Annotated in this window: 65 protein-coding genes and 2 pseudogenes (1 of these 67 cut by a window edge); 3 read left to right on the forward strand and 64 right to left on the reverse strand. The window is 48.5% G+C overall.

The features are described 5' to 3' along the window. The 3 genes in view from dapB to MBEAL2_RS12295 are tightly spaced (at most 45 nt apart) and all read right to left on the reverse strand, a layout consistent with a single transcriptional unit that may run on beyond the window. A protein-coding gene (dapB, locus tag MBEAL2_RS12285; protein ID WP_047152601.1) for a 4-hydroxy-tetrahydrodipicolinate reductase crosses the window boundary here: on the reverse strand, positions 1–362 show its beginning. The gene continues 439 nt to the left of window position 1, outside the view; the window shows 362 of its 801 coding nt (coding positions 1–362); it begins with the start codon at positions 360–362; the stop codon falls past the left edge of the window. 1 nt (position 363) lies between these two features. Further along, complete coding sequence (locus MBEAL2_RS12290) at positions 364–903, reverse strand: tetratricopeptide repeat protein (protein WP_047152602.1); 540 nt, start codon at positions 901–903, stop codon at positions 364–366. Positions 904–948: 45 nt separating this feature from the next. Then, positions 949–1299, reverse strand: coding sequence for a nucleotide pyrophosphohydrolase (locus MBEAL2_RS12295; protein ID WP_047152603.1), 351 nt, complete (start codon positions 1297–1299; stop codon positions 949–951). Between the two features lie 132 nt (positions 1300–1431). Between MBEAL2_RS12295 and MBEAL2_RS12300 the strand changes: the two genes are divergently transcribed. Then, a complete protein-coding gene (locus tag MBEAL2_RS12300; protein ID WP_047152604.1) occupies positions 1432–2289 on the forward strand; it encodes a YitT family protein in 858 nt (285 codons plus the stop codon). Between the two features lie 15 nt (positions 2290–2304). On the opposite strand, the gene MBEAL2_RS12305 is transcribed toward MBEAL2_RS12300, so the two are convergent. From MBEAL2_RS12305 to MBEAL2_RS30205, 40 genes and pseudogenes are all read right to left on the reverse strand, one after another. Further along, positions 2305–3156, reverse strand: a complete 852-nt coding sequence (locus MBEAL2_RS12305; protein ID WP_047152605.1) for a sporulation protein YpjB — start codon at positions 3154–3156, stop codon at positions 2305–2307. A gap of 57 nt (positions 3157–3213) precedes the next feature. Continuing rightward, positions 3214–3816: a DUF1405 domain-containing protein gene (locus MBEAL2_RS12310; RefSeq protein WP_047152686.1), complete on the reverse strand. Its 603-nt coding sequence runs from the start codon at positions 3814–3816 to the stop codon at positions 3214–3216. A gap of 111 nt (positions 3817–3927) precedes the next feature. Next, positions 3928–4131, reverse strand: coding sequence for a c-type cytochrome (locus MBEAL2_RS32845; RefSeq protein ID WP_082129922.1), 204 nt, complete (start codon positions 4129–4131; stop codon positions 3928–3930). Positions 4132–4293: 162 nt separating this feature from the next. Next, positions 4294–5053: pseudogene (locus MBEAL2_RS12320) on the reverse strand (c-type cytochrome); the annotation flags it as partial. Between the two features lie 40 nt (positions 5054–5093). Next, positions 5094–5765 (reverse strand): menaquinol-cytochrome c reductase cytochrome b subunit, encoded by a 672-nt coding sequence (gene qcrB, locus MBEAL2_RS12325; RefSeq protein ID WP_047152606.1) that lies wholly within the window; start codon positions 5763–5765, stop codon positions 5094–5096. Between the two features lie 4 nt (positions 5766–5769). Continuing rightward, a complete protein-coding gene (locus MBEAL2_RS12330) occupies positions 5770–6291 on the reverse strand; it encodes a QcrA and Rieske domain-containing protein (protein WP_047152607.1) in 522 nt (173 codons plus the stop codon). Between the two features lie 207 nt (positions 6292–6498). Then, positions 6499–6957, reverse strand: a complete 459-nt coding sequence (locus MBEAL2_RS12335) for a DUF2487 family protein (RefSeq protein WP_047152608.1) — start codon at positions 6955–6957, stop codon at positions 6499–6501. Positions 6958–7027: 70 nt separating this feature from the next. After that, a complete protein-coding gene (locus tag MBEAL2_RS12340; RefSeq protein WP_236692806.1) occupies positions 7028–7234 on the reverse strand; it encodes an IDEAL domain-containing protein in 207 nt (68 codons plus the stop codon). A gap of 200 nt (positions 7235–7434) precedes the next feature. Then, entirely contained in the window at positions 7435–8529 is a 1095-nt protein-coding gene (locus MBEAL2_RS12345) for a hypothetical protein (RefSeq protein WP_047152609.1), read from the reverse strand. A 114-nt stretch (positions 8530–8643) separates the two neighbouring features. Further along, a complete protein-coding gene (locus tag MBEAL2_RS12350; protein ID WP_047152610.1) occupies positions 8644–9726 on the reverse strand; it encodes a tetratricopeptide repeat protein in 1083 nt (360 codons plus the stop codon). Positions 9727–9791: 65 nt separating this feature from the next. Continuing rightward, the gene (locus MBEAL2_RS12355) at positions 9792–10433 is read right to left on the reverse strand and encodes an anti-sigma factor family protein (RefSeq protein WP_047152611.1); all 642 of its coding nucleotides are present in this window, start codon (positions 10431–10433) and stop codon (positions 9792–9794) included. Between the two features lies 1 nt (position 10434). Beyond that, complete coding sequence (locus MBEAL2_RS12360; RefSeq protein WP_047152689.1) at positions 10435–11025, reverse strand: RNA polymerase sigma factor; 591 nt, start codon at positions 11023–11025, stop codon at positions 10435–10437. 76 nt (positions 11026–11101) lie between these two features. Beyond that, positions 11102–12148, reverse strand: a complete 1047-nt coding sequence (locus tag MBEAL2_RS12365; RefSeq protein ID WP_047152612.1) for a hypothetical protein — start codon at positions 12146–12148, stop codon at positions 11102–11104. 1 nt (position 12149) lies between these two features. Further along, positions 12150–12659: a hypothetical protein gene (locus tag MBEAL2_RS12370; protein ID WP_047152613.1), complete on the reverse strand. Its 510-nt coding sequence runs from the start codon at positions 12657–12659 to the stop codon at positions 12150–12152. Positions 12660–13043: 384 nt separating this feature from the next. Further along, complete coding sequence (gene aroA / locus MBEAL2_RS12375) at positions 13044–14327, reverse strand: 3-phosphoshikimate 1-carboxyvinyltransferase (RefSeq protein WP_047152614.1); 1284 nt, start codon at positions 14325–14327, stop codon at positions 13044–13046. Positions 14328–14338: 11 nt separating this feature from the next. Continuing rightward, entirely contained in the window at positions 14339–15436 is a 1098-nt protein-coding gene (locus MBEAL2_RS12380; protein WP_047152615.1) for a prephenate dehydrogenase, read from the reverse strand. 39 nt (positions 15437–15475) lie between these two features. Beyond that, positions 15476–16555: a histidinol-phosphate transaminase gene (gene hisC, locus MBEAL2_RS12385; RefSeq protein WP_047152616.1), complete on the reverse strand. Its 1080-nt coding sequence runs from the start codon at positions 16553–16555 to the stop codon at positions 15476–15478. Positions 16556–16592: 37 nt separating this feature from the next. Further along, positions 16593–17414, reverse strand: coding sequence for a tryptophan synthase subunit alpha (trpA, locus tag MBEAL2_RS12390; RefSeq protein WP_082129918.1), 822 nt, complete (start codon positions 17412–17414; stop codon positions 16593–16595). Continuing rightward, the gene (gene trpB, locus MBEAL2_RS12395) at positions 17411–18616 is read right to left on the reverse strand and encodes a tryptophan synthase subunit beta (RefSeq protein ID WP_047152617.1); all 1206 of its coding nucleotides are present in this window, start codon (positions 18614–18616) and stop codon (positions 17411–17413) included. The genes trpA and trpB overlap by 4 nt, the downstream gene beginning before the upstream one ends. Beyond that, positions 18594–19274: a phosphoribosylanthranilate isomerase gene (locus tag MBEAL2_RS12400; RefSeq protein ID WP_047152618.1), complete on the reverse strand. Its 681-nt coding sequence runs from the start codon at positions 19272–19274 to the stop codon at positions 18594–18596. Before MBEAL2_RS12400 ends, trpB begins: the two co-directional genes overlap by 23 nt. Continuing rightward, complete coding sequence (gene trpC, locus MBEAL2_RS12405; RefSeq protein WP_047152619.1) at positions 19271–20086, reverse strand: indole-3-glycerol phosphate synthase TrpC; 816 nt, start codon at positions 20084–20086, stop codon at positions 19271–19273. Before trpC ends, MBEAL2_RS12400 begins: the two co-directional genes overlap by 4 nt. After that, the gene (gene trpD, locus MBEAL2_RS12410; protein ID WP_047152620.1) at positions 20076–21101 is read right to left on the reverse strand and encodes an anthranilate phosphoribosyltransferase; all 1026 of its coding nucleotides are present in this window, start codon (positions 21099–21101) and stop codon (positions 20076–20078) included. Before trpD ends, trpC begins: the two co-directional genes overlap by 11 nt. Next, positions 21094–22614, reverse strand: coding sequence for an anthranilate synthase component I (gene trpE / locus MBEAL2_RS12415; protein WP_047152691.1), 1521 nt, complete (start codon positions 22612–22614; stop codon positions 21094–21096). Before trpE ends, trpD begins: the two co-directional genes overlap by 8 nt. A 240-nt stretch (positions 22615–22854) precedes the next feature. Beyond that, on the reverse strand, positions 22855–23229 hold the full coding sequence (gene aroH, locus MBEAL2_RS12420) for a chorismate mutase (protein ID WP_047152621.1): 375 nt from the start codon (positions 23227–23229) through the stop codon (positions 22855–22857). Positions 23230–23232: 3 nt separating this feature from the next. Next, positions 23233–24328: pseudogene (gene aroB / locus MBEAL2_RS12425) on the reverse strand (3-dehydroquinate synthase). Between the two features lie 2 nt (positions 24329–24330). Further along, the gene (gene aroC / locus MBEAL2_RS12430; RefSeq protein ID WP_047152622.1) at positions 24331–25491 is read right to left on the reverse strand and encodes a chorismate synthase; all 1161 of its coding nucleotides are present in this window, start codon (positions 25489–25491) and stop codon (positions 24331–24333) included. Between the two features lie 174 nt (positions 25492–25665). Then, a complete protein-coding gene (locus MBEAL2_RS12435; RefSeq protein WP_047152623.1) occupies positions 25666–26442 on the reverse strand; it encodes a CheR family methyltransferase in 777 nt (258 codons plus the stop codon). A 130-nt stretch (positions 26443–26572) separates the two neighbouring features. Then, positions 26573–27022: a nucleoside-diphosphate kinase gene (ndk, locus tag MBEAL2_RS12440; RefSeq protein WP_047152624.1), complete on the reverse strand. Its 450-nt coding sequence runs from the start codon at positions 27020–27022 to the stop codon at positions 26573–26575. A 97-nt stretch (positions 27023–27119) separates the two neighbouring features. Further along, positions 27120–28076 carry a heptaprenyl diphosphate synthase component II gene (gene hepT, locus MBEAL2_RS12445; protein ID WP_047152625.1) on the reverse strand — a complete coding sequence of 319 codons (957 nt, stop codon included), beginning with the start codon at positions 28074–28076 and terminating at the stop codon, positions 27120–27122. Between the two features lie 53 nt (positions 28077–28129). Further along, positions 28130–28720: a UbiX family flavin prenyltransferase gene (locus MBEAL2_RS12450; RefSeq protein WP_047152626.1), complete on the reverse strand. Its 591-nt coding sequence runs from the start codon at positions 28718–28720 to the stop codon at positions 28130–28132. Continuing rightward, positions 28717–29580, reverse strand: coding sequence for a UbiA-like polyprenyltransferase (locus tag MBEAL2_RS12455; protein ID WP_047152627.1), 864 nt, complete (start codon positions 29578–29580; stop codon positions 28717–28719). The genes MBEAL2_RS12450 and MBEAL2_RS12455 overlap by 4 nt, the downstream gene beginning before the upstream one ends. Before the next feature lie 11 nt (positions 29581–29591). Then, the gene (locus MBEAL2_RS12460; protein WP_047152628.1) at positions 29592–30311 is read right to left on the reverse strand and encodes a demethylmenaquinone methyltransferase; all 720 of its coding nucleotides are present in this window, start codon (positions 30309–30311) and stop codon (positions 29592–29594) included. 2 nt (positions 30312–30313) lie between these two features. Further along, positions 30314–31123 (reverse strand): heptaprenyl diphosphate synthase component 1, encoded by an 810-nt coding sequence (locus MBEAL2_RS29230; RefSeq protein WP_052947683.1) that lies wholly within the window; start codon positions 31121–31123, stop codon positions 30314–30316. 159 nt (positions 31124–31282) lie between these two features. After that, positions 31283–31510: a trp RNA-binding attenuation protein MtrB gene (gene mtrB / locus MBEAL2_RS12470; RefSeq protein WP_047152629.1), complete on the reverse strand. Its 228-nt coding sequence runs from the start codon at positions 31508–31510 to the stop codon at positions 31283–31285. 66 nt (positions 31511–31576) lie between these two features. Beyond that, positions 31577–32140 (reverse strand): GTP cyclohydrolase I FolE, encoded by a 564-nt coding sequence (folE, locus tag MBEAL2_RS12475; RefSeq protein WP_047152630.1) that lies wholly within the window; start codon positions 32138–32140, stop codon positions 31577–31579. Positions 32141–32274: 134 nt separating this feature from the next. After that, on the reverse strand, positions 32275–32547 hold the full coding sequence (gene hbs, locus MBEAL2_RS12480; protein WP_047152631.1) for a non-specific DNA-binding protein Hbs: 273 nt from the start codon (positions 32545–32547) through the stop codon (positions 32275–32277). Between the two features lie 270 nt (positions 32548–32817). Beyond that, positions 32818–34296 carry a stage IV sporulation protein A gene (spoIVA, locus tag MBEAL2_RS12485; RefSeq protein WP_047152632.1) on the reverse strand — a complete coding sequence of 493 codons (1479 nt, stop codon included), beginning with the start codon at positions 34294–34296 and terminating at the stop codon, positions 32818–32820. Positions 34297–34493: 197 nt separating this feature from the next. Next, entirely contained in the window at positions 34494–35225 is a 732-nt protein-coding gene (locus MBEAL2_RS12490) for a YphF family lipoprotein (protein WP_047152633.1), read from the reverse strand. Positions 35226–35227: 2 nt separating this feature from the next. Beyond that, positions 35228–35569, reverse strand: a complete 342-nt coding sequence (locus tag MBEAL2_RS12495; protein WP_047152634.1) for a 2Fe-2S iron-sulfur cluster-binding protein — start codon at positions 35567–35569, stop codon at positions 35228–35230. Between the two features lie 30 nt (positions 35570–35599). Beyond that, a complete protein-coding gene (locus MBEAL2_RS30205; protein ID WP_082129920.1) occupies positions 35600–35776 on the reverse strand; it encodes a DUF2768 family protein in 177 nt (58 codons plus the stop codon). Between the two features lie 128 nt (positions 35777–35904). Between MBEAL2_RS30205 and MBEAL2_RS31095 the strand changes: the two genes are divergently transcribed. Continuing rightward, complete coding sequence (locus tag MBEAL2_RS31095; RefSeq protein ID WP_152667785.1) at positions 35905–36402, forward strand: hypothetical protein; 498 nt, start codon at positions 35905–35907, stop codon at positions 36400–36402. Between the two features lie 137 nt (positions 36403–36539). Here MBEAL2_RS31095 and MBEAL2_RS12510 read toward each other — a convergent pair whose 3' ends face one another. The 16 genes from MBEAL2_RS12510 to prsW form a co-directional block, all read right to left on the reverse strand. Further along, the gene (locus tag MBEAL2_RS12510) at positions 36540–36806 is read right to left on the reverse strand and encodes a stage VI sporulation protein F (protein WP_047152637.1); all 267 of its coding nucleotides are present in this window, start codon (positions 36804–36806) and stop codon (positions 36540–36542) included. A 77-nt stretch (positions 36807–36883) separates the two neighbouring features. Further along, a complete protein-coding gene (locus MBEAL2_RS12515) occupies positions 36884–37930 on the reverse strand; it encodes an NAD(P)H-dependent glycerol-3-phosphate dehydrogenase (RefSeq protein WP_047152638.1) in 1047 nt (348 codons plus the stop codon). Positions 37931–37946: 16 nt separating this feature from the next. Then, positions 37947–38534 (reverse strand): glycerol-3-phosphate 1-O-acyltransferase PlsY, encoded by a 588-nt coding sequence (gene plsY / locus MBEAL2_RS12520; protein ID WP_047152639.1) that lies wholly within the window; start codon positions 38532–38534, stop codon positions 37947–37949. A gap of 18 nt (positions 38535–38552) precedes the next feature. Then, positions 38553–39869 (reverse strand): ribosome biogenesis GTPase Der, encoded by a 1317-nt coding sequence (gene der, locus MBEAL2_RS12525; protein ID WP_047152640.1) that lies wholly within the window; start codon positions 39867–39869, stop codon positions 38553–38555. Positions 39870–39964: 95 nt separating this feature from the next. After that, a complete protein-coding gene (locus MBEAL2_RS12530; RefSeq protein WP_047152641.1) occupies positions 39965–40159 on the reverse strand; it encodes a capping complex subunit for YIEGIA in 195 nt (64 codons plus the stop codon). A gap of 10 nt (positions 40160–40169) precedes the next feature. Further along, positions 40170–41060: a YIEGIA family protein gene (locus tag MBEAL2_RS12535; protein ID WP_047152642.1), complete on the reverse strand. Its 891-nt coding sequence runs from the start codon at positions 41058–41060 to the stop codon at positions 40170–40172. 5 nt (positions 41061–41065) lie between these two features. Then, a complete protein-coding gene (locus tag MBEAL2_RS12540) occupies positions 41066–41695 on the reverse strand; it encodes a hypothetical protein (RefSeq protein ID WP_047152643.1) in 630 nt (209 codons plus the stop codon). A 97-nt stretch (positions 41696–41792) separates the two neighbouring features. Next, positions 41793–42857 (reverse strand): type 2 isopentenyl-diphosphate Delta-isomerase, encoded by a 1065-nt coding sequence (gene fni / locus MBEAL2_RS12545; RefSeq protein ID WP_047152644.1) that lies wholly within the window; start codon positions 42855–42857, stop codon positions 41793–41795. 14 nt (positions 42858–42871) lie between these two features. Continuing rightward, on the reverse strand, positions 42872–44041 hold the full coding sequence (rpsA, locus tag MBEAL2_RS12550; RefSeq protein WP_047152645.1) for a 30S ribosomal protein S1: 1170 nt from the start codon (positions 44039–44041) through the stop codon (positions 42872–42874). Positions 44042–44288: 247 nt separating this feature from the next. Then, on the reverse strand, positions 44289–44900 hold the full coding sequence (locus MBEAL2_RS12555; RefSeq protein ID WP_047152646.1) for a lysophospholipid acyltransferase family protein: 612 nt from the start codon (positions 44898–44900) through the stop codon (positions 44289–44291). A 1-nt stretch (position 44901) separates the two neighbouring features. Then, complete coding sequence (gene cmk / locus MBEAL2_RS12560) at positions 44902–45573, reverse strand: (d)CMP kinase (RefSeq protein ID WP_047152647.1); 672 nt, start codon at positions 45571–45573, stop codon at positions 44902–44904. Between the two features lie 223 nt (positions 45574–45796). After that, complete coding sequence (locus tag MBEAL2_RS12565; RefSeq protein ID WP_047152648.1) at positions 45797–45988, reverse strand: DUF5359 family protein; 192 nt, start codon at positions 45986–45988, stop codon at positions 45797–45799. Between the two features lie 47 nt (positions 45989–46035). Next, complete coding sequence (locus MBEAL2_RS12570) at positions 46036–46716, reverse strand: flagellar brake protein (protein WP_047152649.1); 681 nt, start codon at positions 46714–46716, stop codon at positions 46036–46038. A 54-nt stretch (positions 46717–46770) separates the two neighbouring features. Beyond that, on the reverse strand, positions 46771–48114 hold the full coding sequence (ypeB, locus tag MBEAL2_RS12575) for a germination protein YpeB (RefSeq protein WP_047152650.1): 1344 nt from the start codon (positions 48112–48114) through the stop codon (positions 46771–46773). A gap of 118 nt (positions 48115–48232) precedes the next feature. Beyond that, positions 48233–48397, reverse strand: a complete 165-nt coding sequence (locus MBEAL2_RS32260) for a hypothetical protein (RefSeq protein ID WP_173427715.1) — start codon at positions 48395–48397, stop codon at positions 48233–48235. Next, on the reverse strand, positions 48394–49095 hold the full coding sequence (gene prsW, locus MBEAL2_RS12580; protein ID WP_047152651.1) for a glutamic-type intramembrane protease PrsW: 702 nt from the start codon (positions 49093–49095) through the stop codon (positions 48394–48396). Before prsW ends, MBEAL2_RS32260 begins: the two co-directional genes overlap by 4 nt. A gap of 126 nt (positions 49096–49221) precedes the next feature. Here prsW and MBEAL2_RS12585 point away from each other — a divergent pair, with 126 nt between their 5' ends. Continuing rightward, on the forward strand, positions 49222–50208 hold the full coding sequence (locus MBEAL2_RS12585; protein ID WP_047152652.1) for an asparaginase: 987 nt from the start codon (positions 49222–49224) through the stop codon (positions 50206–50208). A 52-nt stretch (positions 50209–50260) separates the two neighbouring features. On the opposite strand, the gene MBEAL2_RS12590 is transcribed toward MBEAL2_RS12585, so the two are convergent. The 5 genes from MBEAL2_RS12590 to yjbM form a co-directional block, all read right to left on the reverse strand. Then, positions 50261–51241 (reverse strand): YpdA family putative bacillithiol disulfide reductase, encoded by a 981-nt coding sequence (locus tag MBEAL2_RS12590; RefSeq protein ID WP_047152653.1) that lies wholly within the window; start codon positions 51239–51241, stop codon positions 50261–50263. A gap of 128 nt (positions 51242–51369) precedes the next feature. Next, positions 51370–52665: a Glu/Leu/Phe/Val family dehydrogenase gene (locus MBEAL2_RS12595; protein ID WP_047152654.1), complete on the reverse strand. Its 1296-nt coding sequence runs from the start codon at positions 52663–52665 to the stop codon at positions 51370–51372. Positions 52666–52724: 59 nt separating this feature from the next. Next, on the reverse strand, positions 52725–54242 hold the full coding sequence (locus tag MBEAL2_RS12600) for a DnaB-like helicase C-terminal domain-containing protein (protein ID WP_052947684.1): 1518 nt from the start codon (positions 54240–54242) through the stop codon (positions 52725–52727). 476 nt (positions 54243–54718) lie between these two features. After that, positions 54719–55315, reverse strand: coding sequence for a genetic competence negative regulator (locus tag MBEAL2_RS12605; RefSeq protein WP_047152655.1), 597 nt, complete (start codon positions 55313–55315; stop codon positions 54719–54721). A gap of 240 nt (positions 55316–55555) precedes the next feature. Beyond that, positions 55556–56389 (reverse strand): GTP diphosphokinase, encoded by an 834-nt coding sequence (gene yjbM, locus MBEAL2_RS12610; protein ID WP_047152656.1) that lies wholly within the window; start codon positions 56387–56389, stop codon positions 55556–55558. Positions 56390–56514: the final 125 nt, after the last annotated feature.

The raw sequence follows: 56514 nt of genomic DNA on the forward strand, positions 1-56514 counted from the left end.
CCGACATTGTGCAGATGGCACAGTTTGTCCAGTTCTTCAATATCAGAAGGCGTAAATCCGGTCGTTCCTACGACAGGCCGCACTCCCCTTTCAATGGCAGCAACCATATTCTCCTTCACAACCTGCGGTGTAGTAAAATCAACAAGTACATCCGGCATATGTGTATCCAATGCTTGTCTTACATCTGGAACAAAAGGAACGGATAACCCGGGAAGGCCAAGCACTTCTCCGATATTTTCGCCATCGTATTTCGGGTCGATTCCGCACACCAGCTGCATGGTTTCATCCCCCATAATCATCTTGACCGCTTCTGAGCCCATGCGCCCCCGCGGACCTGCGACTGCTACACGAATGTTATTCATCTTAATCCCTCTTTCTTTTTTTCTCCTCTTTTATATCCATACGGCATCGTTCAAGTAAATTTTTCGCTTCCTGAAATTGCGGCTGCAAATGAAGGGCCAGCCTGGCAGATCTGCGCGCCTTTATAAACTCTTCCTCATGATAATAGATTTCTCCTGCAAAGTAATGGGCCAACACGTTTAGCGGATCGAGCGAAACTGCCTGTTCGAGCAGGGGCAGTGCTTGCAGCAGGCTGCCGCCGCTCTTGAGCAGATACGATGCTTGATCCACAAGCTTATGGCTAAGCAGCCGGCTGTGCTGCAGGCGAAACCTTTCATTCTCCGGTTCAAGCGCGATAGCTTGTTTAATTGCTTTAACAGCCTGTTCAAGCTGGTGGCTGCGGGCATATGTCACCGATAATTTAAAATAATAGGAAGAATTAGCGGGCTCACACTGTACAGCCTTCTCCAGCGCCCGGACAGCACGCGCGAAATCGTTATCAAACAGCGCACCATACGCTTCCTGTATATAATTTTTACCTGCCTGCTTCTTATCTGTATCCATCGGCTCCACACCCTTGTTTGACCTATGGTATACAGTATATGTACCTCAGTTTTGCTCGGTGTCGATTTTTGTCCACCGATTTGCGTCGCGTGTGTTAAACTTATGCATCATCGCGTGGAAGGCTTCTTCAAGGTTGACGTTCAATGAATTAGCAAAGCAAAGGATAATAAAAAGGCAATCTGCCAGCTCCATATCAATGGCTTTCTCCTCTTCCTCCGCCTTTTTCGGTTTTTCACCGTAGTAGTGGTTAATTTCTCTTGCCAATTCTCCTACCTCTTCTGTAAGGCGGGCCATCATAGCAAGAGGCGAGAAATATCCTTCTTTAAACTGCCCGATGTACTTATCAACAATTTCCTGCATCTCATTCACCGTTAAGGGTTGTTTTGCTTCAGACATCCCAGGCTTATCCCCCCTCATTCTTATTGTGCAAGTCCGCTGTGTACTCTTATGTTACCTCAGAAGGTGGAAGGTTGACAAATTAATAAGTATAATAACGAATAGGCGTCATTTATAACCTGGAGGATATGTATGAGATTTCACATTCGCAACGTTCTGGCTATTATTATCGGTTCTGCCATTATGGGATTCGGCGTTAATTATTTCAACATCGCGAACCGCCTTTCCGAAGGCGGAATCACCGGGATTACCTTACTCCTCAAGTATAGATTAGGATGGGATCCCGGCATCACAAACCTGGTGCTTAACATCCCGCTTCTTATCCTGGGCTGGAAGCTTCTAGGGAGACAGTCTGCGGTATATACGGTCGTCGGTACCGTAGCGGTCTCTGTTTTCCTCTCTCTCTTTTCTTCTTTCCGCCACCCTATGGAACATGACACCCTGCTTGCAGCGCTCTATGCCGGTGTTACAATAGGCATCGGGCTCGGCATTGTCTTCCGTTTTGGAGGGACAACCGGGGGAGTTGACATTATTGCACGTTTGTTTAACAAGTATTGGGGCTGGAGCATCGGCCGGACGATGTTTACCTTTGATATATTTGTACTCGGACTGTCGCTCTTCTACTTAAACCTGGATCTAACAATGTATACACTGGTCGCTGTTTTTCTCGCTGCCCGGGTAATTGATTTTGTCCAGGAAGGAGCCTACGCTGCGAAGGCGATTATGATTATTTCCGATCAGGCCGTCGATATTTCACACAAAATCATGCAGGAGATGGGGCGCGGGGCAACGCTATTGAAGGGGCGTGGCGGCTATACCGGCATCGATAAAGAAGTGCTCTATTGCGTTGTAAGCCGCAATGAAATCGTTCGTTTCAAGAACCTTGTTCATGAGACAGACCCGTACGCTTTTATCATCGTAAACGATGTACACGAAGTTTTCGGCGAAGGATTTACGCTTGATAATATGAAAAGGCCTTTACAGAAATGAGAAAGGGAGTCCGTGCTATTCCGGGCTCCCCTTTCTGTTTTTCTGTGCGGCATTCTTTTCTGCGCGATATTTTCTCCACGCTACATACATGAGAGAGGTTAGCAGAAAAGAAGAAAAGAGAGAAATAATGAGAAAAGGAGATTCCGGAGAAACACCCGGTGCAAGCGTAGATTGATCCTTGCCGATAAACAGCCCGTCAATCAGCTTGTTCAGTTCCTCCAAAACGTTCGTGATTCCTTCCCAGTTATAGGATGGCTTTCTCGTTTCCTGGAGGAGAAAACTATACATGGAAAACAGCATTTCCGTTTCCCGCATCGAAGCGTGAATAGTGATAGCCGGTTTTAGTGTCTGATAAAGCTGCAGATTCTGGGCAAAAGCACGGGTGAATTCTCCCTGTTTTCTGCCTGCAGCCAGAAGCATCATTTTGTTAATATGCTCCTGGTATGAATTGTAATAATTTTTCCATAGCGGCTGCTTTTCGTGTGTCAAGCTGTCAATCGTAAGCCGCACCTGGAGAGCGTGCCATACCAGTTTGTTCGGATCCGGCTGAACGGCAGCGAATGCCCGCTTCGCTTTAATAATCGTACCCGTTATCGTGTCCAGCACTTCAATCGACAGGCCTTTCGGCGGCTTTGTTGCGGCAAACAGCACACCTAATTCAGCTAGCTTCTTTTTCGCTTCGCTATATTTATCTTCCTTTGTCAACAGATAAATGTCCTGTGAGAGACTGTCCATCTTTTGATAAACCGACGTGGTGTTTTGCTGTATTTCTCTGGTGGATTTGCCGGTGCCCATCATTGGCCATAAAGAGTATATTCCTACACAAAAGCAAGTAAGCGTCAATAAAAGAACCATGATTTTTTTCACGACTCGTCCTCCTCTTCTTATCACCATATGTATGGAAGGAAGGACAAGGTTATGCTTTTATCTTTCTTTCTTTTTATGAAGCTTCGTTAAGTGATAGATAATCCATAGACTGAAAAGGCTGAGGAGCACAGTTGCCCAGCCAACGGTATTATGAAACGGTTCTAGCTTATCAGCCAGCCATGGGTGGATATCGAGAGTGTAATCAAGGAGATCGTTGCCTAATGTCCATACTGCAACATACATAATATGGCGGAGCTTAATCGTATAGAATCGCGCATACAACAGTGATTCCACCGCCATGCCGCCATGGGAAAACATGAGCATATAATGCTGCCAGTACAACTGATCGCCAACAGCCGCTCCCGCCAGAATAACCGAAACCGCCCACACACCATACTTGAAATTCGTTACGGCGGCGAACGCTTCTAAAGAAGGAATGCTTCTCCCGACCAGAAAAGCAATGAGCACAAACGTAAACAGTGTACTTGCTGTCGGGCTGTCAGGCACAAAAATCCGCAAAAATGCTGGCTCCGTACTGCCCAACTGTTCTTTATACCAGTAAAAACCGTAAATGGAACCAAGACCGTTTACAATAATCATAATCCACAAAAACCATGACGTACACAGTGAACCAATAAACCAATTCCACAAGTCTTTCATAGCATCTCCCAGCCTTTTATTTAGCAATTTATCTCCTTTATTATGTGGGTTTGCCGCCCTTTCGTCAAAAGTAAAAAACCGGACGGGAGGACCCATCCGGTCTTGCTTCGTTTACTTCAATGCTTTCAAGTATTCGATCATCGAACTTGTTTGCTGATCGGTCCAGGAAGCGCCGATTGCGGGCATTCCACCCCGTCCGTTTTTCAACACCGCGGCTACGCCTTCCGGCTTCAATTTCTCAACCACCCCATGAAGATCCGGACCCAATCCGCCTTTCAGACCCTCGCCGTGGCATGCCATACACTGGTTCACCATTCCTTTGGCTTCATCAGCAGTCCCCCCGGTTGGTACCGCTGCTTGCTGTCCTTCCGGAGCTTTCGCAGCAGAATCAGCAGGCGTTGCCGCTGCAGGTGTAGCAGCAGGTGCAGCAGGCTCACCGCTGGCAGGAGGGGCTCCTTTGCCGTCCCCTTTCAGGCTGGCAAGGTATTTAACAAGCTTTTCCTTTTCTTCCGGTGTACCGGTAAACACATTTTTTTGGCATTGCGCCTCTACCGTTTGTAACAACCTCATTGATTTGCTTCTCGTCAAGCCTACTGCCTACGTTCCAGAGCGCAGGTCCCATGCCGCCTTCCATGTTACCCCCGTGACATCCCTGGCACGTTGTCTGCTTCGTCCATATCACATCCGGCTTAAAGTCCGCAGGCGGCTTTGCAGCGGCAGCGCCTCCGGCAGCAGGGTGCGGAGCTGTCGCCTTATGTTCCTCCATCGCCGACCATGTAAGGTATACAATACTTACGATAGAAAGAAGCATTACCCCCGTTGCGATCGGGCGCTTTGACGGTTTTCTATCCGGCGACGTGTCCAGCCACGGGGCAAGCAGCAGTGAGCCGAAAACGATACCCGGCATAACAACCGCACCGAAAACAATCCATGGACCTGACTGCCACGGATACTTCAGCAATTGATATAAGAACAGAAAATACCAGTCCGGCAATGGAATATATCCCGCCGCGTTCGGGTCCGCTTTCGATTCAAGCGGTGACGGATGGCTCACCGTAAGCACGAGAAATGCAACCAATACGACGGCCGCAACCATCCATTCTTTTAATAAAAAATTAGGCCAAAATGCCTCTGATTTACCTGGAAATTCTGCGTAAGACGGAGAAATATTCGGCGTTTTCTTGGCGGGTACCCGCGAATCGCCTACATATTCAACCGTCTTGTCATGATTTGCCATTCAATTCCCCCCCTTTGTCTTATAGAGCCCAGACTCCATCTTATAGCGGTCCGGAAATCCCCTGTCTCCGAATCATGATAAAGTGTGCGCCCAGAAGAGCAAATAAAGCGCCTGGCAGGAAGAACACATGGATTGCGAAAAAGCGTGCAAGCGTTTCCGCGCCAACGATCGTTCCGCCCTGAAGCAGGGTTGCAATAAAGCCGCCGATAAGCGGTACTTGAGCCGCAATTTGAATACCGACTTTCGTAGCGAAATACGCTTTATTATCCCAGGGAAGCAGGTATCCGGTAAATCCCAGTCCCAACATTATGAAAAATATTAACATTCCGACAACCCAATTCAGTTCTCGAGGGCGCTTATACGATCCCTGAAAGAACACCCGCAGTGTATGTAAGAACATCATAACAATGACTAAACTCGCACCCCAATGGTGCATCCCGCGAACAATCACCCCGAATGCCACTTCGTTCTGCAGGTATTTTACCGATTCGTATGCGTTAATGATATCCGGTACATAATACATCGTAAGGAACATGCCGGACAAGATCTGGATTACAGTAATAAAAAAAGTCAGTCCACCGAAGCAGTAAACAAACGCAGAAAAGTGGTGGGCCGGATTTACGTGTTCAGGCACTTCATGGTCAGCAATATCACGCCACATCGGGGTTACATTGAGACGGTCGTCGACCCAATCGTACACTTTACGGATCATTTCACTATGCCCCCTTTATTATCTTGTTTGCAACTACATCGCCTAGCATCACCTTGCCATCTTTCACTGCTACTTCGTACTGATCAAGCGGCTTTGGCGGCGGTGTTCCGGGAATGTTTTTTCCATTCTTCTCATAGCGCCCCATGTGACAAGGACAGAAAAATTGGTCCTTGTGTCCGGGTTCGTTCCAATGTACCATGCATCCCAGGTGCTTACAAACCGGCGAAAGCGCGATGATCTCATCACCTTGCTTGTACACCCATGCCGTTAAAGGAGTTTCCTGTTCGCCAGTCCACACGTCAACGATTTTCTTTTTAAAACTAAACTTCTGTGGCTCTTCTGTAATATCGCTTACGCTGGCTACAGGAATTTTATTGCCGGCCGCTCCCGCACTCTTCAATGCCGGATCGATGGCAAACTTAATCATCGGTGCAAAAATGCCCGCTGCCATAAAACCGCCGACTCCAGTAAGACAATAGTTTAAGAACTGTCTTCTGGAAATCTCCTTCTTCTTTCTTTCGCTCATCCTCTCTAACCTCCTATCCTTATAATAACGTCCGCACGGGACGGATAAGTGAAGCACATCTACTACCAGGACATAATCATCATACTTAATGGCTAATTTACTGTCAAGAATAGGATATAGCCCCAAATCCGTATATATTCTAAATGTACAAACCATTGTTTTGCAATTTGTCACAATTGTTTTGTAATTTGTCACGTTTTTTTTATTCTACTCTTTCTGCCAGAGTGAAATCAAGGTTTTTACTATTTTATTTCCTTCGATAAGCGCCTTTTCTAAAAAGGCTTTTGTTGTGACAGATTCTTCAGGAACGTCAGAAATCACGTACACATGAACTCCCGCCTCGCGAAGCGTTTCAGCCAGTTCTTCCTCATTTGTTATGACCAAATGATAAGGAAAGCGCGCGCGCAGCGCCTGAATGCTTTGTTCAATAAACGGGTGGGCTGTTGTATGATAGTTCCCTTCCCGGGCAATGCTGAGGGACTGAAAAAGGAACAGCCGGCCTGTCAGCTGCTGCTCTGCATAACTGCTTATCCGCTCCAGCCATAATTGTGCCGCCAGCCAGTTCTGGTCCCACTTTACCGGCGAAACACAAACCGGATAAAGCAGTGTATCCACATGTTCCTCCATCCCGATCACTTTTTCCATATCGTCTGCTTTCCAACGCATTGTTTCTCCCCCCTTAAAAATAAAAAACCCGGATTATCCGGGTTTAGCGTATCACATCCTGCTCTTCCCGCTACTTTACTTTTTTTGTCGCGAGCAGGCCTTTTAATTCAGTTGTCAATGTATGAAAGCTTTTTTCGTCTCCCGCCTCAAGCGCGCTGTCGATTTCCTTATATAGCTTTTCAAGGCGGTAATTACGGAGCGCTTCATCCAAAACCATCTCGGCCACCAAACTGAGTGTTGAAGGATTCATAATACTTGGCTTCTGCTGCTTTTCCATTCGATTTCCCTCCATTCATTTGTAAACCAAATCCCTTTATACCAAACTCACTCGTTTTTCCGTTATAACAACCTTATAGAAGCTACTAATAATTTTTTAAATAATTAGATTTTTTTAAATCCGATTTTTTATCCGCAGTCTCACAGAATGTTATCCTCTTGTTTTATCATATTCTCGTCCTGCGGATACGTACTCGGATTTTATAAATTTGTGCCCTTGCTTAGTAATGATTTACCCCGGTCCGTCAGCATATAAACGTTTCCCGCATCGGCGTTCTGCCCTTTGTAGAGTACGCCGAGGTGGGCCATCATCGCCAGCAAGCGGCGCCGTACAATCTCTTCCTGCTTATCGTAATAGAAGGGAACCGTCCAATTTACAAGTGCCGGAACGAGTGTGCTTTCCGGGATCCAGTTGTTTTCACAAATGCGGGCAATAAACAGACAAAGGCTGGAGAGAGCGGGAATTGCTTTCCGGTACGACAGCATCCAGAACGCAAATAAATCATCTAGAATTTCTTCTGTCTGTCCACTGCCCTGCTGCACGATGCGCAATCCTTCTTCTGTCACAGACAGGCCCTCGTCCGGCTTCTCTCTAATGAGACGCCTGTGATGGGCATAGTCATACAGAAGCGCGAAACGATCAGGATAATCACGAAACCTGCGGCCGTATCCAAAACGCCATTCTTTTCTGTCAGGAAAAGCCTCACTCACTTGAAACAGTGACATCATCCGCTGTTGGTGGTTTCGATACATAACCCCCTCCTTAGACAGTGAAACCTGGTGGCAGGAAACATACCGGAGAAAAGTGAATAGGTCATCGGTAAGTGCGCCCACCCCGCTGTCAAACGATTCGGGCGTATAATTACCATATGCATTTGCCTGCGCTTCTTTTACAAAAATCTCTCTCCATTGTGACCGGATATCTGCCGGCATGACATACTTGAGTGTCTGGCCTGTATGCAGGCGAAAAATCCATCCGTTTGCCAGGGAGTGCTCAAGCAAAGCGGTGCGCTTTTCCCCTTTATCCCCGTCGATGCATGCTTTTCTTGCTTTGCTAAGCAGCATCTCGAGCGTATATTCCGCTCTGCTCTCGTAAACAACCTGAAGCAGAAACCGCTTTTCTTCCCAGGAGAGGCTAACCCGCTGTTCGTCAAGCTTGGATTTTGACGTTAACCGCCCATGCAGGCTTTGAATCAATTCGTTTTTGGAGTGAACGTTGCACGTTAGGCTGTAAGCGGCCGCCAGTTGGTGGAGCTGTTTAATATCAGCGTATACTAAGGTTTCAGCTAAGTTCACGAAACTTTCGTCCCTTCACCGGGTTTTTGTGATTGTACGATCCAGTATTAACCGAAAGAAAAACCGGATATACATTCATCCAAAAGAAAAAGAGGCGGCAAACGCCGCCCCCCCTCAATGCTGAATTAAATTATGGTACCGCTCACTCACATCGTATACCTCTTCCCCGCTGGCCATGGCTTTCGTGTAGCATTCCAGCGCCAGAGCTTCCTGCCTCTGGCCTTCTGCCGCTCTTCCTTTCCAATACCACGCTACCGGGTCTTCGTCGTCGAGCTCCCGCATCCGGTCGGTCAGCGCCTGTATGGTCTCCCACTTCTCCAATTCGACCAGAAGGGATAAATAACGCCGGGTAATCGTATCGTCGTCAAATTCAAGCTCGGAAATACGCTGGTACACAGCGAGTGCCTGCTCTTTTCTTTCCAGCTTCCATAACGATTCCGCCAGTATCGGGTAGGCAGCCACGTATTCCGCATCCAATTCAATCAGCTTTGCCAGACGCTTAACCGCATGCTGCCACTTGCCCATCTGGTAGGCGGTCACACCGTATCCGTAGTACGCTTCAGGACTGTTCGAAAGCTCTATTGCTTGTTCATACAGCTCAAGGGCCTGTTCGAACTCCCCCTGCTTAGCCGCCATATGGGCGCGCTCCAGCACAATTTGGCCGTCATCCTCGTATCCGCTGAGCTCCTGCCACTTCTCAAGCGCCAGCCCATTTTGCCCCTGCTCCGCGTAGAGCTTACCAATCAAATACTGAATTTCCTCGCTGTCAGGTTCAAGTTCCAGTGCCTTCTCGAAATAGCCAATGGCAACCTCCTGCAGTCCTTCAAGCAGGAAAAGCTCTCCCAGAAGAGCAAATATTCTGTAATCATCCTCTTCCTGCTCCTTCAAATCGATAAGCAAATTCATCGCTTCATCAAGGCGATCCATATCAATATATAGAGAAGCGCGATAAACCGCAGATTCAATGAGTGTATCCGTATCCAATTCCTCTTTCCACTGGTTAATCTGTTCAAGAATTTCCAATGAAGTATCATGGTGGCCCAGTTCATGATAAACTGCAGCCAGTTGAAGCTGCAGGAGAGGATCGCGGGTGAAGGTTTGCCGCAGCTGTTCCAGCGCCTTTAAACCTTTTTCTATCTCTCCTTCTCCTAACAGCTTCATTGCATGATCGAGTTGCTCTTGCCAATGCTCGTTCATGAAACCCCTCCTCTCATCGTAAGCCGGCATGGCATGAAAAAGAAAAACCGTTCGTAAATGAACGGTTAACTTTCGTTATCTTTCATGTGCGAAAGCCAGCTCATCGTTACCACTGACATAAGTATACCAAATAATGAAGCAAGGAAACCATAATTCAATGTTTCCCCATGCTCACTATTCTGCACCTTATAGACAATGGGATCGCCGATACTGGCTACTACACCATATTGAATTTTCGAAGGCTGTACCGGGCGTTCCGGCTGCCATTGCAGCTGCTCCATGGAGGACACGGTATCCGTTGTCCCATCGGCAGCCTGCGCGGCGGTAACAGATACCGCGCCGGCTTCCTTTTGTACATTCAGAAGCGGCCACGTAAAAAGGAGCAAAAAAACGAAAGCCGCTATCATGCCTGTCCAGCGGGCGAACCGTGAGCGTCCGGGCGTTTTCCGTGAAACAGAAGAGGGGGAAGCCCATTTGTTCTCCTGCATAATTCTGTCCATTACCTTACCGGATATAGAAAACTCATGATAATCTACCGGCAAGGAGGGCGAGTGAATCAACAATGACCCCTCGTCCAGGCAGTGAGCATGCTCTTCCTTGCAGGCAGAGCACGAGGGAAGGTGCTGCTCAATACTCTTAGCCATATCAGCGGGTAAGCTGCCTTCCACATAATCGGGCAGCATTAAGAGGACGGTTAAACAATCCATACTACCTCATCCCTTCCGCTTCGTCTAACGTAGCATCGGAAACGTAAGGCTCCAACTGGAGCTTAATACTATGGCGCGCCCGAAATAGAAGGGATTTCACGGAACTGACGGTTGAATCAAGGATGACTGCGATTTCTTTGTAATCGAGCTGCTCATACTCGCGCAGAATTAACGCAACCCGCTGTTTCTCAGGCAGCTTGTTAATGGCTTCGCGGACAAGATGGACTCTTTCGGTGCGGAGCAGTTCTTGTTCAGGCAATCTGTCAACAGAAACACGGGCAGGTTCTTGCTTGCTATCCTCAAGATATACCTCAGAATTCCGGCTTTTGCGTAACTCGCTTAATACAGTGTTACGGGCGATGGTGTAAAGCCAGGTGGAAAATGTAGCCTCAACATCACGAAAGGATTGCAAGCTGCGAAACGCCTTGTAGAACGTCTCCTGTGCGAGATCTTCAGCCTGATCTTCCATATGATAGTTTTTCAGCATATGGAGAATAAAAGCGAGAATCCTTTTCTCGTAACGCTGAATTAACTCAGCATAGTATTCTACCCGGCCGTCTTTAATCTCACGAATTAACTGGGAATCAGTGATCAACTTATGTTTCCTCCTTGTCGATTCCGATACCCCTTCTATGTTCCTATGTATAGTTTATATATACGGCAGTTGATTATAGAAGGTAGGGGTATATCTGACGTTTCCTGACACGCGCTTCTTCGAGAACGAAGTTATTTATCGGCGTACCTTTACTATAGACGATTTCAGGTTGCCAAAAAGTTGCATCTTTCGTAATTTTTTTTTCGGACACAAGTAAAAAGTCTGCATCGCTTCCAGGAACGATAGCACCCTTCTGCGGATATACATTAAAAAGCTTAGCTGGCCGGCGGGACTGTACATCGGTAACCTTCTGCAGAAAAAGAGCAAGAGAACCTGATGTGTCCAGCGCTTTCACATGGCTATTCAACGTACCAAACTGCATTCTGGCATTCGACAGTGAAGAAGATTCATCCATTTCCCATGTAATGTAGCTAAGCTCCTTCTGCTTATGTGCTGAAACCCAGGAAACGGTTTCTTTATCTTCCTGGAGCACGAAAGGAATACGGTGATACTTTACAGTAGATAACAAAAGAAATAAATGAGTCTCAAGCCACCTTTTTTTCTCCTGGCCTGTAAACAGAGGAGAGAATGATAGTTTTAGTGCAGTACGGCGTTCACGAAAACAAGCCAGCAAGATGGGCCAGAATAAGCGATTGGGCGTTTCAAGATTCGAAATGGTAACTTCCAGCATGGGAATCCGCAGTGACGAAACAGCACGAATCAGCTGCTCACTAAGCATGGCATATGGGATAGACAGCCGCACCTGGCAGTCCAACCAGCTGTTTTGATACATGGATACCTCATAGCGGAGCTGTTTCCGCCAATCACACACATCTCCTATCGTAAGATCATCAACGAAAAATGTAAAGCCCCTTTTTACCCATTCTCCCTGAATTGACAGAAACTGTTTGCTTGTCGTCCGTGCATTTCCGAGATGGGAGCCAAAGTGAAAAAAACCGGGCAGCAGATAAAAGGAAGACGCCTCTATTTCTCTTACCCCTAGTTTTCCTGTTATTTTCTCATGGATATAATGAATTTTATCGCCCTTTACCCATACGTCCGCACGAAAAATACGTTCCGGATTTACAATCGCCGCCCCGCGCACAATGAATTCATCCATGTTATCTCCCACCCTCCAGTTTGTTGTGCTCACCGCCCAAATGATAAATCTCATCTGTTCCCTTCTCGATAGCACGTCCGACAAGGACAAGAAAAAAGCTGAGAAAAACAGCAATAATATCCGTCCACGGATAAACAAAAAAAAGAAGGCGAATCGGTTCCGCCAGAAGGGAACACCACCCTTCTGCAAACTGGTAAAGCGCGGTCACCTTCTTTGGGTCAATGTGCTGGATTTTAAGCCAGCCGTGGAGAAAAAAGGGCGCTTGAATGAGAAGGGTTGCCAGAAGGTGCTGCCCCCTGGAAAGATAGAAGTGGTATTTTCCAAGATGCCCAAGAGCAACATATACGATGAATGTTAAAGCGCCCAGGATTAAAATGAGCATTTCGTACACAATTGCCCCAGCATCACTCGCGGAGAGAGTACGCCAGAGCAAGTATGGAAACAGCCAGATTTTTAGCCATACAAGCCCCGCTATTGTAAGTACTGATACAAGTCCATAACGAAATAACATGTCCTCACACCCCCTTGTATCATGAATATGAGGAACCTCACAAAACATGACGACAAAAAAAACGAAAAAAGGGAGTTCAGTCCACTTGCCTTTCCCTTCCGCAAGGAAGGAAGAACTGTCCGCTCCACCTCCCTGCGAGCAGAGCCCGCAAAACATCTGGGTATCTCGAGGAGGGAGACAATTGCGGTCTTTTTCTCTACTACTTTAAAGGAACATATACTTTCTCCAAAAAAAAGCCATTTCGATAAAATCGAAATGGCATGGGAAGTTCCCATTTATGGATAGGAGTGGAGAGAAACCATACTATAAACTACATTATAAGGATAAAAACTGAAAAGTCAAGAAATTATCCTCTCGTTATCTATAAATTTCACATAATTTAAATTATTCACTAATGGTTTGCAGCACATCAAAAAATCCCGGGAAAGAAACGTTAATCGACTCCGTGTTCGTAATAACGGTTTCTTCCGAAGCGATTAATCCGGCAACCGCCATCGCCATTCCAATGCGATGGTCGCCATGGCTGTCGCATACCGCTCCATGCAGAGGCGTTCTTCCCCTAATTACCATGCCATCTTCCGTCGCTTCAATGGAAGCGCCCATCTTCGTAAGTTCGCCGACGACGGTATCGATCCGATTCGTCTCTTTCACCTTCAGCTCAGCGGCATCCCGAATGACCGTCTGTCCCTGCGCCTGACTGGCAAGAACAGCGATGATCGGCACCTCATCAATCAGGCGCGGGATGACATCCCCTCCGATTTCGATCCCGGTAAGCGGCGCGTATTGCAATTCAATGTCGGCCACAGGTTCTCCATTTACTTCGCGTTCATTGTGGAGGACCAGCCGGGCTCCCATCTCTCTCAGCACGTCCAATATCCCCGTTCGGGTTGGGTTTACGCCCACATTTTTAACAAGGATGCGGCTGCCCGGTACAATAGCCGCCGCTGCCAGAATAAAGGCGGCGGAAGAAATATCACCCGGTACATCGATGCGGCCGGGTGATAGAAGGCTCTGCCCCCCTTTTACCCGCACGCCCCCCGCAAAGGATTCGATGTTCACACCAAAAGACCGAAGCATCCTCTCCGTATGATCACGCGATAGCTCAGGTTCATACAGAACAGTCGTCCCTTCCGCCTGCAGGCCAGCCAGCAGCACCGAAGACTTCACCTGGGCGCTGCTTACCGGGGAATGGTATTCAACCGCCTGCAGGCCGCCTCCGCGCACGGACAGCGGCGTGTACTCTCCACCCTCACGCCCGTCGATTTTAGCCTTCATCTGGCGCAGTGGAACGGTTACCCGCTTCATCGGGCGCCTTGCAATCGATTCGTCGCCAAGCAATACCGTGTGAAAGGGCTGGGAGGATAAAATCCCCATCATCAGCCGGATCGTTGTCCCCGAGTTCCCGGTATCAAGAACTTCTGCCGGTTCCTTAAGGCCAAACCAGCCCTTCCCGTCTACAACAACCCGCTCCCCGTCCTGTTCAATCGAAATGCCAAGCTTGCGAAAACAGGAAATGGTACTAAGGCAATCAGCGCCGGCCAGAAATCCGTTAATGGTTGTTGTTCCTTCCGCGAGGGCACTGAGCATAACCGCACGATGTGAAATCGATTTATCCCCCGGCACAGCAGTTTCGCCCTGTATAGATGTAACGCCTAGAATTCTTCTCATTTCAAAGCCCCCTACTCGCGCTGATATACGTTATAGCCTGCTGCTTTTATTACGCCTGCGGCTTTCTCAGCATCTTCAAGATTGCGGAAAGAGATGCGGAGCACGCCGAGGATATCCTCTCTCGTTTCCAGAATACGAATGTTCGTGATGCTGATTTCGTGCTCTCCGAGAAGGGTTGTAATCTTTCCGATGATTCCCGGATGGTCCGGCACATCAGTATATAAATCAAAATAAGACGACAGGGCGCCCTTTTGCTTCTCCGGCAGCCCATCGCGGAAACGGCGCGCTTCGGAAAAAAACCGTTCGATCCCGTCTCCGTCCGCCTTTTCAATCAACGATGAAATTTTATCAAGCGTATGCTTCCAATCTTCGGCCAGCTTCTTCATTACCGGACGGTTGTTGAGCAGAATGTCGCGCCACATTTTCGGATTGCTTGAGGCAATGCGGGTAATATCCCGGAACCCTCCGGCAGCAAGACTGCGATACCAGCCGCTCTCATCCTCGTAAGATGCGACCTGGTTCACAAGCGAGGCAGCAATAATATGGGGGAAGTGGCTGATTGCACCTACAACCTCATCATGCTTTGCGGCATCCATTACGACCACCTTTGCCTTCGTGGGACGAAGCAGCTCCTTCATGCGGCTGACAATGTCTTCCGGTGTATCTTTTCCCGGAGCAAGCACATAATATGCATTTTCAAACAACCGGTCATGCGAGGCTTCTACACCTGACTTGTGCGATCCCGCCATCGGGTGCCCGCCGATGAAGTATACGCCCCTTTGCTGGAATCCATCCGATAGCTGCATCACGGACACTTTGGTGCTCCCCGTGTCGGAAATAACAGCCCCTTCTTTCAAAGGAGTGTACCGTAAAAAGGAAATTAATTCATACAGCTTGCCAACCGGGGCACATAAAAAAATAAAATCCGCCCGGGCAACGGCATCCGCAAGCTGTGTCGTTCCCCTGTCAATTACCCCGAGGGAAAGCGCCATGCGCAGGTTATCCTCCATAACATCGAAGCCGGTTATATGTATGTTTTCATTTTTTTTTAAGGAAAGGGCTAACGATCCGCCGATTAGCCCTACTCCAAGAATGGCAACCTCTGTCATTTTGTCTTGTTGTCCTCCACTCTCCCCCGGAAGGAAGTTCTATTGCCGTGCGGGTACCAGAACCTGGCGCAGCGCTTCCAGCATCGTTTCATTCTGCTGCCTGCTTCCGATCGTTATGCGAACAGCACCCGGGAAAGCCCGGACAATGACGCCCAATTGCAGCATTTCGTTGAAAATCTCTCGCGTATTGCGCTCCGGCATAAGGAAAACAAAATTCGTTTCTGACCGGTAGTAAGAAACGCCCATTTCATCCAGGCCTGCGTATACCTGCTGTAAACCTTCTGCGTTTGCCCGCTTGCACTCTTCCACGAATTTTTGGTCCGATAGAGCAGCCAGGGCAGCTTTCTGGGCAAGCAGGTTTACGTTGAACGGTTCACGAACACGGTCCAGTTTATCAATCACATTTGCTTTTGCAATGCCGTATCCGACACGCAGAGCAGCAATGCCGTAAATCTTTGAAAACGTCCGCAGAATAATAAGGTTATCATACGATTCCAGCAAACGGATTGAATTCGGAAAAGCATCGCTCTTAACATATTCTGCATATGCCTCATCGAGAACGACCAGCACATGGGAAGGTACGCGGTCAAGGAAACGCACGAGTTCCTGTTCCCCAATCATTTTTCCGGTAGGGTTGTTCGGATTGCACACCCAGATGACACGTGTGTTTTCGTCCACACGGGCGAGCATGCCGTCCAGGTCGTGTGCACCGTCAATACATGGCACCTCAATCGCCTCGGCCCCTTCGATTACGGCATTCGTTTTATATACGGAGAAGGTTGGCGCTGCCATGACCGTATTCGTTCCCTGCTGCAAATAAGCACGGGCAATGAGCATAACAATCTCGTCCGAACCGTTGCCAAAAACAAGCTCATCCGGCTTCACCTGCAGAAACGAAGCCAGCGCAGCACGCAGCTCAAGACATGCGCCATCAGGATAAATCGGCAGGTTATCGAGCTGAGAGACGATAGCCTCTTTTACTTTGGGTGAACAGCCAAACGGGTTTTCGTTGGATGCAAGTTTAATTACTTCTTCAAGTCCAAGTTCTCTCTTCACATCATCAATCGGTTTTCCAGGCTCATATACTGGCAGGTTGACAATCTGGGATTTGGGAATCATGTGGTCACCTCTTGTTTATTATCTAGTGTTTTTTTCATCATACCCCAGTTTGCAATTGCATGACAAATTTTTTTACAATCGCCAAACCTTGCTCTTTTGTCTGCCTATCGGACAGAAGCGCCTGTGCTTCTCCAATTTTCTCAAGCAGCGCGCTGCCGACGATGAACCCGTCGCTATGTGGCGCAATAAGCGCGGCCTGTTCGGGGCTGGAGATTCCAAACCCAACGGCGACCGGAACGGACGCATGCCGTTTTACTTCTTCCAGAAAGGATGTTACATTACCATCCAGGCTGCTTCTTGCCCCTGTAACACCGAGCGATGAAACACAGTAGAGAAACCCGCGTGCGTTTGAAGCAATCGTCCGGATGCGCTGTTCGGACGTTGGCGCTACGAGAGAAATGAGAGGCCGGTCATAACGCTCGGCAATCCCTTGCACCTCTTCCGATTCCTCGAACGGAAGATCAGGGATAAGAATACCGTCAATTTGCGCATCCTCCATCCGTTGAAAAATACGTTCGATCCCGTACTGCAGCACCGGATTAAAATACGTAAACAGAATAATAGGGATGTGAAGGCCGGCCGTACGCATTTCGGCCGCCAGCTCGATGACGCGCTCAATCGTTACTCCGTGGCTTAATGCCTGTGCGGATGCACGCTGAATGGTCGGTCCGTCCGCCAGCGGGTCGGAGTAAGGCACGCCGAGTTCAAGTATAGAGGCGCCCGCTTCCTGCAGCGCCAGAGCAATATCTACGGTAAGTTCGGGAGAAGGATACCCTGCGGTCAGAAAAGGAATAAACGCCTGCTCCCCTTCGCGGAAAGCGGATTGAATGCGTGCGGTTCCACCTGTAGTCGTCTTCATACTGCCTCTCCTCCCTGTCTGTCGTGAATTTGTGCTACATCTTTATCGCCGCGTCCAGACAGGCAAATCACAATCACTTCATCCCCGGACAATGTAGGAGCCAGCTTGACTGCCTGAGCAACTGCATGGGCGCTCTCCAGAGCCGGGATAATCCCCTCAACCGAGCAAAGCAAGTACAGCGCCTCTAAGGCTTCTTCATCCGTAATCGCCTTGTAAACCGCTCGTCCGCTATCGTGGAGAAAAGAATGCTCCGGTCCTATCCCCGGGTAGTCGAGCCCGGCGGAAATAGAATACGGCTCAATAATTTGCCCGAACTCGTCCTGCAGCAAATACGTCATCGTTCCGTGGATAATGCCTCTGCTTCCCTTCGTAAGGGTTGCCGCGTGCTGCTCCGTTTCGGTTCCATGGCCGGCGGCTTCTACGCCAATCATTGACACTTCATTGTCCTCAAGAAACGGATAGAACATTCCCATCGCATTGCTGCCGCCACCGACACAGGCAATGAGATAATCGGGAAGCCGCTCTTCTTTACGCAAAATTTGTTCCTTCGTTTCATCCCCGATGATACGCTGGAAATCACGTACCATTTTCGGGTACGGATGAGGGCCCACAACCGAGCCAATCATATAAAACGTGCTGTCAACCGTACTGACCCAGTAACGAATCGCTTCGCTTGTTGCATCTTTCAGTGTCCTCGTACCGGATAATACAGGGACAACCTCCGCTCCGAGCAGCTGCATGCGGAACACGTTTAATTCCTGGCGTTTAATGTCTTCTTCCCCCATGAATACTTTGCACGACATCCCAAGTCTCGCCGCGATCGTAGCTGCCGCCACGCCATGCTGTCCGGCACCGGTTTCGGCAATGAGCGCCTTTTTTCCCATTCGCTTTGCGAGCAGTCCCTGGGCAATCGCGTTGTTAATTTTGTGCGCGCCTGTGTGATTCAAATCTTCCCGCTTCAGGTAAATCTTCGCACCCCCAAGTTTTTCGGTTAACCGCTCCGCAAAATAGAGAGGGGTAGGACGTCCGGAATATTCCTGCAGAAACTCGTTTAGCTCCGCATGAAACGCTTCATCCTGCATAGCCTCTTCGTATGATTTCTCCAGTTCATCCAGTGCATTGACGAGCGTTTCCGGCACATAACGGCCGCCAAACACGCCAAATCTTCCTTTCCCTTTCTCACTTAACTCCGTGCTGCTCATACTGTCTCATCCTCCCAACAAATTCTCTTATTTTATCCGCGTCTTTTCGCCCCTCGGTTTCTACGGAGCTTGAGACATCCAGTCCATCCGGTGCGTAGTCGGTAAGCAATGAGCGCGCATTGTCCGCACGGATACCTCCGGCGACAAGCAAAGGAATCCCATGCCGGGCGCACCACTCTTTGTAATAGGGAATGACATTCCAATTAAATGTCTCCCCTGTTCCGCCCGATTGCGATGATGTCATCGTATCTAATAAAAGATAATCAATAGCGCCCGTATAGTTGTCCATTTCTTCCCAATTATCTGCACTTCTCTCAATTCCGATAGCCTTTATAATCGGTACGGAAAACGTTTCCTTTACCTTTCGGCAGAATGCCGGGGATTCCTCTCCATGCAGCTGCACAATATCGAGCGGGGCGCAGGAGAACACTTCCTCTATTTCTTGTATTAAGGGGTTCACGAACACCCCTGCAGCTTTATAAGAAACCGGAACAAAAGCGGCAAGCTCTTCCCACTGCTTTGCAGAAACACGGCGGCGGCTCTGTGCAAATACAAAACCGAGCCAATCGATTGCAAGCTGCTCCTCCGCTATCTGGCCCAGCGTGTCTGTTTCCGTAATTCCGCACACTTTGATAATCAATCGGCTTTCCCTATTCATACGCCGATATCTTTCGGTTGTTGTACGGCGGGCCCAACAAGCGATTTTACTGCTTCGGCAATGCTTTGCTGCCGCATAAAATGCTCCCCGACCAATACACCGTCGATGTGTGCTTGTTCAAGCACGGTGATATCGTCAGCAGATGAAATGCCGCTCTCGCTAATCGTAATGAGCGATGGCGGGATACGCTCCACCAGCTTAAGCGTTGTCGAAAGACTCGTTGTAAACGTCGCAAGGTCACGGTTGTTAATGCCAAGAAGGTCAGGCTCAATTGCGCTGAGAACGAGGTCCAATTCTTCCTCCGTATGCACTTCCACAAGAACTTCCAAGCCGAGCGCGCGGGCTTCCCGCGCCATTTCCTGCAGCTTCTCCCGTTCAAGAATCGCCGCGATAAGCAGCACAGCGTCCGCTCCGTAATAGCGCGCTTCATACAGCTGGGCCGGATGCAGGTGAAAATCCTTGCGCAAGAGCGGAATCGGTTTTTCTATTCTGTTTTTAATTTCCTTCAAGTAGGCCAGCTTTCCCTGAAAAAACGGGGAGTCGGTAAGAACGGAAATGGCTTCTACGTCCGCACGCCCATATTCTTTCGCAATGTCGACGGGAGAAAAATCTTCGCGAATGATTCCTTTGGAAGGGGATGCCTTTTTCACTTCCGCAATGACGCCAACCGGCCTTTTTCGCTGTGAAAATCGCTTCTTCATTGAGATGGTGTCCGGAAGGCCAGCCATGCTTCGCTCCATATCGCGCAGGGCTGTTCCTGCCAGTAAGGCATCGATCTCTTTCACTTTTTCTGCGACGATTTTACGAAGCATGGCTGACCCCTCCTGTCACCTCAATAAGCTGTTCTAATTTTTGTTTTGCCCGCCCGCTATCAAGCACTTCCTCTGCCATTCTTACACCTTCTTCAATGCTGCTCACCTGTTCTCCAACGTAGAAAGCGGCAGCGGCGTTGATTACGGTAACATCGCGGTAGGCTCCCCTTTGCCCGGAAAAAATACCGCGTATAATTTCAGCATTTTCTTCTGCGGCTCCACCGGCGATAGTCTCAAGCGGATGCACCGGGAGGCCAAGGTCTTCCGGATGCAGCTTATAAGAACGAATGCTGCCGTGATCCAATTCGACCGCATGCGTCGGTTCGCTGATGCTGATCTCGTCCAGTCCGTCGGCTCCGGCTACGACAAGGGCGCGTTTCACTCCCATTTCAGAGAGTACTTCGGCTACTTTCGGGCCGAGCTTCCTATCATAAATTCCGATAAGCTGCCGGTCTGCCCCTGCCGGATTCGTTAGCGGCCCAAGCAGATTGAATACCGTACGGAACCCAAGCCGCCTGCGGGGTTCAACCGCATGCTTCATCGCCTGGTGGTATTGGGGCGCAAAAAGAAAACATAAATTCGTTTGTTCCAGACAGCGGTTAGCTTCCTCGGGAGTCATCGTAATCGTAACGCCAAGCGCCTCCAGTACGTCCGCACTTCCGCTTTTGCTGGACACAGCCCTGTTTCCGTGCTTGGCGACTCTTACGCCTCCGGCGGCGGCCACAATGGCCGCGGTGGTGGAGATATTAAAAGAGATGCCTCCGTCTCCACCTGTACCGCACGTATCCAACAAATTCCCCTTCTTGATGATGGAATGCACCGCTTTTTCCCGCATCGTCTGAACAAAGCCGACAATTTCATCGACGGTTTCCGTCTTCATGCGCAGTGCAGTAAGGAATCCTGCAATTTGCAGCGGATCCGCCTTCCCTTCCATAATAAGGTCCATCGCCTGTCGTGCTTCTTCACGGGATAGCGATTCACCGGACGCTACCGCGGATAAATATTCTTTAAACATCGATCCTCATCTCCTCTGTTCTCATCATTTCCTCGGCTAAACTCAGCGCATGAAACATTGCCTGCGCTTTATTCCACGTTTCCTCATATTCATTTTCCGGCACAGAGTCGGCTACAATGCCGGCCCCGGCCTGAACGTAAGCGTGCCCGTCTTTGAATACAATCGTCCGAATGGCGATACAGGAGTCAAGATTCCCGCAAAAACTGAAGTAGCCGATCGCACCGGCATAAATGCCCCGGACCTCCTGCTCAAGCTCGGTAATAATCTCCATCGCCCGCAATTTCGGGGAACCTGATACGGTACCGGCCGGAAAGCAGGATAACAGCGCATCGAATGGATTCTTATCATCTGCCAGCTGTCCGCTGACATGCGATACCATGTGCATAACTTTAGAGTAGCGTTCTATCTCCATCTGCTGGTTTACTTCTACGCTTCCGAACCGGGAAACCCTCCCGACATCGTTTCGCCCTAAATCGAGCAGCATGAGGTGTTCTGCCAGCTCTTTCTCGTCGGACAGCAGGTCAGCCTCCAGCGCCCTATCCTCTTCCTCATTCGCTCCCCGCTTACGGGTTCCGGCAATCGGCCGCGTTTCCACTTTGCCGTCCGTCACTTTTACGAGCATCTCAGGAGACGTTCCCACAACGGTGGAATCCTTTGTTTGAAAATAGTACATATAGGGAGATGGGTTTGTCAGGCGCAGTATGCGGTAAACGAGCAGCGGGTCCACCTCGGTCGCTGCGCGGAACCTTTGTGACAGGACGACCTGGAAAATATCTCCCGCCGCAATGTATTCTTTCGCCTCCGCTACCATGGCTTCGAATTGCTCTTTCGACAGGTTGCTTGATACCGGTATGGGTTCTGCCCGCAGCGGAATGCCACCCGTCTGGGGAGATGCTCCATCACCGGCCAAAGCAACGCGGCGTACGAGGGACATGATCCGTTTGCAAACAGCCTCATACTGTTCAGCCAGCTGCTCCCGGGTTGCCCCCTCTTCAGCCATTAGATTTACAATGATCTGTACCTCCTGCCTGAGGTGGTCATACACGATAAGCTCGTCGACAAATAATAAATGAATGTCATCAAGCTGCAGTTCATTGTGGGATGGAGCGGAAAGCTGCTCCACATATTTCAACGTATCATAGCCCATGAAACCGACCGCACCCCCTGTGAACGGCGGCATGCCCGCAAGCCGCGGACTGCGGTATTTTGCCAGCTGGTTTTGCAGCGAATCCATCGGGTTGCCGTGCAGGATTTCCGTATCGCCTGAACGATAGCTGGCTTCCAGCACCGAACCTTGCGTCCTGCACTGCAAAAAGGGGCGTAAACCGATAAAGGAGTAGCGGGCCCAGCGTGTACCGCCTTCGACGCTCTCAAGCAGGAACGTGTTCTCTTCCCGCAGGGTTTGGTAAATGCGAATAGGGGTTGCCTGATCGGCAAGAAAGGAATACCGTATCGGGATCAGACTATACTGTTTGCGAAGCTCCAGTACTTCATCAAATAGGGGGGTATACATTTGTCCACCTCTTCTCTTAATAAAGAGGGCCAAAGAAGGTATAAAAAACCCGGAGCGAATAAGCTCCGGATCGATCTGTCCGTTCAACATGCCAACAGATTGCATCTCTTCTCCGGCTCTTCTCTTCTCATCTCTGTACTGCTCTCTACCTAATCTCTCACTCGTCTTAAGATCCAACATCTGTGACTGACTAGTTACAGATTACTGGTTTCTGACGATTCTGTCAACCTGCTCATTTTTTTATCTTGCCTCTGTACGCAAATCCGGCCGCAGAGCAGCGGCTCCTTCAAGAAACACATGGCGTATTTCCCGAATGGATTTCTCCGTATTCACGAGCGCCATGACTCGAATGCATTTCTCTAGGCTCCCTGGAACCGGAATCTCATTGGAACACATGAGCGGAACGAGCTCCCATCCGTCCAGTTGCCGGACGGCACGCGCCGGAAATGCAGCGTCAAGATCGTGTGTAACGGTAATGATTACACTCCCCACGTCTTCAGCGTTCACTTCGTTTTCCCGGACAAGTGCACGCATTACTTTCTCCGTCGCCTCCAGGATGGCCTGCTCACTGTTCTCGGCGACGGTAATCGCACCACGTATACCACGGACTGCCATTGCTTATTCTCCTCCTTTAAGCTCGTGCAGCACTTCACGCACAAGTTTCTCATCCACATCTTTTACAATTTTTACCTTCCCCATCTCCGTAGGAAGCACAAAAACAAGTTTTCCGCCTTCGCCTTTTTTATCCCGGCGCATTACTTCGATCATTTCATCTGCCGAAAGATCCTCTTCAAGCGACGTAGGCAAGCGGTATGTACGGAGTATGTTTCGTGTACGGGCACTTATGTTTTCCGCTATGTGCATCTTCTCAGCAAGAAGCGCGGCTCCCACCATGCCAATTGCGACAGCTTCGCCGTGATTTATTTTTTTATAGCCGGATAGCGATTCAAACGCGTGAGCAAACGTGTGACCAAGGTTCAGGATGGCACGAAGCCCCGCTTCTTTCTCATCTTCTGATACGACAGATACTTTTATGCTGCAGGCACGAAGCAGTGTCTCCTGCAGGAGATCATGATCAAGCTGCTGCAGAGCCTCTTCGTTTGCTTCCAGCCAGGAAACGAACGTTTCATCCCAGATGAGCCCATGCTTAATCACTTCAGCGAATCCTGCAGCAATTTCGCGGTCCGGAAGGGTGTGAAGCAGCGCTGTATCATAGGCAACGAGCTTCGGCTGGTGAAAAGCGCCGATTGTATTTTTTGCCAGCGGATGATTAACGGCAACTTTCCCGCCGACACTGCTGTCGTGTGCCAGCAGTGTCGTGGGAACCTGAATGAAATCGACGCCCCGCATATACGTTGCCGCCACAAATCCCGTTAAGTCACCCCACCACGCCCCCGCCAAGCGCCAGGAATGCAGATTTGCGATCAAGACCCGCCTGGAGCGCTTCTGTCATAATCTGTTCGTACACGTGGAGGCTTTTCGCCTTTTCTCCCGCCTGAGCTACAAAAGAAAAGACGGCATATCCTCCCTGTTGCAGTATTTGTGTAACCTTGCCCAGATAGAAAGGTGCGACATTTGAATCCGTCACGATAAAAAGCTTTCTCCCTGTTTCAATTCCGGCCTGCTGCAACAAACGGGGCAGCTCATCCAGCACGCCGGGCCCAATCCAAATCGGGTACGAGCGCTCACCCAGTGAAACCTCAAGGCGCCTCATAATTAAAACTCCGCAATATGCTCATGGTAGCTGGCATAGTTCTTTTTCATTTCTTCAAGCGAATCTCCGCCGAATTTTTCAACAAGCGCATCGGCAAGCGTCCAGCATACAACCGATTCAGCGACAACGCTCGCCGCCGGTACCGCGCAGCTGTCTGATCTTTCGATGCTTGCAGCAAACGTTTCTTTCGTATCGATATCAATGCTGTTTAAAGGCTTATACAGTGTTGGAATGGGCTTCATCACGCCGCGTACAATGACCGGCATCCCGTTGGTCATTCCGCCTTCCAGCCCGCCGGCGCGGTTCGTTTGCCGGGAATATAGATTGTTCTCGTCCAGTATAATTTCGTCGTGCACCTGGGAACCCGGCTGAGAGGCGGCTTCGAATCCGATGCCGATTTCGACCCCTTTAAACGCCTGGATGCTCATCACCGCCTGGGCAAGGCGCCCGTCAAGCTTGCGATCCCACTGCACATGGCTGCCAAGGCCGATCGGCACTCCATCCGCAACGACTTCCACAATGCCGCCGAGGGAGTCCCCTTCTTCTTTCGCCTGGTCAATTAAGGCCATCATGCGTACGGCAGCTTCTTCATCAAGACAGCGTACAGGTGACTCTTCGGTCCGCTGGATCATTTCTTTAATCGGTACATCAATGCGCCGGGCTTCCACTTCCCCGATTCGAAGCACGTGCCCTGCCACCATAATGTCGAATTGTTCTAACAACTGGCGTGCCACTGCACCGACAGCTACACGAACGGCTGTTTCCCGCGCGCTTGAACGTTCAAGAATATTGCGCATGTCACGCTGATTATACTTCAGCGCGCCGTTTAGATCAGCATGTCCTGGCCGCGGGCGTGCAACGCGGCGCTTGTCTTCATTTTCCTCCACAGGTTCAGGCGACATAATTTTCTCCCAGTGTGTCCAGTCCTTATTCTCCACTACAAGGCAAATCGGCGCCCCCGTTGTTTTTCCATGGCGCACACCGGCCACCACCTTAACCTGATCTTTCTCGATTTGCATCCGGCGGCCCCTGCCGTGCCCCTTCATTCTCCGGAGAAGCTGCTCGTTAATCTTGTCTATCGAAAAGGGCAGATTGCTCGGCACGCCTTCAATAATGGCCGTAAGCTGCGGCCCGTGTGATTCTCCCGCTGTCAAATATCTCATTGTTTCCCTCCACCCTTTTAACTTTTTAAGTGCTATTATAGTATAGCCTTACACAAAATCATAGAAAAAAATAAGAAAATCTTTTGCGCTTTAAAGCAGCATACCTCTAAAGCGACAAAAAAGGAAGGCACAACACGCGGTGTCTCCCCCCTGTTTTTTCCATTATGGAAAAGCTTACACCTTCCGGTAGAAGAACGTATCATCTGGCTCAAATCCATACTGCTGCGGCTGAAAAATCTGCTCGGTACTCCCCACAAACAGCACCCCGCCCGTGCGAAGCGAGGCGGAAAACTTATGGTACAGCTCATTCTTCGCCTCTTCCGTAAAGTAAATCATGACGTTGCGGCAAACAATCAGGTCATAGTTCTTTTCGAAAGGATCGGCAAGCATATTGTGCCGCTTAAACTTGATGAGACGCTTTATTTCGTCTGAAACAGCATAAATCGTACCGTCTTTCTTAAAATATTTACTTACGAGATCTTTAGGCGCATCCTGCAAAGAACGCTCCGTATATATGCCTTTCTTCGCTCTGGCGATAGCCCCTTCATCCAGATCGGTCGCAGTAATATCAACTTCGCGAAGCGGCGTGAATCTTGAGAGAAGCATCGCCAGCGAATACGGCTCTTCCCCGGTAGAGCAGGCCGCACTCCAGCACTTTATTTTCCCTTTTTCTTTGAGCATTCGCGGAATAATTTTATTCTCAAGCACCTGCCAACGGCTCGGGTTGCGAAAAAATTCGGATACGTTAATCGTCATTCGATCCAGGAATTCATCAAATAGCTCCTGGTTTTTCATCATCGCCTCAAAAAAAGGGGCGAAGTTGTCAAATCCCCGCTTCATCCTTAAAGAGGTAAGGCGGCGCTTCATCTGGGCCTCTTTATATTGTGCCAGATTAATCCCTGTCTTTCTCTTTACGTTCGTGATGAATTGTACAAAATCTCTATCTTCCATACGTGCTATCCCCTTTATGTCCCTGCAAAGTTTCCCTACATACTATTCGAGGCTGTCCATTGTTTTCCTTCTTTCTTTATCACTGAAAAAAGAGGCCGGAATATCTCCCGGCCTCTCTTAAGCATTGTGCTTAAATCCACTTGTTGATCGTTTTTTCGTATTCGTTAAGTTCATCCTGCTTGAACCAGAGGCCGATTTCACGCTCAGCAGTTTCAGGTGCATCCGATCCGTGGATGATGTTCATGCCCATGCTGATTCCATAATCGCCGCGAATCGTTCCAGGAGCTGCATCTGCAGGGTTTGTTTTCCCCATCATGTTGCGGGCCGTTGAAATGACATTCTCGCCTTCCCATACCATAGCGAATACAGCACCGGAAGTAATGAAGTCAACCAGTTCCCCGAAGAAAGGCTTCTGATTATGCTCTGAATAATGTTCTTCCGCCAATTCGCGGCTTACATTCATTAATTTAGCTCCGACTAAATGAAATCCCTTCTTTTCAAAACGGGTCACAATTTCACCTACAAGATTGCGTTGTACTCCGTCAGGCTTAACCATAGTAAATGTGCGTTGCTTAGCCATGCAGTAAAACCTCCATTTTTATAATTGGAAAAGTATGTATGTCCCATTGCCACACATCGAAAATTTTAACAAATCAGCGATTTGATTGCAACAGGCATTAAGATTGCCTTTCTCCGATAAAGCGCGCGATTTTTAACAGCGCCTCTTTATTTTTGTTATCGGGCAGGCCGCGAAGCGCTTCCTCTGCGCGCAGCAGGTAGCGGTCCGCAAGCTGCCGGGCGTGGGAAATTCCTTCCCCGTTTCGAATCGTATTAATCAGATGTTTGGCATCAATCTGATCCCGAACCATCTGCTGAAACTGCTCGGCTTCCCGGCTGCTATGGTACGTATATAGAGCCGGAAGGGTAATATTCCCCTGGCGCAAGTCGCTGCCTGCCGGCTTGCCGAGCTCTTTCTCAGTCCCGGTGAAATCGAGAATATCATCTGTAATCTGAAAGGCCATGCCAACATTGTATCCGTATGTATACAAGCTTCGAACAACGGCAGCCGGTGCTTCACTCGCAATGGCACCCAGCTGGCAGCTAATCGCAATGAGGAGCGCCGTCTTTCTTTTAATGCGCCTGAGATATTGCCGCAGATTCTGATCCCAATTGTTAAAGTCACGAATTTGCTCAATCTCTCCAATACACATCTCTACAATAGCATTGGACAGTATTTTATGAATTTGCGGATTTGCCAGCTCCGTGGCAATCACGAGGGCACGCCCCAGTATGTAATCCCCTGTATACATAGCAATGCGATTGTCCCACTTCGATTTCACTGTAATTTTCCCGCGCCGCAGTTCTGCATCATCAATAACGTCATCGTGCACGAGCGTCGCCATATGGATGAGCTCCAGTGATACGGCTACATGCTTAATCCTCGTAATATCATACGTTCCAAACTTTCCCCCAAGCAAAACGAAAACAGGGCGAATCCGTTTCCCCCCGGCTTTAAGCAAATGGCTGGATGTTTTCTGAAGCACAGGCTCTGCTGTGTCAATCGCACGGTCCAGCTCACGTTCAATATAATTCATATCCGATCGAAACGGAAAAAAAATATCTGCTAGTTTCATTGCGCTCCACCCATTTTACCAGTACTGTTCACTGCTAAATCTTTATCTTTTGCTCAATCTCCCCACCGACGGAATAAATCATGCGGCACATCGAGAGTATCTAACATTTTTCCTACGACAAAATTAATGACATCATCCATCGTCTGCGGCTTATGATAATACCCGGGCATCGCGGGCACAATACGCGCTCCAAGCTGCGATAGACGGAGCATATTCTCAAGCTGAATCGCGTTCAGCGGTGTTTCCCGCGGAACGAGCACGAGCTTTTTCCCTTCCTTCAGCATCACATCCGCTGTTCTCTCGAGCAGATTACCGGAGGCGCCATGAGCGATGCCTGAAAGCGTCCCCATCGAGCACGGCACAATGACCATTGCATCACTGCGATAGGAGCCACTTGCGACAGGCGCGGTAAAATCACGAAGCGTATGATAATGAAGTTCCCCCTGCTCTGCCGGAAACTTCGTCTTCATTATCAGTTCTCTGTCAGATGTATCCCAGTCTAACTCTTCTTTAAAAACCTGCCAGCCCGCTTCCGTTATAATTAAATGAACCTTATAATCGTGCAGCAGCAGCTGACGGGTAAGCCGTACCCCGTATACAGCCCCGCTTGCACCCGTAATACCGACAACAAACACTTTCCTCATCTCATCACCAGGTCAATCAAAGTAAATGAAAATACAACCACGCTCAATACGCCGTTCATTGTAAAGAAAGCCGTATTAAGCTTAGATAAATCATGCGGGGAAATAAGCCGGTGTTCATAAATAAGAATCATCGCCGAAATTAAAATCCCCACTGCGAACCAAATATGCAGCTGTGTGAGAAGGCATAGCGCAATAAAGCCCGCGATCGTAATGAAATGGAACAAGCGCGCCAGTTTTAATGCTCTGGCAATCCCAAAAAAGCTGGGGATGGAATAAAGCCCTCTCTCCCGGTCATATTCAGCATCCTGGCAGGCGTAGATGACGTCAAATCCCGCAGTCCACAGGGCCACCGAAACGAACAGCAAAATACCCATCCAATCCACGCGGCCTGTCGTTGCTACCCATCCGCCGAGCGGCGCGAGCCCGATTGCAATCCCGAGAATTAAATGGCACGCCCAGGTAAACCTTTTGGTGTACGAATACAGCACAAGAAAAAACACCGCAATCGGCATTAATTTAACAGCTAACATATTCAGCTGAAAAGCTGCCACAAACAGAACAATAAAAGAGACAATGATGAAAAGGAGCACTTCCTTGTCCCTTATAAGCCCCGCAGGAATGGCACGCATCGCCGTGCGTGGATTTTCCGCGTCGAAGTTCCGATCAATCAGGCGGTTTAGCGCCATCGCTGCGCTGCGCGCGCCAACCATCGCCATAATAATCCAGAAAATCTGGCTCCACGCCGGCCATGTGCCGTTCACGACAAAGCTGCCGAGAATCGCACCCATAAAGGCAAACGGCAGGGCGAAAATCGTATGCTCAAACTTAATCATTTCTAGAATTATCCGTAACTTTCTCATTGTATGCCCACCTATTTCTTAAATCCAATATGAAGTGCTGAAACACCGCCAACAAACAGCTTTGTTTCTACATCCGTAAGACCCGCTTCACGAAACACATCCGCAAGCTGCTTGCTGTCAGGAAAGTTTGTAAGCGAATTGGGGAGCCAGCTGTATTCTTCGTACTTATCCACCACAAGCTTTGCCACTACTGGAAGCAGGTTGTAGAAGTAGAAAAAGAATAGCTTACGGTACGGAATAAACGGCGGTTTGCTCACCTCAAGCGACACAACTTGTCCCCCGGGCTTTACGACACGCGCCATCTCCCGTATTACCTGCTTATAATCCGGCACATTGCGGAGGGCAAAACCAATCGTAGCATAATCGAACGAATTGTCCGGGTACGGGATTTTCATCGCATCCCCGTTTACAAGGGTAATCTGGTTTAATCCCTGCTTTTTAACCTTCTGTGCGCCAACGTCAAGCATATTCTGGCTGAAATCGAGACCTACGATTTCTCCTGTCGGCCCTATGGCATTCGCCAGGCTGATCGTCCAATCGCATGTACCGCAGCAAAGGTCAATGGCAGTCTCTCCTGCCTTGACACCCATTCTTCGATTCGTATATTCGCGCCAGGCAACATGGCGCCCAAAGCTAATGACCGAATTCATCCGGTCGTAGTCCTTCGCGATGGATTCAAAGACAGAGTGAACAAACTCCGCCTTCTCTTCTCCCTGCAATCTTTCTTCCATCGTTACATCTCCTCTGCCCTTGCGTTCTGGTTGTCCAATTCCAGCGCACATCCATCAATGACATGCTTTAATTCTGCACGCAATTCATCATTCCCGAGCAGTGGAACAAGCTTCCGGCACTGGTGGATGGCTCTGTGTAAGTGCTGCAGGATGAGCTGGTAGCTGTTGCGCGTTCCTTCTTCCTCATTTAGCAGCCGCCAGTATATTCCGCCTTCAGCTCCCTGCCTGCACGCCTTGTATTCCTGCAGCAGGTGCTCAATAAGAAGCATTTGGAAGATGAAGCGGGACCATTCTTCTTTCTTCTCCGTTTCCCTGCTGTACACGAAAGACTGAAGCAGCGACGCCTCAATCGCAATTTTGCACTGCAAATACTCTTCTGCCGCCCACTTGTCGTTCCAATAAAGGCTGATTTTCCGCTCGTTAATCTCCTCAATGCTTCGGGCAAGACTGCGGATCACCGCCACGTCTTCTATTTGGGCAAGCAAATAATAATAGCGGCTGCTGAAATAATCCCCCGCCAGCACGGTTAATTGGCGCGAGCGGGTGCCTCTCAGCGTTTCTTCCTGCTTAAGGCTTACAAGTTCATGGCTGTCCAGTGCCATTTGAATAAGCATGCTTGTTACTATGTACCGCCTGATGACAGATTTAGGCAGACCTTGCTGCTGCAAGTAAAGGAACAGCAGGTGAATTCGAAGCTGGGAGACCGGCGGGTGCTCAATGTGCTGACGAAGAACCTGATTGTCCACATTCATGCCAATTTGCTTACGTATCTCTTCGATTTCTTCGCGTAAATTACTCTTCAAAAGTTCCATAATATGCATCCCCCAAAAAAACATTCCGCGCCTACTGAAAACATACTTTTAAAGTATACCATATTAATGTAAGCCTACACTACGCTAATTATAAATTTCCTGCCTATAAATAAAAAGCAAAAAACAAGCAGGGCCTGCCTGCTTGTTTTACCGATACAGTTATTCCTCGCTCAGCGTATCGATCGTGCCGTGGCTCGTTTGAACGACGGCTTTTCCTCTTATCTTAATGGCGGATGTATGTTCAGTAAACTGGGCAATCATAATTTCTCCCTTGTCGAGCTTCTCGGAGTGATGGAATTTTGTAGATTCCCCGCGGGTTAACCCGATTACATTTACGCCGTTCTCAAGTGCTTTAATGACAATAAACTCAGTGGATGGCAGACTCAAGTACGCTCCCCCTTATCAATCTCAAGATCGTTTATGAACTAACTATGTCGCAAAAAGGAAACGCTGTCAATCTTTTATGAGGCTGAATACTTCTGCGCGTGAAGCCGCATCCTTCTCGAAAACGCCGCGCACGGCCGATGTCACCGTCTTTGCCCCCGGTTTTTTCACGCCGCGCATCGTCATGCAGAGGTGTTCCGCTTCGACCACAACAACAACGCCATGCGGGTCCAGAGTTTCTACGATCGCGTCAGCTACGGTAGCCGTAATCCTTTCCTGCAGCTGCGGCCGCCTGGCCACCGCTTCTACGGCGCGTGCCAGCTTGGATAGCCCCGTGACACGCCCGCCCTTCGGAATGTATCCGACATGGGCCACTCCATAGAACGGGACAAGGTGATGCTCGCACATAGAATAGAAAGGAATATCTTTTACGAGAACAAGCTCCTCATGGTCCTCGCTGAATACGACAGAAAAATACTCTCCTGGATCCTGCTTCAAACCCATAAATACTTCTTCATACATCCGCGCTACGCGCGCCGGGGTGTCAAGCAGCCCTTCACGGTCAGGGTTCTCTCCTACAGCTTCCAGAATCATGCGGACAGCCTCTTGTATTTTCTTGTGATCTACACTCATGATTTTTCTCCTTTTCACTCAAGGAATAATAAACCAGGGTTTTTGTTTATACTAAAAGGAGCCGTACATTTACTGTACAGCTCCTGCTTAGATGCAAGATTAATAAATCAAGCCCGGTCATACTATGTACGCTGCTATTGAATCTCGTCCTTCAATGCCTTACCCGGTTTAAAGGCTGGCACCTTGCTTGCAGCAATTTCAATCTCCTGGCCAGTCTGTGGGTTCCGGCCTTTACGAGCCGCACGCTCACGTACTTCAAAGTTACCGAAGCCGATCAGTTGAACCTTATCGCCCTCTTTTAAAGCTTCCGCAATTGCGTCAAACACAGCATCTACAGCTTTTGTTGCATCTTTTTTTGTGAGTTCGGCCGTTTCAGACACTTTAGCAATTAATTCAGTTTTGTTCATTTTTCTTCACCTCCTCCCACAGGGGAAATATCTTGTTATACGTTGTTAACGATTTGTTGGCGAAATATACGTATTTCCTGCATTTTTTAACATTGGACATGCTAATCTTAATATAGAAAACGCTGTAATACAAGGGATTTTAACGAAACAGGCCCATATTCGCCCATACAATCGGACGATTTACTACCCGAAACAGGAAAAAGGCTTCATCCGAAGGCGGAGAAGCCGGCATTTATCTGCTATACAGTTTTCCCTACCTTGCTTTTCTGCCTAAAGAATAATCGCAATTAATCCTCCGGAACCTTCGTTGATAATCCGCTCCAGCGTTTCCTGCAGCTTATACCGTGCATTATCCGGCATCATCGAGAGTTTAGCCGATATTCCTTCGTTAACAATCGAGTTGAGTGAACGCCCGAAGATATCCGAATTCCAGATGCTTAGCGGATTATCCTCAAAATCCTGCATGAGGTAACGCACAAGTTCTTCACTCTGTTTTTCCGTGCCAATAATCGGTGCAAATTCGGACTCTACGTCTACACGAATCATATGGATAGAAGGCGCCGTCGCTTTCAATCGTACGCCAAAGCGGGAGCCATGGCGAATAATCTCCGGTTCGTCTAACTTCATTTCTTCTAAGGATGGCGGTGCGATCCCGTATCCGGTCTGCCTTACCATCGTCAGAGCACCGGAGACTTTATCATACTCCTTTTTCGCCACACTGAATTCCTGCATGAGCTGGAGGAGGTGATCTTTTCCCCGAATTTCGACCCCTACGATTTCCATCAGAATCCGGTCGTACAATTCATCGTTAGCATGAAGGTCGATTTCGGCCACACCCTGGCCCATATTCATATCTGACAATGCCGCCCGCTCAATAAAGTCATAGTCACTAAAGTAGCCGACAACCCTATCCACATCGCGGAGTCGGCGGATGTCCTTCACTGTGTCACGAACCGCTTCCTCGAAGTTTTGGCGGAGCCAATGTTCAGAGTTGAGAACCATTACCCAGGAGGGGAGGTTGACGTTCACTTCATGGACAGGGAACTCGAACAATACCTCGCGGAGAACCGCAAGCCCTTCTCTTTCGTCCATCGAATCCACACTCATGACAAGAACAGGCACATCATACTTCTCTTCCAGGTCTGCGCGAAGCGTTAGCGTCTCAGGGTTGCCGGGATGGATCGTATTGATAACAATCGCAAATGGTTTACCAACCTCTTTTAGCTCATTAATGACTCTTTCTTCCGCCTGGGCGTAGTCATAGCGGGGAATTTCCGCAATCGAACCGTCAGAAGTAATCACAACGCCAAGGGTCGAATGCTCCTGGATTACTTTGCGGGTTCCAAGCTCGGCTGCCTCTTCAAAAGGAACGGGTTCATCATACCACGGGGTTGTTACCATACGGGGGCCGTTTTCATCTTCATATCCGCGTGCCCCTTCCACTGCATACCCAACACAATCGACCAGGCGGACATTAATATTGAGTCCGTCTGCCACACGAATCTCCACCGCGTTGTTAGGAACGAATTTCGGTTCTGTGGTCATGATTGTTCTTCCAGCAGCACTTTGAGGCAATTCATCAATGGCCCTTACTCTCTCTGATTCGTTCGGGATATTCGGGATGACAACCGTTTCCATGAACCGCTTAATAAACGTTGATTTTCCCGTACGAACAGGACCGACGACACCGATATAAATATCTCCCCCGGTACGTTCTGCAATGTCTTTAAAAATGTCAATACGTTCCACCTTTTACCCTCCTCACTTTCGGCTAGCTTCAACTTCTTGTACTATAAGGACACTATTCATCTTATGAAGGCCGTAAGGAAAATAGACCCTTTGTACAGAAAAGAGCGATAGCCATCTGGGCTAACGCTCTCTTGCTTTCACGTCCAGCCCTGTCCTGTTTAATACAGAATATGCTGGGTTCGGATCAGATATGCCTTTTAGTTTTCTTTCACAAGCTGCGGCTCTCCGTTAACCAGATGGTAGGAGAAAGACTTAACCGGAGCAAGCGGTGAGGCAGCGACGAGGATGGAACGGATGTCCTCCCCCGGCTTCGGCCTGGTGCTGGTGCTACGCAGCGCCATGCTTAAATCCATGGCATAATCTATGCCTACGATGCCTTTATCATTTATAACAAACGGAAGCTCCTGCTGGCTAAACGGGCTCTTATATGTTTCTTCCTGCATCCTTAGTTTATCGTAGTCGACCGCATAGAAACCGTCCGCCAGTTTTTTCCCAAGAGGAAGCGTCTGTCTGGCGGTATAGTAGCGGGTCACCTTCTCCTGCACCGTCTGTACTTTCTGTGACACATTTAAATCAATCAAGCGAACTTCCGGCTTTTCCTCCGCGTGAAGGAGAATAAACATGTAGCTGCCGCCAGCTTCAAAGGCCGCTCCGGGAATGTAGGGGATATACTTGGGTACAATTCGGCTGAAATCAACCGGGTATCGCTCATACTCAGGGGTAATGGCATCTTTCGTTTCAATCGGAAGCACGCCGGTGTCCTTCCTGTAAGCATCAACCGCATCCTGAACCATTTTAATTTGCTGAAGCGGGGGCGCACTGTTCTGAATCATTTTCTGCTTCGGATACGCGCACCCCGTTAATAGAAGGATCGTAACGGCAAATAAAAAGAAAAGAAGTGAAATTTTATTGTATCTTTCAAGCCTCATATCTACCACTCGTCCTCCTGCCCTTGTCTCTCAAGCTGGGCTCGAACGGCGGCTTTGAGCTTATTTTCCGGCAGTTCAACACAGACTTCCCCCTGTACCCGTGCCTGGCAGGCAAGGCGCATACCGCCGGTCAGGTTCAAATCGCCAATCATCCGTTTTTCCACTTCTTTCGGGGAGGAGACCTGGCTATCGGCTTTTACGTGAATCTTGCACATTGTACAGGAACCTTTTCCTCCACATCGCTGAGGTATAAAAATACGTGCTCTGGAGGCGGCTCGCAATATCGTTTCCCCTTGCCGCACTTCTACTTTCTTATTCCCAGGGTTAAAGGTAATCTTCGGCATGATATACAACTCCTGCTATCCTATTCTCCGTCAAAATGTGAGCAGTACGGCCATCATGAGTAAAAAAGCGCCAATTAGCCCAACATAGGCAAAAACGGACAGTGAAAAACGAAACACTTTTTTTGACGATTTCCGCGCATAAATAATAAAAAAATTAGAGGCAAACATCATCCCAATCGCGCTCAGTGCATAAAACATTTTCTCCATAAGACCCTCTTCGTCCCCTTATTTTCCCTCTATATCCCATATTATAGCACAACCCTCCCGCAATCGAACCGATTACAGGACAGAAGCATAGTATAAGTTGAATACGCTAGATGAAAGGAGCGCGCAGTATGAATACCCAGAGGCGGCGAGGTCCGCAGGCCAAAAGACGCAAGGTGAAAAGACCGGCATCGACGGCTCCGAGAGAACGTACCGCTGCTTTACCAGCAGTGAAAACTCCAAATCTACCCGCATCAAAATCGTCATTTCTAAAAGGACTTCCATCTCTCCTCACGAAATCACCTACCGAAATGAAAGCATCGATCCGCACTGTCAGGCAGTGGTCAAGCCAGATGAGGGGAACGATGGCGGAGATGGAACAGACGCTTGATACACTTACGAACTTATTAGGAATGTATGACCGATGGAACGAAAGCAGCAAGACCCGTTCTACGCTGCGGGCGGCAGCCAAAACGACAGGAGAGAAAAGTAGCATTCCTCTTTCGTTTATGAAAACACTAAACACTGTTGATTTCCGGCAAATTATTAGCCTTCTCAATTCCCCTCTTGTGCAAGCGCTGCTCGAAATGGACGAAAGCGCGGCATCTGATGAAAACAAAGAAGGATAATGCGAATCCGCATTATCCTTCTTTTTTACTGTACCCTTGCTTTGCACAGGAGAACCCTGTATGATTTTGAGAACCCTGATATACCTTATGCCCCGCAGGTAGTGCTTGTAACAACATTTACAGCCTATTTCTGCTCTCTACAATTTATTTTTCAGAAGTTTCATCAGTGCGCTTGTGTCGCTGCCTTGAATATCATTATTTTTTATATAGTTCACGATCCGGTCTTCTTTATTCTTATCTATCTGGACATTAGCAAGCAGTCCGAGCTGGCGTATAAGCTGGCGCACCTTTTGTTCGTCATTTAAGTCTCCTCGTTTCACACCGCTTGCCAGGTTCTCTAACTTAGACGTGTCCACATTTTTATTCTGTAATTTATCCAGGAATTTTTTTGGGATTTTCGTCATTGTTCTCATACCCCTCTCTCATTCAAATGTACAACAATAGTGTATGAGAGAGGGCGGGGAAGAGTGCCGCTATTTCCTCACGTTTGGTTGTTCGCTTCAAAATATTCGAGCGCAACTTCTTCCATTTCATGCCGGCGCACCCGTCCCATTAAATCCCCGACCGCCTCCCTTGGCGCTTTATTCTCAAACAGAAGGGAATACAATTCCCGTGTAATCGGCATATCAACCTTTACTTCATGCGCCAGTTTATGGACGGCTTTCGTTGTTTTGATTCCTTCTACGACCATTCCCATACGTGTGAGTATTTCTTCCACACTCAGCCCCTGTGCAATCATGTTGCCCGCTCGCCAATTCCGGCTGTGCCTGCTTGTCGCCGTCACAACCAGATCACCGAGTCCGGCAAGTCCGGAAAAAGTGAGCGGGTTGGCACCCAATTTTATGCCAAGCCGGCTAATTTCTGCAAGCCCCCGCGTGAGAAGAGCGGCCTTAGCATTGTCTCCAAAATCAAGTCCGTCGCTTACACCCGCTCCAAGAGCAATAATATTTTTCAAGGCGCCACCCATCTCTACACCAATCACATCAGGATTCGTGTATACCCGAAAATGACGGGTAATGAGTACGTCCTGTACCTTTTCGGCAATTCCCATCGCCTCCGAAGCTACCACTACGGTTGTTGGCGCCTTCCGGCCGACTTCTTCCGCGTGGCTTGGCCCGGAAAGGACGGCAATTCTTTCTCTATAAGACGCAGGCAGCTCTTCGGCGATGACTTCACTCATCCGCTTCATGGATTCAATTTCGATCCCTTTGGTCGCATGAACAAGGATGGCCTCTTTATGTAGGTGAGGGACTAAATTCCGCACCGTTTCCCGCATAGCATGAGAAGGAACAACGAGGAAAATAAATGTTTTTCCCGGGACAACATTCTCCAGCACATGATCGCAGACGATGTTTTCGGGCAAAGAAATTCCCGGCAGGTACTGTTTGTTCTCATGTGCCTGATTAATTTCCCCGGCAAGTGCAGCCCGCCGCGCCCACAGGGCTACCTCACTATGGTTTTCCGCCAGAACCGTCGCAATGGCCGTCCCCCAGCTTCCTGCCCCGACTACCACTACTTTCTGTTCCATACTTCCCCACTCTCCCTTATGATTTCCCCAGCTTTCTCTCTTTCCCCTGGATAAGGCGGCTAATATTCTCGGCGTGCCGCACATAGCCGAGCAGTGCAATCAGCAAGGTTCCCACAACATAGGCTGCAGGTTCCTTAAAGAGGAACAAAATGATGGGAACCGCTGTGACAAAAAGCAGCGAACCTACGGATACATAGCGAGTGGCGGCAATCACCGCCACAGTGAGCACGACAGCGATAAGCGAGGGAACAGGGGCCACAGCGAGCAGCACACCAATCGTGGTCGCCACCCCCTTGCCGCCGCGAAAGCCGAAAAAGACCGGCCAATTGTGCCCGATAATGGAAGCAATGCCGGACAGCACAATGACCCACGGGCTGTTTCCCGCAAGCGCATCGGCGAGCAACACAGCAGCGGCTCCTTTCGCCGCGTCAAGCAGCAGAACAAGAATGGCAGGCCCCTTGCCGAGCACGCGCAGCGTGTTCGTTGCCCCGGCATTGCCGCTGCCGTGCTTTCGAATGTCAATCTTTGCAACCCTTTTTGCGATTAAAACACTAAAACTAATGGAACCTAACAAATAGCCCAGTATAATGACAACCGCACTCATATAAGGTACCTCTTCTCCCTATTCCGATTTGTTACGCACCAAAATACGTATCGGAGTTCCTTCAAACGGGAACGCTTCTCTAATTTTATTCTCCAGATAACGCTGGTATGAGAAATGCATTAATTCTCTATCGTTTACAAACAGCACAAACGTAGGCGGTTTCACCGCAACCTGTGTAACGTAGTTGACGCGCAGCCTGCGCCCTTTATCTGTCGGCGGCGGGGTAACCGTGGTCGCCTCGTGGATCAAATCGTTTAGCACTGGTGTGGCAATGCGCATTGCATGCTGTTCCGCTACCTGCGAGACTTTTGGTAAAATCGTCTGTATGCGCTGCTTTGTTTTTGCGGAGACGAATACAATGGGCGCATACGATAAATACTTAAATTCTTCGCGAATGTCCGCGATAAAACGGTTCATCGTTTTTTCGTCTTTCTCGACGGCATCCCACTTGTTTACAACGATAATAACGCCCCGCCCTGCTTCGTGGGCATAGCCTGCGACTTTCTTGTCCTGCTCAATAATTCCTTCTTCTCCGTCGAGCACGACAAGGACGACATCGGACCGCTCCATCGCACGCAGAGCACGCATCACGCTGTATTTCTCCGTTGATTCGTATACTTTGCCGCGCTTTCGCATCCCGGCTGTATCGATAAGAACGTAGTCCTGCTCTTCGAAGGTGAACGGCGTATCAATGGCATCTCTTGTTGTACCTGCGATATCACTGACGATAACACGCTCTTCGCCAAGGAGGGCATTTACAAGCGATGACTTTCCAACGTTCGGACGGCCGATGACGGAAACGCGAATCACATCTTCATCATATTCGTCCTCTTCTCTTTCCGGAAAATGCTTGATGACCTCATCAAGCATATCGCCAATCCCGATGGCATGGGCTCCGGATACAGCGAATGGTTCGCCAAAGCCGAGCGAATAAAACTCGAACACATCATTGAGCCGCTGCGTATTATCAATCTTATTTACCGCAAGGACGATCGGCTTCTTCGAACGGTAAAGCATCCTTGCCACTTCCTGATCCGAATCGGTAATTCCTGTCGTCCCGTCCACCACAAAAATAATAACATCCGCTTCATCAATGGCAAGCTCAGCCTGGTGCCGAATCGGATCAAGCAGAATATCATGATCATCAAAATCAATCCCACCCGTGTCGATAAGGTGGAATGAATGCCCCAGCCATTCTGCCCGGCTATAAAGGCGATCCCGTGTTACACCCGGCACGTCTTCGACGATCGCCAGGCGCTCCCCAACAATTCGATTGAAAATCGTCGACTTTCCGACATTCGGACGGCCGACAATCGCTACTACTGGATTTCCCATAACTTACATACCTCTCTTTTTAGACGTCTCTCTTATCATAAATTGAATCGTATGGACAAGCAAGATAAACCGGGTTATCCATCTATAAGTTGTCTTCATGAATGCTTGATGATGATGAGTGTATCGGCCGTGACTTCATGGGCCATTCCATCTATCGTCCTCTCCAGGGTCGCTGCAATCTCCTGCAGCTCCTTTTGTGAATTGGCATAAAAGACAGGGGCTCCGCCTCCGACACGATTTCGATCCATTGTAATCACAGCCAGAATGAAATTTCCCAGCGAGGTAGCCATAGCGCTGCATCTATCCCTTCTGTTTTGAATTTCCTGCGATCTCACGCGGCATGCGGACCGCGCTGTCGAGCACCGGTACCCTTTTTACGGTTTGCATGATTCGCCCTGAATTGTTTTCCTGCGGAAGAAGAAACAAACCAAGCCGCCCGTTTTCCAAATCCCGCTTGGCCATCGGTACCAAACCGGGCTCGCCCGTATCCCGGTACACTCCGACAATGGTAGATACATCGTGCAAAATAGCCTGCCGCTGGCCTAGATTAGCGATTGTTACAAGGCTGCTTGGGCTTTTAGGAATGACAACCAGACCAACCCCGTGCTTTTGTATTGTCTCCCGATCCGCTTGAAGCCCTATATTCATAATGTGAATGCCACCAACATACAAGTTCGGCCCGTTAAAAGTAAGTTCTCCCTCTTCAATGGTGGCAATATCGGACAATACCTTTCCGCTCATCAGCCATTTATCAATCAAAATCGTAAGGATCCCTGCTGCCACTGCCCATATAACAGACAGTTTTATTGCAGCAAAAGTGGACACAATGGAAGTAAGCATAACAAGATAGTTCCTGCCCTCAAATACCTGGGCAATCCCTTCGATATATGTGACGCCGCGCGGGACCAGCTCCATCGTATCCAGCTGCTGGAGCATGTTTCTCTCCATGTTGCGCACGTCGCGAAACTGCTGAGCGGCAAGAGAGAGAAACGTTACCGCCGTCCAGTTAGACTGGAGGAGAGCAGGGATCGCAACCGAACCGAGGCTCGCTGCGATAACGCCAAGCGCAAAATGAATAATCCGGCCATGTGGATACGACGGATACTGACGGTAATCCGTTCGCATCATATACAACCGGGCAAGCGTGCCGAAAACAATGCCTATTGTCACAGCGACTGTATAGTTTGCCATTGGGCCTATCTACTCCTTCTGGCGAACAGCTTCCGGACAGCAAAAAATCCGGCTCCGACAGCAGAAACGAACACCTGCCATGAAACAAGGGACACGAGCAGCGAAAAAACAAGAATATCTCTATAGTGCAGATCGCCAACAATGAAGTATCCGCTTCTCTCATACGTCCAGGCCTCTAAAATCACTTCCATCACACTAACACCGATCCCGATGACAATAAACACATGAAAGAGCGTACGCGCAATCAGCAGTGAGAGCGATACGGCGAGCAGTGCGACTAAATATGTTTCCCCCCCAATCTGTAAAACCGGATCAAGCCAGAGCATATAGCGCAAAAGAAAAAGCGTCGCCCCGGCAAGCAGCCCTCCGGCCAGTAAATGCGGACGAATTTCCTCCTGCTCTTTCATCCACAAATAGAAAAAAAACACCAGTGGAAGCGCATATGTTACCGGGTATACCTGGATATGAGGGGTAAGAGAAAGAACCCACCCGCTTCCCGCATACACTGTAAGCAAGAGGCTCACAAAGACATAAGGGCGTATACGAAGCTGGGACAAAAACGGGTTCAGCCATCCCATCCACTGTAAAATCAGTAGGATAATAACGCAAAACAAAGATAAATAACCTGCATTCATGGCGTATCGCTATACTCCTTCCATTACATTCCTAGTTACTCCCCTTATTATTGCCAAAAAGAAAAAATACCACCCGATCGGATATGCCGGATGGTATTTATTCCATTGTACGCATCGTTCTTCGTGCCCATAAACTGCAGTCAATGCCGCGCATCGCTGCCCAGTGGTACGTATCGCCTGTAATAACGAGGGGAACGGACTGCAGCTGTTTTACCGTTGCCGCGCCGAGAGCGGTCATAATGATTTCAAGCTGGTTATGCAGCGTTTGGACGTAGCTGACCGCCTCCACTACCTTCTCCTCAACGGCATAGCGAAGAAAAGCCCCGGCCATGCCGACTGCAGAAGCTCCGAGAGCGATACTGGCTGCCGCTTCTATGGCGGTTCGGATGCCGCCTGTCGCCATCACATCCAATGCCCCGGCATATTCGGACACTTCAAGCAGGCTTGCCGCCGTCGTAATTCCCCAGCTGTTTAACATTTCATACGGGAGCTTGCGTCTGGCGTTTTCGATTTGCGCGAAGTTGGTCCCCCCGCGCCCTCCTACATCAATAACCGACACACCGCAATCCGTTAGCCTCGCTGCCGCTTCTCTTGAGATTCCAAAGCCAACTTCCTTCACGATAACAGGGACGTCGACCTCTTTTACAATCTTCTCAATTCTTCTCGCCGCACCGCTGAAATCCCGGTCCCCTTCCGGCATAATGAGCTCTTGCATAACATTAAGATGAATCTGCAGCCCGTCCGCTTCAATCATTTCAATCGCCTGTTTTGCCATCGAAGGGGAGGCCTCAGCACCGAGATTAGCAAGTAGAATCCCCTTTGGGTTTACTTTGCGGGCAATCCTGTATGTATCGATAAGAGCGGGATCCTTAACAGCGGCCATTTGAGATCCAACAGCCATAGCAAGGCCCGTCTCTTGTGCTATCATGCCCAGTACCCGGTTTATACTGTGAGTTTCTTTCGCGCCGCCTGTCATCGCATTGACAACAATCGGCGAACTCATGGTGAGTCCGCCGACAGTTGTCTGCAATGCAATATCCTGTTTCCCTATACCAGGCAGGCAATTATGAATAAACTTCACATCATCCAGTCCGTGTTCTCCGGATTGGCCGGCTGCTAGAGCGTGCTCTACGTGTTCGCGTTTACGTGAAATTCTTTCCATCGCTCTTCCTCAAGTTATGATTTGAATTTCTTCAATAAGTCGCCCATGCGGTCACCAATCGTTACACCCATACCGCCATCGTTATCGTTAGCCTGGTAGTTGGCAATTTCTTTTTTCGTTTCTTTCTTCTGCTTTTCTTCCTGTGCTTCCCGGATGCTCAGGCTCATGCGCTCTTCCTGAACGTTAATATCAAGAATCTTCACATTTACTTCTTCGCCTTCTTTAAGCACCTCGTCCGGTGTAGCAATATGGCGGTTGGCAATTTGCGAGATATGAACAAGCCCTTCTACGCCCGGTGCCACTTCTACGAATGCACCGAAGCTAACGAGGCGGCGAACCGTTCCTTTTACGACATCGCCGATTTTGAAATCAGCGGAAGCCTGCTCCCATGGTCCAGGAAGCGTTGCTTTAATGCTGAGGCTGATTCTCTCGTTATCCTTATCTACTTTAAGGATTTTTACGTTGACTTTGTCGCCTTCTTTAAGCACATCTGCCGGCTTCTCTACGTGGTTCCAGGCAATCTCCGAAATGTGGACAAGGCCATCCACTCCGCCGACGTCAACGAAGGCACCGAAGTCCGTCAGGCGCTGTACGGTTCCTTCAATAACGGAACCTACCTGCAAATCATCCAGAACATTTTGTTTTTGTTTATTTGCTTCCTCTTCCAGCACGGCGCGGTGGGAAAGGATGACTTTGTTTTTTTCCTTATCAAGCTCAATGACTTTAACGGATAGCGTTCTTCCCTTATAGTCAGAGAAATCTTCGACAAAGTGGCGTTCCACATGGGAAGCCGGAATAAAGCCGCGCACGCCAAGATCTACAACAAGCCCGCCCTTTACGCTGTCAGCGATAACAGCATCAAATACCTCGCCAGACTCAAACTTGCCCTCCAGCTCGCTCCACGCTTTTTCCGCGTCAACGGCACGCTTGGAAACGATTAACTCATCCTTTCCTTCGTCCAGCCGGATTACTTTTACTGTAATCTCCTGGCCTTCAGAAAGCACATCAGCGACTTTTTCAATATGCAGGCTTGATACTTCGCTAATCGGAAGAATCCCGTCATATTTATATCCTACATTGATAAGTGCTTGCTTTTCATCTACTTTAGAGACAGTCCCTGTAAGCACCTCGTCCACCTGTACGCTCTGCGTATCATTCGTTTCGTTCTGATTTTCTTCTACCATAGACTATAACCTCCTTGAAATAAAAGCCATTCACTCAATAAATGCCCCCATCATGATGAACCAGAAACATTTACAGCCAACAGCAGGATAATTGATAATTTATATTAGCTTACCAGAGTTATGCGGAAAAATGCTAGTGTCGGACATGCTGCTTACGAAATATTCCGTGCATACCAGGCAAGCGTAATCACCAAAAAAGCCGTTACGCGGAAAATGCATGTTACTAAATAGCGTGCAACAATTTGTTTTATCTTATACGGATGCCGTCTTTATGTACTTGCATAAGTTTTTGAATTTCACTTTGGATAAACTCAGCTGCATATTGCATACGTTCTGAACTATCCTTACCCATTACCGCTGCGCTTAAATCGACAGGAGACCCATAAATAATCGTAATCGGCTTAAAAACCTTGTAAGGCCCTATGATGGCGACAGGAACAATACGTGCGCCTGACTTCAAGGCGATCATCGCCGCTCCCGGCAGCACCTTCCGCATTTCTCCCGGTTTCCCCCTCGTGCCTTCAGGAAAAATCCCGAGAACCTTGCCTTCTTTCAGCAGTTCCATTGATTTGCGTATGGCCTGTCTGTCACCCGCCCCCCGCTTTACGGGAAATGCTCCAAAATCTCTTACAAGGGCGGACAGAACAGGAACCTTAAAAATCTCTTCCTTGGCCATAAAATGGACCTGCCGTTCAATCCCGCCTCCAAGGAGCATCGGATCCCAGTTGCTAATATGGTTCGCGCATAGAATAATCCCTTCCCCATCGGGGATATTCTCCCGCCCGATCACATTCCAGCGGTATACTCCTGAGAAAATAGCGCGAAATATCGCGCGAAAGAACGAATACGTTCCCCTCATGTTACGCTCTCTCCCCGGCTTTCTCTTTATACATTTCTACAATTCGCCGTACGACCTGATCGATGTCCAGCCCTGTCGTATCAAGCAGAACGGCATCCTCCGCTTTTCGGAGCGGAGCCGCTTCCCTCTCACTGTCCTTGCGGTCCCTTTCAGCGATTTCATGCATGAGCTGCTTCAGGTCGGTTCTCACTCCGCGCTGCACTAATTCGGAATACCGGCGGTGAGCTCTCTCTTCGATGGAAGCCGTAAGAAAAATTTTCAATTCAGCTTCCGGAAGCACATGTGTTCCTATGTCTCTTCCGTCCATAACAACGTTCTGATTGCGGGCCATTTGGCGCTGCAGTTCAACCATCGTGCGGCGTACAGACGGATGCATGGCTACGGCTGACACGTGGCTGGATACTTCAGTGGAACGGATTACGTCTGTAACATCCTCATCATTTATGTAGATGTGCTGATATCCATTTACCAAATCCAGCTTTAAATTCATCCCCTCCAGCAGGCTGTAAAGCTGCCGTTCATTTTCTACTGAACACTTATGAACGAGCGCCGTATAAGTCAGCGCCCGGTACATGGCGCCCGTATCAATATACAAAATCCCAAGTTCTTTTGCGACGCGCTGCGCTACCGTGCTTTTACCTGCACCGGCCGGCCCGTCAATTGCAATATTCACGATGATAATCCCACCCTATAAACAAAGGGCATGCTGCAAAAAACGCTTTTCCGCAACCTTGCCTCTCTTTCATTTCTAAATTTCTTTCTAAAACAGTAAAAAGCAGGGAATGCCTGCTTCTATGATTGGGGTATTTGATTCAAAGGGATATAACAAACGAACAAGACGCATTCACGGAAAGCGGGCAGCGATCTATTCAATTACTTAAATAGTATCATAGGCGTTATTGTGATGCAACGCCTTCCAGGCGAACTGTCACCGCAAACAAATGTCGAAACGAATCGAATGAGAGTAAGAACTGGCTCAAAAACAGCAGAATAAATCCTCCGACAATGATAGCCATCAGCATCTTTTCCACCCGCCCTGAGAATCGTGCAAATCTCTGTTCATACGCGAAATCTTCTGATTGTTCCATCCGGGCATCCCTCCTGTTTCCAGCAGTATAGCCCATTCTTTCCCGGACTATTCGTACCCTACACGATTTCGCAAATAAATCTGGCGCTCCAGCGAGTAGCTGATTACTTTTTCACGTTCCCCATCCTTAATCTCAAAGAAACTGAGAGAAACAACCTGGGGATGTTTCCTCTCTGCAGGGGGGATGATGCGTACGATGTCCCCGTGAAAACACGTGTGTTCAATTCCTTTGTTCATAGGCAGAACGATCCAGCAGGTAAACCGGTCTCCTACTTGAATATCTACGGATGCATCACACACAAAAGAAATACCCCCGCCGCCAATATCATTTGTTTTTGCGACAAAGTGAAGAGGGCGCTCCGGGTCCAGCCGCTGGAGAGAAACATCTAATTCAGCAGGAACCCGGAAATAATTGCGCCGCTGGGAACGGGTGATTTGACGGTCATTCTGTGGACGGCTAATTAGAATAAGCGGGATGTTCTCGTTCTTTCTCCCTGTAATGGCCGTTATAAAAGAATACTGTGCACCGTCTTCAGCCGTAAACCAGAAAGAAAATTCACTCCCCCTTGGGTAGAAACCCGCCTTCCCTGTATTTTGTTCTGTCGGGATTTCGATTACGATATGCTGTTCGTCCATATCAGCCACCCTGGACTTGTACATTTTTTTACTTTCCGTTTCGTCTGCGGTGCGCAGCTGCATATATACGATGGAGCCTATTTTAGGCATCATGGTGCAATCCTCTCCCTGTCTTTATATCTATTTCTTCTATTATACTAGGATTTTTTATATAGCCGTAGCTTTTATTTTCTCAACCTTTATTTCTTCCCCTGTCATCGCGTCAATAAAGAGGCGGTACCGGTCTTTGCCCATCGTTCCGTAAAATTCATAAACATGCGCCTCACTCCCGCGATCATCTTCAATGATGGCACGCCTCGTCTCAAGCACCTGAAACGATTTGCTTACCCGGGTGCGCGCTTGCTGCTGGGTGAGTTTCGGCTTCGGGATGGAGCGCTGCTTATGGTTCAGCAGGTAGCCTTCACTCTGAAATCCGGTTACTTCACCGTTATCCATCGCAACCGTTACCGTAACCGAGTCGGGATATACCCGCACATCTTTCTCCCTGTATACATACGTAAACGCGGCAGATCCTTCATACTCTGAAACCGATGCCGGTTCCATTGATGAATAACCGTGTGTTTTTAGATAGGTATCGGCACGCTGTCTTGCCGCCTCCAGATTCATTTTCGCGGAACCGACATTCCGTTCATTAAGGAGCCATACAATGCCGCCGCCTCGCTTCGCTACATCGACATTTATAGGGTTTGAGCCATTTCTTTCGGTAATACGGACACTGTATGTCTCCAAATCCGTCCCTTTTCCATTCGCATTGACAACCACTTGTTTCGCCTGCTTTGTCCCAGCAAATTGGAGCGCACGTTTTCTGGCCTCTTCCTGTGTAACCGGGCTGCCCTTCAGAGACTGGGCTTTCATCTTATGCGACTGATTAAGGCTGCCGATGCCTGCTCCAAAGTCAACATCTTTGTACCCTTGCACGTCCCGGTTGATAACGGTAAGCCCATCAACAATTGTATTATCCTGCTGCTTTTCTTCGGTAGCAATCGCGGATTCGACATCCATCCACCGCAGCTGTTTCGTAATTACCGCGGATTGAACCTTCTGCAGGCTGCCGCGAATTTCTTTGGAGTGGTTATATAAGGCTTGTAATGTCTTGCGCTCCTTTTCGGTAAGCGGCTGCTTATCGAGGTCTCTCATCCCGCTCTGGTAGCTAAAATCCGCGACGTTGGCCAGGAACTTATTCGTTTCGTTGAACGGCATGAGAGTGAGCGGCAGCTGACTTACGTTATTTTGTGCAGAATACGCGAGACGCCACACATTCGTTAAACAGGGAGCCAGCTGCCTGCGGGAATTAACCGCGAGCGCCTTGCCCAATTCGTCGTGCAGTTTGTCCACATGGTAGTTCAAATTATGAAAAGCTCCCTGGTATTGATTTTCCGCTTTAATGAGAATCGAGTTTTTTTCCTGATTTTCCTGGTACCCCCACATCCCGGCGCCAATGAGGCCAACCGCGAATACTGGAAATAAAATTCCCGCTATTTTACCATACATCTCTATCACCTTTCCTTTATACATACAGAAGATTTCTTATTCCATATTGTTAGGAAAGAAAAGGCGGTTTATGCAAAAAAGGCGAAAAGAGAGTTTCTCCTTTCGCCTTCCGGTACGATTAAACCTGCTCCGATGAGATATGGAATTTCTCCTTATTGCTGCAAACACACTGCTTAAACCCCGTTTCGATACGCCCGTTCTTTTCCTTGTTTCCTCGCAAAATGTATCGTTCTCCGCACGACGGGCAATAAATCGTTACTTTGTACCGGTCCCTGGCACTCACACTTTTTCAACCTCCTCTTGGTCATATTTTGTACCAAAAGCGGTCCGGATAGACCTGTTTAGCGCGACCCGGCTGCGATCCAGGGCAACCGTCCATAGAAAAATCATAAACGGAATCATCAGCCATGGCCATACGTTTCCTCCGACCATTAAAATAAAATCATACGTGCCGTGCAGCAATACAGGAATGAGCAAGCTAAGCACCAGGTAAAACCGCTGCCTGGAAAGGGGCTCAGCAAATTTCGCTTTGCCCAAATAGTATCCCATGAGGACGCCGAACAGACCATGGCTTGAGACAGGCAGGACGGCCCGATAGAATGCGGTAGATAATCCACCATGGCTTACCAGGTAGAAAAAGTTTTCAATCGTGGCAAACCCAACAGATACGGCGGCGGCATAGACAATTCCGTCATACGGTTCATCAAACTCTACGTGCTTGTATGCTGTATAATAAATAATAAACCATTTGAAGAATTCTTCTAAAAAACCGGCAATAAAAAAGGATTGGCCTACTTTTCCCAGCGTTAGCTCTTCCTGAAACCCATACTGTATAACCATAACGGGAAATACAAGGAGAATGCCGATAATAAAGCTTTTCACAACCATATGCAGCGGCTCGGTTTCATACTTGTCTTTTAAGTAAAAATAGCTCAAAATTGCAATACCAGGGGCTATCGCTGCTCCCATGGTCGATAACATAGCTTTCGACTCCCTTTGAATTACATAATAATTAGCGAATGAATTTATTTCTTGTCAGTTACATTTCTTATTCTTTCATCGTACCATGGAATAGGGGTGAAGGAAATACAATTTCTGGAGGAAAAAATGAACAGAGGAACACCGGAGACACGGAAAATCATCATTATAAATACAGGCGGAACGATTGCGATGGAAACGGACGATGCAACAGACTCCGTTAAACCGGGAGAAGAACATCCTCTTCATACGATCGAACCGCAATTAAAACAGTATGCTCTAGTTAAAATGGTCGATTTATTTAATGTGCCCAGCCCTCACATGACGCCTGAAATGATGCTTGTCCTCTCGCAAAGAATTGCCCAATATGCGGCAGATTCTAACATTACCGGCATTGTCGTAACACACGGGACAGACACACTGGAAGAAACCGCTTATTTTCTCGATCTTACCCTTGCCACAGAAAAACCCGTCGTAGTAACTGGAGCGATGCGCTCGAGCAACGAACTTGGGGCGGACGGCCCTGTAAATCTCGTGCAATCCGTCAGGGTAGCAAGCGATGAGGAAAGCCGTGGCAGAGGCGTGCTCGTTGTTTTTAACGATGAAATCCATGCCGCGCGCCACGTCACGAAAACCCATACAAGCAACGTGGCTACCTTTCAATCACCCCAGCACGGAGCCGTCGGGCTCGTAGCGAAGAAGAGCATCTTCTATACCCAGCCTGCCGTCCGGACACCCGTTTACAATGTTTCCAAAGCGGAAAAGGTCGTCCCGCTTGTTAAGATGGTGACAGGAATGGACGCCCGGTGGCTGCAGTTTTTACTTGAACAGCCGATCGACGGACTCGTTCTGGAGGCATTCGGTGCCGGGAACGTTCCGCCTTCTATTTTACCGGTACTAACCGCTTTGACTAGAAGGGAAATCCCGATCGTGATGGTTTCGCGCTGCTACAACGGATACGTGCAGGATTTATATGGCTATGAAGGCGGGGGCGCCCAGCTGAAACGAATGGGCATTATTTTCTGCAATGGCCTAAACGGCCAGAAGGCGCGGATTAAACTTCTTGCAGCGCTTGAGCAGGAGCAGAACCCGCATGAGCTTGCCAGCCATTTTTAAAAAACAAATAAGGTGAGAGTGCCAGGAATTGCCCGCATCCTCACCTCTTATATCAGCTTCGCTTACCGGCAATGTGGCTCGCGATGAATCGTCCATGCATTCGTCCCGTTTCAATGAATACTTCGTTGGCGTTTCTTCCGGAGGCAATTACGCCTGCGATGTAGATGCCGGGAGAAGAGGTTTCCATCGTATCCGGATTAAACAACGGGATTTCTTGATCGTCTCCCCGGAAAGCTACGCCAGCCTCACGCAGCATGCTTCGATCCGGACGAAATCCGGTCAGAGCGAGGACGAAGTCATTGTCCAATTGCTCTTCTGCACCATCTGTGGATACGATAATCGCTGACTCCGAAATGCTCGTGACACGGGAGCGAAACCGCATCGTGATAAGGCCTTTATTAACCATACTTTCAAATACCGGACGAACCCACGGTTTAATGCTTGGCGAGTAAGTTTCTCCCCGATACACGACGGTCACATCGGCTCCGGCCCGCAGCAGCTCCATCGCCGCGTCAATCGCTGAGTTACTACCGCCAATGACAGCCACCTTCGTCCCTGTATAAGGATGGGCTTCACGAAAATAATGCGTAACCTTCGGCAGCTGCTCGCCGGGAATGCCGAGCAGGTTCGGATAATCGAAATACCCGGTTGCCACTATGACATATTTCGTGGTTACGGTGCTTATGTGTTTAAATCGATCTTGCACGGTTAGTGCATACGTCCCGTCAGGCTGCGCCTCTATCGCGATTACCTCATGGTAGGGACGAATATGGAGTCCGCTCCGGTTTGCCACATTTCGATAGTATGTTAACGCTTCTGCCCTTGTCGGTTTTTCATTGGGCGTGGAAAAAGGATAATTCCCAATCTCAAGCAGCTCTGCAGTACTGAAAAATTGCAGGTTCGCCGGGTATAAATAAATCGAGTGAACCACCGATTCCTTTTCGATGATAAGAGGCTCGATACCGATTTTTTGCAGTTCTAGCGCGGCGGATAATCCGCAAGGGCCCGCGCCAATAATGACAGCTTCTTCCAAGTCAAATCACCTCTTAGCAATAGCTTATGTTAGGACGAGCAAAACAACAGTACTATAATAGCATACAATGCAAAAAAACCTCCACATGATTGCAGAGGATTTTTTGTGTTCCGTTCCGTTCCGTTTCGTTATACCCAGCCGCGGAACTGGCTTGCTTCCGCCATCTTGCGCACCCCGACCATATAGGCGGCAAGCCTCATATTCACTTTGCGTGAAACATGCACGTTATATACGTTGTCGAAAGCGCGGACAAGCACCTCACGCAGCCTGTTCTCCACTTCTTCTTCTGTCCAGTAGTATCCCTGGTTATTCTGTACCCATTCGAAATAAGAAACCGTTACACCGCCGGAGCTGGCCAGTACGTCCGGCACCAGAAGAATTCCGCGTTCTGTCAAAATTTTCGTCGCTTCCAGCGTTGTTGGTCCATTCGCAGCCTCAACAACAATGCCCGCCTTGATGTTATGAGCATTGGATGCCGTAATCTGGTTTTCAATCGCGGCCGGGACAAGGATATCACAGTCTAATTCAAACAATTCTTTATTGGAGATTGTATTGTTAAACAGTTTCGTAACCGTACCGAAAGAATCTCGGCGGTCGAGTAAATATTCAATATCCAGCCCATCTTCATCGTAGAGCGCACCATAAGCGTCCGAGATGGCGATCACTTTAGCGCCTGCATCATGCATGAACTTCGCCAGGAAGCTTCCTGCATTTCCGAAGCCCTGCACGACAACGCGGGCGCCCTTTAGTTCAATTCCCTTCCTCTTCGCCGCTTCCTCGATGCAGATCGTTACACCTTTGGCTGTGGCCGTTTCCCTTCCCTGGGAGCCGCCTAGCACGATCGGTTTTCCTGTAATGAAACCCGGTGAATCAAATTCACGAATCCGGCTGTATTCATCCATCATCCACGCCATGATTTGCGAGTTCGTAAACACATCCGGTGCTGGAATGTCTTTTGTAGGACCCACAAGCTGGCTGATTGCGCGTACATAACCGCGGCTTAGCCTCTCCAATTCACGGAAAGACATTTCGCGCGGATCGCAAATAATCCCGCCTTTTCCGCCGCCGTAGGGGAGGTCTGCAATGCCGCATTTTAGACTCATCCAAATGGAAAGTGCTTTCACCTCATCCTCTGTTACCTCCGGATGGAAGCGAACGCCGCCTTTGGTCGGACCAACCGCGTCATTATGCTGCGCACGATAGCCGGTAAACACTTTTGTGTCCCCGTTGTCCATACGGATTGGAATGCGAACAGTCAGAATACGCATTGGTTCTTTAAGCAGTTCATACATTTCCGCCGGATAGCCCATCTTGTTCAGCGCTTCCCCAATTACAGTCTGTGTAGATTGGAGGACGTTTAAATTTTCTTGCTGTTCTGCATTCCCATCTGCAGAAGAAGCCACTTGCTTATCTATTTCTCCCATGTTTACCACCTCAAAAGTTATCTCATAAAATAAGACCATAGAAAGTATAACTCTTTCATTTACGTTTTGGAAGGTACAAAACTTGCTTTTTCCTTATCGAAAACAAAAGGAATTTCTCCAAGTGAACCGTACCGGTTCTTGTATACACATATGTTAATGTTTTCTTTGCCCTGTTCTGCCTTCTTCTGGTCCTTCTCCAGCATGAGGATAACATCAAGGGAGGCTTCTACTGTCGGCGACAAATCTTTGGCGTTCCCCTGCTCAATAGGGGCAGATACAACGACCGGGATGTCCCACTTCCTTGACCATTGATGGAGAAGGTAAGCGACGACCGACAAGTTTCCCGGTGTTAGTCTTCCCTCTTTGTCACGAATCGGAACGCGCTGAATGTGATCGATGAAAATAACCGGCTCCTTTCCAAGTGACTGTGTGATCTGTTCAACACTTTCCTCAATATCCTGCAGTGAAGTATCCACTTTGCCTTCGATCGTAAACAGGCAGTTTGCGATTTTTTTATACTCCTGGTTGGCCGCCTGAATCTGTTCGGGGTCAACGTGGCCGATGAGAACCTCCTCAGGGGACACCTGAAGATAACGCGCCATAGAGCGGGCCCAGAGCTCGAACGTTGTCATATCCCATGTTACATATACAACCGGAATTTCCTGCTCTGCGATTTGATCTGCGATCTGGCGCATCAGGGTGGATTTGCCGCTTGAGACATACCCCAGTATCATGTAAAGCCCGCCGCGCAGGCCTCCTAGCAGTTGTTTGTCCAGCGGTGCAAATCCCGTGCGAATTCCGTTCACCTCATCCTTATGCCGGAGGCAGTATTCCTCCATAAAAACTGCCAGATTTTTTGCATCGGATGCAATCGGTTCTTTTATTTTTTCTTCCACCGTTTCGCGAAGCAGTTCAACAAACTTCTTCTTCGGTTCTTTAGCCTCCGTGAAAAGAGCATTTACATTTCGAATCCCCTCGGGAAGATAAAGAACATATACTTCTGTAGCTTTACCTGCAAGCATGTCATATATGTGCTTACTCTCTCTTCGGCTGGACTCATCATTCGGATAGCATATAAACACGCGTTTGTTCTTCAAAAGATCTGCATGCATTTCCCGGAACACATTGTATTCAGGAACACAAACAGCAGGGATGTCCGCCTGCTCAAGCGTAAGCACATCAAAAATATCTCTGCACAGCATGATTTCTTCTTCATCTTCGAGTATTTTCTGATTGAAAAAGCTATCATTCTTTCCAAGCAATGTCTTATTTTTCGGTTTTACTTCATGAATAGGCTGCCCAATTAAATCGACAACCGTACCCCTCGTATCATACATCGGAAAGACAAGGCAATTCATAAAATACCCGCCCAGCTTTCCCTGGTTCGCACTAAAGCCGATTTGCGAACTTTCAAACCCTATATGATATTTCTCGGCCGTTTCCATCTCAATCCCTTTTCTCTTCAGAAAGTTAATCGCGTGTGGCGAAAGGTGCTCTTCATAATAAGTGACAAGCGTTTCCAGGTCCTCTTCTGATATCGGCTGTGGGATGACAAGTTCTTCTTCTTGGTCTGGCACATGTTACACTCCCTTCGTAATTCCTAGTGCGTCCGTTTCACCCAGCATGTTCACCATCCTTACGCTAGATCGTGAGTGTTATGAACAGGAGACGTATGCGCTATTTATACTCCCTACCACATATTCAATATGTAAAACGGTAAAACCTTTCCAGATCTTCACCACAAAAAAGGAAAAAAGAAAGTTCATTCCACTTGCCTTTCCCTTCCGCGAGGAAGGAAGAACTGTCCGCTCCACCTCCTGCGAGCAGCGCCCACCAAACATCTGGGTAGTTCGGGGCGGGAGACAATGGTGGGCTTCTTCTGCTCTCCGGGAGGCTCCGCTGGGTCAGGAAGGCCGGTCAGCATGGACTGCCCTTCCTTTTTTCTAACGTTTTTGACCTTGCGGTCTTTTTTTCTACTACTTTAAAGCAACATATACTCTTTAATAACAAAAAAACACACAGCATGCTGTGTGTTTTGTCTATGCAAGAGATATTATGAAAAATAGCGGCAAAGAATCTGAACGGCATCTGTTGGCATAACGACGGTTCCATATTCCTGCAGAACATGCTTCGTCGTTGTCGATGCTTCCCCATATTCGGATAGAACGGCAATCAAATTCTCATACTGTTCTTTCTCCATATCGACTTCTTCAAATACGAGGTAATATCTGCCGTTGTACGAATAGGCGCTTCCTCCGTCCACAACTTTATCCTGAATACGATGAGCAAGCTCAATCAGATGTTCAAAGTCCTGGAAAACGTAGACAACGTCGTCACTTTCTTCGAGCGTTACCTGCATTTCATATATATCATCATAATCCGCCTCATCAGTGAGATCGGCTAATTCTGTCTTGCCACGGGTTACGATAACGACCATCCCTTGAGCAGGAAGCGAGAAAACTTCCACTGCAACCGGTCCGCTCACGGTGAAGCCTACCTCATCATGGGCCTGATCCATCATGTCATTAAATAGCTCATGCACTTTAGGAATATCACGCCACATGTCATCTTTCTCGATGCCTCTCTCGACGAGATCATCAAAAGTTAAAAAGATTCTTATTTTATCCTGACTTAGACGTTCAACGCGCATTAGGACCCCTCCCTCCGTAAATCCGGTGGTAGTATTAAAATACGTAATATAATCGTATTTTGTTCAAAAATATTTATATTTTTAATGATACCATGTTGCATGAGAATGGTACAAGATGCTCATATAAATATATTGCCATTGTTACTTGTTCTACCACCTTTTTTTCATAAAGAAAACTTGGCTAGCGCCAAGCCATAGGCGCTGGCGATAGCCTTAGTTGCCCTTATGTAGATAAGAAAGTTATACTTTCTTATCTACCAAAAAACACCCGGCGCTAGCGAGTGTTTTGAATTCTTGAATTTTGGCCTGGATCGTTCTTGACAGCTGGCGGAGCTCCCTTACGTCCCCCTGGGCCCGCATTTCCCGGAACCTGTTTTGAAATTGTGTCGCTTCAATGACAAAGCCCTGCTGGTATAAAATTTCAATCCCCTGCAAAATTCTCGATACAATGTTGGATTTGTATTCAAACATCTGCTGGGCATCGCGAATCTCATCCCGTATCTCCGACATTTCCGTATCCAGTAAATATGCGGCTTCCGCTGCAGTCCGCAGACGCTCTTTAATGTCGTCCGGAATGTTTTTCTCATATTTATAGCTTAAGGAATGCTCAATGGTAGCCCAGAAATTCATTGCAAGCGTACGAATCTGTATTTCCGCGAGAATTTCCTTTTCTCCAAGCGAGGTTTGTACAGGGTATTTAATAATCATATGGTGGCTGCGGTATCCGCTCGGTTTCTGATTGTTTATATAATCCTTTTCATATACAATCGTCATATCTTTTCCGTTTCGCTGGTGAATAAGCTCAACGACACGGTGGATATCCTGTACAAACTGGCACATGATTCGTATGCCCGTAATATCCTCCACTTCCTCCAGTCGGTCCATAGGGATATGTAATTTATTCGCCTTTTCCAGAAGGCTCGATATCTTCTTTATCCGGCCTGTAACAAATTCTATTGGTGAATATTCGTTTCTTTTCTTTAATTCTTTACGAATACTTCTAAATTTAACTTTCAATTCTTCAACCGCCTGCTCATAAGGGATGAAGAATTGTTCCCAGCTTCTATCGTCCACCAGACATTTTGCCCCCTTCTTATAGCAGCATCCTTTTGTATTTTATCATATTCTATTTAAATTGAAATTGCGAATGCGAAGGGGCCTGAAGAAAGAGAAAAAGAACAGCACCAGGCGGGCTGTTC

This window comes from Aneurinibacillus tyrosinisolvens (genome assembly GCF_001015055.1).
GTDB classification, from domain to species: Bacteria; Bacillota; Bacilli; order Aneurinibacillales; family Aneurinibacillaceae; genus Aneurinibacillus_A; species Aneurinibacillus_A tyrosinisolvens.

Coding starts and splice junctions, on each gene's coding strand:
- MBEAL2_RS12290 (WP_047152602.1), bottom strand. CDS start 903: ATGGATACAGATAAGAAGCAGGCAGGTAAAAATTATATACAGGAAGCG.
- MBEAL2_RS12295 (WP_047152603.1), bottom strand. CDS start 1,299: ATGTCTGAAGCAAAACAACCCTTAACGGTGAATGAGATGCAGGAAATT.
- MBEAL2_RS12300 (WP_047152604.1), top strand. CDS start 1,432: ATGAGATTTCACATTCGCAACGTTCTGGCTATTATTATCGGTTCTGCC.
- MBEAL2_RS12310 (WP_047152686.1), bottom strand. CDS start 3,816: ATGAAAGACTTGTGGAATTGGTTTATTGGTTCACTGTGTACGTCATGG.
- MBEAL2_RS32845 (WP_082129922.1), bottom strand. CDS start 4,131: ATGGTGAACCAGTGTATGGCATGCCACGGCGAGGGTCTGAAAGGCGGA.
- qcrB (WP_047152606.1), bottom strand. CDS start 5,765: ATGATCCGTAAAGTGTACGATTGGGTCGACGACCGTCTCAATGTAACC.
- MBEAL2_RS12330 (WP_047152607.1), bottom strand. CDS start 6,291: ATGAGCGAAAGAAAGAAGAAGGAGATTTCCAGAAGACAGTTCTTAAAC.
- MBEAL2_RS12335 (WP_047152608.1), bottom strand. CDS start 6,957: ATGCGTTGGAAAGCAGACGATATGGAAAAAGTGATCGGGATGGAGGAA.
- MBEAL2_RS12340 (WP_236692806.1), bottom strand. CDS start 7,234: ATGGAAAAGCAGCAGAAGCCAAGTATTATGAATCCTTCAACACTCAGT.
- MBEAL2_RS12350 (WP_047152610.1), bottom strand. CDS start 9,726: ATGAACGAGCATTGGCAAGAGCAACTCGATCATGCAATGAAGCTGTTA.
- MBEAL2_RS12355 (WP_047152611.1), bottom strand. CDS start 10,433: ATGGATTGTTTAACCGTCCTCTTAATGCTGCCCGATTATGTGGAAGGC.
- MBEAL2_RS12365 (WP_047152612.1), bottom strand. CDS start 12,148: ATGGATGAATTCATTGTGCGCGGGGCGGCGATTGTAAATCCGGAACGT.
- MBEAL2_RS12370 (WP_047152613.1), bottom strand. CDS start 12,659: ATGTTATTTCGTTATGGACTTGTATCAGTACTTACAATAGCGGGGCTT.
- aroA (WP_047152614.1), bottom strand. CDS start 14,327: ATGAGAAGAATTCTAGGCGTTACATCTATACAGGGCGAAACTGCTGTG.
- MBEAL2_RS12380 (WP_047152615.1), bottom strand. CDS start 15,436: ATGACAGAGGTTGCCATTCTTGGAGTAGGGCTAATCGGCGGATCGTTA.
- hisC (WP_047152616.1), bottom strand. CDS start 16,555: ATGATTCCCAAATCCCAGATTGTCAACCTGCCAGTATATGAGCCTGGA.
- trpA (WP_082129918.1), bottom strand. CDS start 17,414: ATGAAGACGACTACAGGTGGAACCGCACGCATTCAATCCGCTTTCCGC.
- trpB (WP_047152617.1), bottom strand. CDS start 18,616: ATGAGCAGCACGGAGTTAAGTGAGAAAGGGAAAGGAAGATTTGGCGTG.
- MBEAL2_RS12400 (WP_047152618.1), bottom strand. CDS start 19,274: ATGAATAGGGAAAGCCGATTGATTATCAAAGTGTGCGGAATTACGGAA.
- trpC (WP_047152619.1), bottom strand. CDS start 20,086: ATGCTTCGTAAAATCGTCGCAGAAAAAGTGAAAGAGATCGATGCCTTA.
- trpD (WP_047152620.1), bottom strand. CDS start 21,101: ATGTTTAAAGAATATTTATCCGCGGTAGCGTCCGGTGAATCGCTATCC.
- trpE (WP_047152691.1), bottom strand. CDS start 22,614: ATGTATACCCCCCTATTTGATGAAGTACTGGAGCTTCGCAAACAGTAT.
- aroH (WP_047152621.1), bottom strand. CDS start 23,229: ATGGCAGTCCGTGGTATACGTGGTGCGATTACCGTCGCCGAGAACAGT.
- aroC (WP_047152622.1), bottom strand. CDS start 25,491: ATGAGATATTTGACAGCGGGAGAATCACACGGGCCGCAGCTTACGGCC.
- MBEAL2_RS12435 (WP_047152623.1), bottom strand. CDS start 26,442: ATGGAAGATAGAGATTTTGTACAATTCATCACGAACGTAAAGAGAAAG.
- ndk (WP_047152624.1), bottom strand. CDS start 27,022: ATGGCTAAGCAACGCACATTTACTATGGTTAAGCCTGACGGAGTACAA.
- hepT (WP_047152625.1), bottom strand. CDS start 28,076: ATGAAACTAGCAGATATTTTTTTTCCGTTTCGATCGGATATGAATTAT.
- MBEAL2_RS12450 (WP_047152626.1), bottom strand. CDS start 28,720: ATGAGGAAAGTGTTTGTTGTCGGTATTACGGGTGCAAGCGGGGCTGTA.
- MBEAL2_RS12455 (WP_047152627.1), bottom strand. CDS start 29,580: ATGAGAAAGTTACGGATAATTCTAGAAATGATTAAGTTTGAGCATACG.
- MBEAL2_RS12460 (WP_047152628.1), bottom strand. CDS start 30,311: ATGGAAGAAAGATTGCAGGGAGAAGAGAAGGCGGAGTTTGTTCACTCT.
- MBEAL2_RS29230 (WP_052947683.1), bottom strand. CDS start 31,123: ATGGAACTTTTGAAGAGTAATTTACGCGAAGAAATCGAAGAGATACGT.
- folE (WP_047152630.1), bottom strand. CDS start 32,140: ATGAGTGTAGATCACAAGAAAATACAAGAGGCTGTCCGCATGATTCTG.
- hbs (WP_047152631.1), bottom strand. CDS start 32,547: ATGAACAAAACTGAATTAATTGCTAAAGTGTCTGAAACGGCCGAACTC.
- MBEAL2_RS12490 (WP_047152633.1), bottom strand. CDS start 35,225: ATGAGGCTTGAAAGATACAATAAAATTTCACTTCTTTTCTTTTTATTT.
- MBEAL2_RS12495 (WP_047152634.1), bottom strand. CDS start 35,569: ATGCCGAAGATTACCTTTAACCCTGGGAATAAGAAAGTAGAAGTGCGG.
- MBEAL2_RS30205 (WP_082129920.1), bottom strand. CDS start 35,776: ATGGAGAAAATGTTTTATGCACTGAGCGCGATTGGGATGATGTTTGCC.
- MBEAL2_RS31095 (WP_152667785.1), top strand. CDS start 35,905: ATGAATACCCAGAGGCGGCGAGGTCCGCAGGCCAAAAGACGCAAGGTG.
- MBEAL2_RS12510 (WP_047152637.1), bottom strand. CDS start 36,806: ATGACGAAAATCCCAAAAAAATTCCTGGATAAATTACAGAATAAAAAT.
- MBEAL2_RS12515 (WP_047152638.1), bottom strand. CDS start 37,930: ATGGAACAGAAAGTAGTGGTAGTCGGGGCAGGAAGCTGGGGGACGGCC.
- plsY (WP_047152639.1), bottom strand. CDS start 38,534: ATGAGTGCGGTTGTCATTATACTGGGCTATTTGTTAGGTTCCATTAGT.
- der (WP_047152640.1), bottom strand. CDS start 39,869: ATGGGAAATCCAGTAGTAGCGATTGTCGGCCGTCCGAATGTCGGAAAG.
- MBEAL2_RS12530 (WP_047152641.1), bottom strand. CDS start 40,159: ATGGCTACCTCGCTGGGAAATTTCATTCTGGCTGTGATTACAATGGAT.
- MBEAL2_RS12535 (WP_047152642.1), bottom strand. CDS start 41,060: ATGGCAAACTATACAGTCGCTGTGACAATAGGCATTGTTTTCGGCACG.
- MBEAL2_RS12540 (WP_047152643.1), bottom strand. CDS start 41,695: ATGAATGCAGGTTATTTATCTTTGTTTTGCGTTATTATCCTACTGATT.
- fni (WP_047152644.1), bottom strand. CDS start 42,857: ATGGAAAGAATTTCACGTAAACGCGAACACGTAGAGCACGCTCTAGCA.
- rpsA (WP_047152645.1), bottom strand. CDS start 44,041: ATGGTAGAAGAAAATCAGAACGAAACGAATGATACGCAGAGCGTACAG.
- MBEAL2_RS12555 (WP_047152646.1), bottom strand. CDS start 44,900: ATGAGGGGAACGTATTCGTTCTTTCGCGCGATATTTCGCGCTATTTTC.
- MBEAL2_RS12565 (WP_047152648.1), bottom strand. CDS start 45,988: ATGGAACAATCAGAAGATTTCGCGTATGAACAGAGATTTGCACGATTC.
- MBEAL2_RS12570 (WP_047152649.1), bottom strand. CDS start 46,716: ATGATGCCTAAAATAGGCTCCATCGTATATATGCAGCTGCGCACCGCA.
- ypeB (WP_047152650.1), bottom strand. CDS start 48,114: ATGTATGGTAAAATAGCGGGAATTTTATTTCCAGTATTCGCGGTTGGC.
- prsW (WP_047152651.1), bottom strand. CDS start 49,095: ATGTTATCGACCATGGGAGCAGCGATAGCCCCTGGTATTGCAATTTTG.
- MBEAL2_RS12585 (WP_047152652.1), top strand. CDS start 49,222: ATGAACAGAGGAACACCGGAGACACGGAAAATCATCATTATAAATACA.
- MBEAL2_RS12595 (WP_047152654.1), bottom strand. CDS start 52,665: ATGGGAGAAATAGATAAGCAAGTGGCTTCTTCTGCAGATGGGAATGCA.
- MBEAL2_RS12605 (WP_047152655.1), bottom strand. CDS start 55,315: ATGCGCGTTGAACGTCTAAGTCAGGATAAAATAAGAATCTTTTTAACT.